Source organism: Paenibacillus xylanexedens (assembly GCF_007680605.1).
Classification (GTDB): Bacteria; Bacillota; Bacilli; order Paenibacillales; family Paenibacillaceae; genus Paenibacillus; species Paenibacillus xylanexedens_B.
In genome coordinates this window covers 1-57,671 of record NZ_VEIO01000010.1, presented here as the reverse complement: position 1 = coordinate 57,671, position 57,671 = coordinate 1, and the positions used below count along the sequence as shown (strand labels likewise).

General features: G+C 45.9%; 48 protein-coding genes, 9 tRNA genes and 1 other RNA gene (1 of these 58 running past the window's edge). 3 read left to right on the top strand and 55 right to left on the bottom strand.

Annotated features, from left to right (window positions below):
- The 15 genes from FS818_RS29440 to FS818_RS25535 form a co-directional block, all read right to left on the bottom strand.
- Positions 1 to 1,389: the 5' portion of a cache domain-containing sensor histidine kinase gene (locus FS818_RS29440; protein ID WP_260989977.1), read on the bottom strand. Its footprint begins 963 nt before the window's first position; 1,389 of the gene's 2,352 nt are visible here — the first part of the coding sequence; it begins with the start codon at positions 1,387 to 1,389; its stop codon lies beyond the left edge, outside the window.
- 274 nt (positions 1,390 to 1,663) lie between these two features.
- Complete coding sequence (locus tag FS818_RS25600; protein ID WP_145335960.1) at positions 1,664 to 2,026, bottom strand: hypothetical protein; 363 nt, start codon at positions 2,024 to 2,026, stop codon at positions 1,664 to 1,666.
- An 801-nt stretch (positions 2,027 to 2,827) separates the two neighbouring features.
- Entirely contained in the window at positions 2,828 to 4,021 is a 1,194-nt protein-coding gene (locus FS818_RS25595) for an RCC1 domain-containing protein (RefSeq protein ID WP_145335958.1), read from the bottom strand.
- 265 nt (positions 4,022 to 4,286) lie between these two features.
- The gene (locus FS818_RS25590) at positions 4,287 to 4,859 is read right to left on the bottom strand and encodes an ATPase (RefSeq protein ID WP_145335956.1); all 573 of its coding nucleotides are present in this window, start codon (positions 4,857 to 4,859) and stop codon (positions 4,287 to 4,289) included.
- Entirely contained in the window at positions 4,852 to 5,049 is a 198-nt protein-coding gene (locus tag FS818_RS25585; RefSeq protein WP_145335954.1) for a hypothetical protein, read from the bottom strand. The genes FS818_RS25590 and FS818_RS25585 overlap by 8 nt, the downstream gene beginning before the upstream one ends.
- Positions 5,050 to 5,140: 91 nt before the next feature.
- Positions 5,141 to 5,505, bottom strand: a transfer-messenger RNA (tmRNA) gene (gene ssrA / locus FS818_RS25580).
- 520 nt (positions 5,506 to 6,025) lie between these two features.
- Positions 6,026 to 6,508: an SsrA-binding protein SmpB gene (smpB, locus tag FS818_RS25575; protein ID WP_090924803.1), complete on the bottom strand. Its 483-nt coding sequence runs from the start codon at positions 6,506 to 6,508 to the stop codon at positions 6,026 to 6,028.
- 158 nt (positions 6,509 to 6,666) lie between these two features.
- Positions 6,667 to 9,474 (bottom strand): ribonuclease R, encoded by a 2,808-nt coding sequence (rnr, locus tag FS818_RS25570; protein WP_145335952.1) that lies wholly within the window; start codon positions 9,472 to 9,474, stop codon positions 6,667 to 6,669.
- Between the two features lie 588 nt (positions 9,475 to 10,062).
- Positions 10,063 to 10,296, bottom strand: coding sequence for a preprotein translocase subunit SecG (secG, locus tag FS818_RS25565; RefSeq protein WP_145335950.1), 234 nt, complete (start codon positions 10,294 to 10,296; stop codon positions 10,063 to 10,065).
- A gap of 268 nt (positions 10,297 to 10,564) precedes the next feature.
- Complete coding sequence (gene eno / locus FS818_RS25560; protein ID WP_090924800.1) at positions 10,565 to 11,851, bottom strand: phosphopyruvate hydratase; 1,287 nt, start codon at positions 11,849 to 11,851, stop codon at positions 10,565 to 10,567.
- A gap of 243 nt (positions 11,852 to 12,094) precedes the next feature.
- Positions 12,095 to 13,639, bottom strand: a complete 1,545-nt coding sequence (gene gpmI / locus FS818_RS25555) for a 2,3-bisphosphoglycerate-independent phosphoglycerate mutase (protein WP_145335948.1) — start codon at positions 13,637 to 13,639, stop codon at positions 12,095 to 12,097.
- 1 nt (position 13,640) lies between these two features.
- Positions 13,641 to 14,393 (bottom strand): triose-phosphate isomerase, encoded by a 753-nt coding sequence (gene tpiA / locus FS818_RS25550; protein WP_145335945.1) that lies wholly within the window; start codon positions 14,391 to 14,393, stop codon positions 13,641 to 13,643.
- Between the two features lie 33 nt (positions 14,394 to 14,426).
- Complete coding sequence (locus FS818_RS25545) at positions 14,427 to 15,608, bottom strand: phosphoglycerate kinase (protein ID WP_145335943.1); 1,182 nt, start codon at positions 15,606 to 15,608, stop codon at positions 14,427 to 14,429.
- A 149-nt stretch (positions 15,609 to 15,757) separates the two neighbouring features.
- Positions 15,758 to 16,765, bottom strand: coding sequence for a type I glyceraldehyde-3-phosphate dehydrogenase (gene gap / locus FS818_RS25540; protein WP_145335941.1), 1,008 nt, complete (start codon positions 16,763 to 16,765; stop codon positions 15,758 to 15,760).
- Between the two features lie 120 nt (positions 16,766 to 16,885).
- Positions 16,886 to 17,917: a sugar-binding transcriptional regulator gene (locus tag FS818_RS25535; RefSeq protein ID WP_145335939.1), complete on the bottom strand. Its 1,032-nt coding sequence runs from the start codon at positions 17,915 to 17,917 to the stop codon at positions 16,886 to 16,888.
- Positions 17,918 to 18,413: 496 nt separating this feature from the next.
- Between FS818_RS25535 and FS818_RS25530 the strand changes: the two genes are divergently transcribed.
- A tRNA-Arg gene (locus FS818_RS25530) sits at positions 18,414 to 18,488 on the top strand.
- 180 nt (positions 18,489 to 18,668) lie between these two features.
- A complete protein-coding gene (gene clpP / locus FS818_RS25525) occupies positions 18,669 to 19,265 on the top strand; it encodes an ATP-dependent Clp endopeptidase proteolytic subunit ClpP (RefSeq protein ID WP_090924795.1) in 597 nt (198 codons plus the stop codon).
- 251 nt (positions 19,266 to 19,516) lie between these two features.
- Here clpP and FS818_RS25520 read toward each other — a convergent pair whose 3' ends face one another.
- The 10 genes from FS818_RS25520 to FS818_RS25475 form a co-directional block, all read right to left on the bottom strand.
- The gene (locus FS818_RS25520; protein ID WP_145335937.1) at positions 19,517 to 20,614 is read right to left on the bottom strand and encodes a stalk domain-containing protein; all 1,098 of its coding nucleotides are present in this window, start codon (positions 20,612 to 20,614) and stop codon (positions 19,517 to 19,519) included.
- A 371-nt stretch (positions 20,615 to 20,985) separates the two neighbouring features.
- Entirely contained in the window at positions 20,986 to 21,741 is a 756-nt protein-coding gene (locus FS818_RS25515; protein WP_145335935.1) for an SIMPL domain-containing protein, read from the bottom strand.
- 173 nt (positions 21,742 to 21,914) lie between these two features.
- Positions 21,915 to 22,184: an HPr family phosphocarrier protein gene (locus tag FS818_RS25510; RefSeq protein WP_090924792.1), complete on the bottom strand. Its 270-nt coding sequence runs from the start codon at positions 22,182 to 22,184 to the stop codon at positions 21,915 to 21,917.
- A 219-nt stretch (positions 22,185 to 22,403) separates the two neighbouring features.
- Positions 22,404 to 23,342 (bottom strand): DNA-binding protein WhiA, encoded by a 939-nt coding sequence (gene whiA / locus FS818_RS25505; protein WP_145335933.1) that lies wholly within the window; start codon positions 23,340 to 23,342, stop codon positions 22,404 to 22,406.
- Positions 23,343 to 23,348: 6 nt separating this feature from the next.
- Positions 23,349 to 24,335, bottom strand: coding sequence for a gluconeogenesis factor YvcK family protein (locus FS818_RS25500; protein ID WP_145335930.1), 987 nt, complete (start codon positions 24,333 to 24,335; stop codon positions 23,349 to 23,351).
- Positions 24,336 to 24,348: 13 nt separating this feature from the next.
- The gene (gene rapZ, locus FS818_RS25495; RefSeq protein ID WP_110898832.1) at positions 24,349 to 25,248 is read right to left on the bottom strand and encodes an RNase adapter RapZ; all 900 of its coding nucleotides are present in this window, start codon (positions 25,246 to 25,248) and stop codon (positions 24,349 to 24,351) included.
- A gap of 52 nt (positions 25,249 to 25,300) precedes the next feature.
- The gene (locus FS818_RS25490) at positions 25,301 to 26,251 is read right to left on the bottom strand and encodes an ROK family glucokinase (RefSeq protein ID WP_145335928.1); all 951 of its coding nucleotides are present in this window, start codon (positions 26,249 to 26,251) and stop codon (positions 25,301 to 25,303) included.
- A 411-nt stretch (positions 26,252 to 26,662) separates the two neighbouring features.
- Complete coding sequence (locus FS818_RS25485) at positions 26,663 to 27,694, bottom strand: AI-2E family transporter (protein WP_145335926.1); 1,032 nt, start codon at positions 27,692 to 27,694, stop codon at positions 26,663 to 26,665.
- 164 nt (positions 27,695 to 27,858) lie between these two features.
- Positions 27,859 to 28,818, bottom strand: coding sequence for a thioredoxin-disulfide reductase (gene trxB, locus FS818_RS25480; RefSeq protein ID WP_145335924.1), 960 nt, complete (start codon positions 28,816 to 28,818; stop codon positions 27,859 to 27,861).
- Positions 28,819 to 29,008: 190 nt separating this feature from the next.
- A complete protein-coding gene (locus FS818_RS25475; RefSeq protein WP_145335922.1) occupies positions 29,009 to 30,751 on the bottom strand; it encodes a tetratricopeptide repeat protein in 1,743 nt (580 codons plus the stop codon).
- A gap of 326 nt (positions 30,752 to 31,077) precedes the next feature.
- Between FS818_RS25475 and FS818_RS25470 the strand changes: the two genes are divergently transcribed.
- Positions 31,078 to 31,581, top strand: coding sequence for a hypothetical protein (locus tag FS818_RS25470; RefSeq protein WP_186375601.1), 504 nt, complete (start codon positions 31,078 to 31,080; stop codon positions 31,579 to 31,581).
- A 128-nt stretch (positions 31,582 to 31,709) separates the two neighbouring features.
- Here FS818_RS25470 and FS818_RS25465 read toward each other — a convergent pair whose 3' ends face one another.
- From FS818_RS25465 to FS818_RS25320, 30 genes are all read right to left on the bottom strand, one after another.
- Positions 31,710 to 33,452, bottom strand: coding sequence for a hypothetical protein (locus FS818_RS25465; RefSeq protein ID WP_145335918.1), 1,743 nt, complete (start codon positions 33,450 to 33,452; stop codon positions 31,710 to 31,712).
- A 126-nt stretch (positions 33,453 to 33,578) separates the two neighbouring features.
- Positions 33,579 to 34,532 (bottom strand): sugar phosphate isomerase/epimerase family protein, encoded by a 954-nt coding sequence (locus FS818_RS25460; RefSeq protein ID WP_145335916.1) that lies wholly within the window; start codon positions 34,530 to 34,532, stop codon positions 33,579 to 33,581.
- A 55-nt stretch (positions 34,533 to 34,587) separates the two neighbouring features.
- Positions 34,588 to 35,460, bottom strand: coding sequence for a carbohydrate ABC transporter permease (locus FS818_RS25455; protein WP_145335914.1), 873 nt, complete (start codon positions 35,458 to 35,460; stop codon positions 34,588 to 34,590).
- 74 nt (positions 35,461 to 35,534) lie between these two features.
- Complete coding sequence (locus tag FS818_RS25450; RefSeq protein ID WP_145335912.1) at positions 35,535 to 36,431, bottom strand: ABC transporter permease; 897 nt, start codon at positions 36,429 to 36,431, stop codon at positions 35,535 to 35,537.
- Positions 36,432 to 36,533: 102 nt separating this feature from the next.
- Positions 36,534 to 38,120 carry an extracellular solute-binding protein gene (locus tag FS818_RS25445; RefSeq protein ID WP_145335911.1) on the bottom strand — a complete coding sequence of 529 codons (1,587 nt, stop codon included), beginning with the start codon at positions 38,118 to 38,120 and terminating at the stop codon, positions 36,534 to 36,536.
- Between the two features lie 505 nt (positions 38,121 to 38,625).
- Entirely contained in the window at positions 38,626 to 40,827 is a 2,202-nt protein-coding gene (locus FS818_RS25440; protein ID WP_260989969.1) for a helix-turn-helix domain-containing protein, read from the bottom strand.
- A 330-nt stretch (positions 40,828 to 41,157) separates the two neighbouring features.
- Positions 41,158 to 42,105 (bottom strand): ribose-phosphate diphosphokinase, encoded by a 948-nt coding sequence (locus FS818_RS25435; protein ID WP_090924777.1) that lies wholly within the window; start codon positions 42,103 to 42,105, stop codon positions 41,158 to 41,160.
- A gap of 89 nt (positions 42,106 to 42,194) precedes the next feature.
- Entirely contained in the window at positions 42,195 to 43,034 is an 840-nt protein-coding gene (hisJ, locus tag FS818_RS25430) for a histidinol-phosphatase HisJ (protein WP_145335907.1), read from the bottom strand.
- 14 nt (positions 43,035 to 43,048) lie between these two features.
- Complete coding sequence (gene hisIE, locus FS818_RS25425; RefSeq protein WP_397351817.1) at positions 43,049 to 43,795, bottom strand: bifunctional phosphoribosyl-AMP cyclohydrolase/phosphoribosyl-ATP diphosphatase HisIE; 747 nt, start codon at positions 43,793 to 43,795, stop codon at positions 43,049 to 43,051.
- Positions 43,788 to 44,549 (bottom strand): imidazole glycerol phosphate synthase subunit HisF, encoded by a 762-nt coding sequence (gene hisF, locus FS818_RS25420; protein WP_090924775.1) that lies wholly within the window; start codon positions 44,547 to 44,549, stop codon positions 43,788 to 43,790. Before hisF ends, hisIE begins: the two co-directional genes overlap by 8 nt.
- Before the next feature lie 30 nt (positions 44,550 to 44,579).
- Positions 44,580 to 45,314, bottom strand: a complete 735-nt coding sequence (hisA, locus tag FS818_RS25415) for a 1-(5-phosphoribosyl)-5-[(5-phosphoribosylamino)methylideneamino]imidazole-4-carboxamide isomerase (protein WP_090924774.1) — start codon at positions 45,312 to 45,314, stop codon at positions 44,580 to 44,582.
- A gap of 156 nt (positions 45,315 to 45,470) precedes the next feature.
- Positions 45,471 to 46,091 (bottom strand): imidazole glycerol phosphate synthase subunit HisH, encoded by a 621-nt coding sequence (hisH, locus tag FS818_RS25410; RefSeq protein WP_145335904.1) that lies wholly within the window; start codon positions 46,089 to 46,091, stop codon positions 45,471 to 45,473.
- 3 nt (positions 46,092 to 46,094) lie between these two features.
- The gene (hisB, locus tag FS818_RS25405; RefSeq protein WP_145335903.1) at positions 46,095 to 46,736 is read right to left on the bottom strand and encodes an imidazoleglycerol-phosphate dehydratase HisB; all 642 of its coding nucleotides are present in this window, start codon (positions 46,734 to 46,736) and stop codon (positions 46,095 to 46,097) included.
- Complete coding sequence (hisD, locus tag FS818_RS25400; protein ID WP_145335901.1) at positions 46,729 to 48,033, bottom strand: histidinol dehydrogenase; 1,305 nt, start codon at positions 48,031 to 48,033, stop codon at positions 46,729 to 46,731. The genes hisB and hisD overlap by 8 nt, the downstream gene beginning before the upstream one ends.
- Positions 48,034 to 48,096: 63 nt before the next feature.
- Entirely contained in the window at positions 48,097 to 48,756 is a 660-nt protein-coding gene (gene hisG / locus FS818_RS25395) for an ATP phosphoribosyltransferase (protein WP_145335899.1), read from the bottom strand.
- Position 48,757: 1 nt separating this feature from the next.
- Entirely contained in the window at positions 48,758 to 49,957 is a 1,200-nt protein-coding gene (locus FS818_RS25390; RefSeq protein ID WP_145335897.1) for an ATP phosphoribosyltransferase regulatory subunit, read from the bottom strand.
- A 525-nt stretch (positions 49,958 to 50,482) separates the two neighbouring features.
- Complete coding sequence (locus FS818_RS25385; protein ID WP_145335895.1) at positions 50,483 to 51,025, bottom strand: acyltransferase; 543 nt, start codon at positions 51,023 to 51,025, stop codon at positions 50,483 to 50,485.
- A complete protein-coding gene (gene ppaX / locus FS818_RS25380) occupies positions 51,022 to 51,678 on the bottom strand; it encodes a pyrophosphatase PpaX (RefSeq protein ID WP_145335893.1) in 657 nt (218 codons plus the stop codon). Before ppaX ends, FS818_RS25385 begins: the two co-directional genes overlap by 4 nt.
- Positions 51,679 to 51,684: 6 nt before the next feature.
- On the bottom strand, positions 51,685 to 52,719 hold the full coding sequence (gene lgt, locus FS818_RS25375; protein WP_145335891.1) for a prolipoprotein diacylglyceryl transferase: 1,035 nt from the start codon (positions 52,717 to 52,719) through the stop codon (positions 51,685 to 51,687).
- 198 nt (positions 52,720 to 52,917) lie between these two features.
- Entirely contained in the window at positions 52,918 to 53,856 is a 939-nt protein-coding gene (gene hprK, locus FS818_RS25370) for an HPr(Ser) kinase/phosphatase (protein ID WP_090924765.1), read from the bottom strand.
- 363 nt (positions 53,857 to 54,219) lie between these two features.
- On the bottom strand, positions 54,220 to 55,344 hold the full coding sequence (locus tag FS818_RS25365; RefSeq protein ID WP_090924764.1) for an ABC transporter ATP-binding protein: 1,125 nt from the start codon (positions 55,342 to 55,344) through the stop codon (positions 54,220 to 54,222).
- A gap of 103 nt (positions 55,345 to 55,447) precedes the next feature.
- Positions 55,448 to 56,644 (bottom strand): PucR family transcriptional regulator, encoded by a 1,197-nt coding sequence (locus FS818_RS25360; protein WP_145335889.1) that lies wholly within the window; start codon positions 56,642 to 56,644, stop codon positions 55,448 to 55,450.
- Positions 56,645 to 56,791: 147 nt separating this feature from the next.
- Positions 56,792 to 56,864, bottom strand: a tRNA-Lys gene (locus tag FS818_RS25355).
- Positions 56,865 to 56,871: 7 nt separating this feature from the next.
- Positions 56,872 to 56,957: transfer RNA gene (locus FS818_RS25350), tRNA-Tyr, on the bottom strand.
- A 12-nt stretch (positions 56,958 to 56,969) separates the two neighbouring features.
- A tRNA-Phe gene (locus tag FS818_RS25345) sits at positions 56,970 to 57,042 on the bottom strand.
- Positions 57,043 to 57,061: 19 nt separating this feature from the next.
- Positions 57,062 to 57,139, bottom strand: a tRNA-Asp gene (locus tag FS818_RS25340).
- A 9-nt stretch (positions 57,140 to 57,148) separates the two neighbouring features.
- Positions 57,149 to 57,224 (bottom strand) — tRNA-Thr (locus tag FS818_RS25335).
- Positions 57,225 to 57,229: 5 nt separating this feature from the next.
- Positions 57,230 to 57,305 (bottom strand) — tRNA-Val (locus FS818_RS25330).
- A 9-nt stretch (positions 57,306 to 57,314) separates the two neighbouring features.
- Positions 57,315 to 57,391 (bottom strand) — tRNA-Met (locus FS818_RS25325).
- Between the two features lie 43 nt (positions 57,392 to 57,434).
- Positions 57,435 to 57,526: transfer RNA gene (locus tag FS818_RS25320), tRNA-Ser, on the bottom strand.
- Positions 57,527 to 57,671 lie beyond the last annotated feature (145 nt).

Sequence of the window (57,671 nt, the reverse complement as noted above, 5' to 3'; positions counted from 1 at the left end):
TGGACTCATGCTGATGTATTTCCACTGGTCTTCACCTGCTGATCGGTAGGTCACCGCGTAATCTTGTCCTCCGGAATGTAGAGTCAGAACGCCTGAAGGCTGTTCCTGAAATGCCTGTTTTAACTTCGCTTGATTCGTCTTTAGAATCTCTTGCATACTTGCTTGCTTCTGAGCTGTGGACGAGGATTCATCAGATGGAATTGCCTCTTCGGATGCTATAGCTGTTGGAGTTGCTGTATGTGCGGTAGATTTTGATGAGATTGTGTATGCCAGAGATGTTGAAGAAGCTGTAGAAGCAGCATCCTTTACAGCATTTGTCATGGTGCTTGTTGCCGTATTAGTAGTGGCATTCGATGCGATAATCTGCAGATGCTCGTCCAGAATGGCTACCTGAAATGAATCAGATGCCGGCAGGTTGGCGTAAGCCTGCGCAATGGACTTCTCTTTGATGTTCATGACCAGAAAGCCGAGTGGAGAGGTGTCATCCAGGTCGCGCATTAGACGAATAAAAGAGACCACTTTTTCTTTTTCTTTTTCTTTCTCTTTTTCTTTCTCCTGCTCTGTTCCCTTCCCCTGTCCCGTGTCCTTCTCAATCTCCATTTCTAAATGTCTATCGTTGGCCAGGGGCCTGCCGACATACTGACTATGGGTTATTTTATTGATATTTTCGCTGTCCTTGTTGCTATTGTTTTCATGATTTTCTCTATTAGATTGCTCATTGCCTTGATCATTATTGTTTGAGTTCTTGCTTGTCACTTGGCTAGCAAATTCATGATTAGGAGCGTTTTGACGTTTATTTTCTTTTACATCTGCCTGTGTGTATACAGTGTTGTTCATGTTCTCTGCCACCGCTCCGACTCCTGCATCCTTTTCGTTGCCGTCACCGCCATTCAGCCTGAGCAGGTATCGCCCTTTGTAATTCAAAGCTTGCTCATACCACGGTGCATCCCTCACATTCGCTTCGAGAAAAGCCGGCCACTGCTGTGTGCCCACCGAAAAACGGTGTCCCGAGTTGTCGTAAATGTAGACCGAATCAATAATTGGAACCGCTTGCATAAGATTGGTTAAATACGAACTAACCTTGGATTGCATCTGCAAATTAGAATATACATTGCCTTGCCTTAGCAGGTTCTGCAGGTTCGGATCGGAGAAAATCATTTTCGAATAATTGTTCACATTCTCGATCATCAGATTCACGTTAGTCTGGATCGACGTAATCGTCTGCAGAGACGCTTCGTTAATCTTCTGCTGTGCATCGTTCTCCGAAATACGGTTCAACACCAGCGCACTAAACGCTACTGTTAGCAGAATAATAACAAAGTACGCAAAGGGAATTTTAAAGGCAAGTGTTTTGGGTTTACGTTGCATAAACTCTCTTAGACGTAACATCAGATTTAACTTCCTGCTCAATACAGGACCCTCCATTCTTCTCAGATTTTCGAGAGATTCACGCTCCCTCGGACTGCATACAATTGTATATTATATGCCTGGATCTGGAAGAGCCTCAACACCTTTTATCGCATTTTGCTAGTTTGTATTGGTAGAGAGGTTGGGCGTTAGGTGGAAAAAAGCTGAACTCGATATGGATGTGCCTTATTCGGCATAAAAAAACGACCTCCACGGTTAACTGTGAAGATCGCTCATATTGAATACGTAGTTAAGATTATAGTGAGAACTCAGTGACACCCTTTTTGGAGGCAAATTTCAGCGTGTAGCTGCCTTCAGTGCCGTAAGGCATGGTTGCAATGAGGATGCGGGTGTAATCCAGCCGACTCTCTCGAAGTACTTTTTTGACCAATGCAATGCCCCGTTCTTCATCCGTCACCACACAGAAGATGTTCATCACATACTTCTTCGGATCAGCCACGCTGCTTCCTATGTCGCATCCATCCACTCCCCCCAGTTCATGCTGGGTTAGAGCAGTTTCAAGATATTCCATGACCTTTTCCTTTAACCATTGATCACGTTTGCTGCCGTTAGCACTCTTTAGCGGGTATTGCACGACAAGCCAGTGTTTTTCAGTCATTTGGGGTTCACTCCTTTATGTAGTATTTCTTGTTCACCAGTTTTATTGAATTTGAGACAGAATGGGTCGACTTCTGGGACTGTAAAAGGGTAGCTCATATCTTTTCAGTTCAGGATAAGGATTATAATTAATAATATGGGCCCCGATATGGATAACAATATGGGGAACTTATATTTTTGTACTACTTGAACTAAATAAAACACTACTGAACCTGATATAAAAATGAAAAATAGCGGCCAGTAGGCTATAGATGCCAAACCTCCTAATAGGATATATAACAAGAAACAAAATATATAGTTTGTCTGTTTTCTATACTTAACAAGAATTGAGTATAAGGTGATCCCCAATATACAACTAACATAAACGTATAAAGCGATCATTCCCAGTTGAAATGTCAGATACTCTTTGTAGATTGGGACTGTTAATAGATAGATCAGAATGCTTATGAATAATGAACTGCCTGCACCTTTAAAGTATCGTATAAACATCAATTAGGGCTCCTTTCTTTATATTTTAATGTACTTCGCTAATCTAATCATAATTTAAAATTTGCAGTGTAAAATCTTCGTCCGTATACAGTTCAAACTTAATATTTCACAAACAGAAAAACCACCATTCAGAACACTGATTGATGGTTTCTTGACTATAATAGAGGCGAGGGTATCGAACCCCTGTTTGAAGATAACGACACATAAGCTTCTACGGGTGTAGTCACAGTTTTGATGTCACCCTACGGAGAGCCCAACTCACCTGATTTCTAATGTAAAACCTAGGTGAATTGATAACAGTGTATCATGCTTCTTACATTTTCTTATAAGGGATCGCGACGTTATTCATTATCTGAATAGGTACAGGATGAGGATCATTATCAAATACATCCAAGCCTAATTGCCCTGCATAATTAGCTCCGAAGCCTACTAGGGTACCATTGGATTTTAATGCGAACGTTCCTTCCGCTTTTGCTGTAACATCGATGACATCATCAAGAACTTTATGAGGTGTATTTCTTGAATCTGTTGAGCCATCCCCTAACGCGCCTTCTTCGTTATAACCCCATGTCCATAGACTATGATCCTTTTTAACTACAGCTATGTGGCTGGATCCATCGACCTTCAAAACATCATTCATCAGCTTCACAGGTGTAAACTGGGAATCTACTACACTTTGAGATCCATCCGAGTAGGGCTTAAACGCCCATGATTCTACTTTACCTGTAAAGATAAGACCATCCTCATTATCTCCCCAGCCCCAAAGAGTACTGTCATTCTTGATTGCAAATGCGCTCATGCCAATCCCGTGGACACTTTTTACATCCTTCATGATTTTAACTGGTGTATTTATATGAACCTCTTGTGTTTTAATTCCTAATCCACCGGAATAGTTATTTCCCCATCCCCACAGTGATCCATCCTTCTTTAAAGCGTAGTAGCAATTAAGATTTGCACTGATTTGTTTTACTCCAGACATAACTTTTTTGAAAGGCCGTTTGTATCCATATGGTGGCTGAAACCAAACCGTTCCGTCTGTTTTGAGTATTAAGATTTGATCGTACGAAGCAGTAGCCTCTTTAACCCCATCCATTACTTTTATGGGCTTTGTAATCCCTCGATCATTCTCATCACTTACTATATTCCATAAACTATGATCGGATTTAATAGCAAAACTGTTCCAATAGTTCCCATATACAGCGATGACATTATCCATTATTTTGACTTTGCTCGCTCGTTTAGGTGATTGATCACCTTCAGACTCATTAAATGTGGCCTTTCCCCAATACCACAGACTCCCATCCTTCTGGATTGCAAGTACACGCCCATTCGCACTAGCAATGGTATCCCCAAACTTATTTTCTGCCGCTAATACATTGGAATTAGAAGGAGCTAGCGAGAAGAAGAGTGCTACAGTAATAAGACATATCCATAATTTTTTTTTCATATTGATATCTACTCCTTCAAATAAAATTGAACCATTAGACAGGCTGTATTCATTGTACATATATTAGATCATTTAAACACTATAAAAATTAGTCATTTCATCTTGACTTCTTTACCATCCTATTTCTTTAAGTTTCTCAAAAGTTTAGTTATTACTTTAATTGTTATATGTATCTTGAGAAATAACCCGCAAATACAAAAAGACCGCCTTCTTAGGCGGTCTCACTGATACTGCTAATGGAAGCGAGAGGGTTCAACCCCTGTCCCGAAGATAACGACACATAGGCTTCTACGGGTGTAGTCACCGTCTTGATGTCACCCGAGTATCAGTAATCCTTAAGAACAGGATTAGCCCATGCAGGTATGGACTCAACACAATAGAGCAAATTACCCTGTCTGATTTCCGCAACAATTAAAGGCTCGTATGTATTGTCAATGATGATAACCTGATCCGCAATGGCTAGAGCTGGTGTAAGGTTCTTCAATGACTGACCATATCGATAACGAATGTCTTCTTCTGCAATCCAATGTCCACCTTGTTCAACCCGAGATGCAACTCGATCTATATGCATTTGAACATCCTCAAGACCGATATAGTAAACAACAATTTCGTAACTGTTTTCTTTTGCAATTTCCATATGTTTTAAAACAAATGATCCGGACAATGTCGTTTCAATAGCGAAGTTTACACCACTTTTAATGAGAGATCGGATCCTTCTTACAGCTTCCCTACCAGCAGATAGGTCAGCACTCCGCGGATTCTCTGGCTTCAACTCTCTAGCAATTTGATCCGGATCAACCAGTTCACCAAGCCACTCTCTCATCTGCATGCTGAGTGTACTTTTCCCTGCTCCATTGGTTCCAGCAAACACAGTCATGACTGGTCTGATTTCACTCATGATACTCAAACTCCTGGCGTTTCCCCGTAGAATCAAATATAATTTCGAATTTATTGCCTTCAGCATCCTCACGAACGCGTTTGTTGTTCTTTATATAATAAATAGAGGCACCTGATTCTTTCGCTTGTTTCCGCGCATGTTGATTGGCTTTGTTTAAAATTTCTTGGAGCTGTTCTCGGGTTTCAAACATCTGGAATCCCCCAATCTAAATTTATGCTTATTATATCATAAATAGAAAAACCACCAACCAGAACACTGGTTGATGGCTTTTGACTTGACTCTAATGGAGGCGAGGGGAGTCGAACCCCTGTCCGAAGATAACGACACATAAGCTTCTACGGGTGTAGTCACAGTTTTGATGTCACCCGAGTATCGCCCCGTAACCGGCTATACGTTGGGTCAGCCTGATTGTCTTCTTCAGCACACCCCAGGCGGAGATGTGACAGCGTATCCCACTACTTGTTAGCCCCTAGTCCTGTCACATGGGCGATGCAGGGTAGAAGCACGCACACAGTTTCTTAGGCTGCGAAAGCGTAGTTTGTTTGTTGTTTGCCGTTTAATAGGCTTTAGCGTTGATCAAGCGGACGCGTCCCCACTACCCGCTACCCATGCTCGAACTATCCCCGTCGAATCCATAAACGCCCCCTCATATAAGAAGGGCTCCAGGATTAATCCGTGAATACGGAGCAAAGGTGCTGCACATCTAATCCCTCCAAGGTGAAAAGATGTTTCTTACATACTCGGCATTCCTGTCTGCTACATGAATAATCATATCACAGCCCGAATCACCGATATAGTGCAGATTGCTGGAAAGCAATCCAGTTTACTGAGCGCAGATGAAAGGTTATCCAAACTAGCCAACTAACCACGCCATCAGGCTCAATCGTCTACATATTATACCGCGTGACTCAGCGGAAGTAAAGTTTACCCAGCTACAACCGTTGGTTTAATTAATTTACCCACCGATGCACAAATTTACGCAACCTACAAAATAAAAAAAGCCTCACACTCACCCATACATAGGCAAACTGCGAGGCTTCATCGATTCCGAGTTTCCAATCATTCTCCGCTTATCGTATTCTGCCATTGACCAGCTAGACCGTAAGCTTACATCCCTTACCATTGCGAATCGACGCGAATTAACGTTAACGAAACGTAGCTCTCTCTTAACGCGCAACCTTCTGCTTCTCGCGCAGTGCACGTTGGATATCACGTTGAGCATCCCGCTTCGCGGCAGTGTCACGTTTATCATACTGCTTCTTACCTTTACCCAAGCCAAGTAGCAGCTTCGCATAGCCATTACGAATATAAATTTTCAGCGGCACAATGCTGTATCCATCCTGCTTGGACAACCCGAGTAGCTTATGAATTTGCACTTTATGCATTAACAACTTACGTGTGCGTGTAGGATCGAGCGGATTATGCCGATTGCCTTGTTCAAAAGGACTAATATGCATATTGTGAATATGAATCTCACCGTTACGAATCGTTGCAAATGAGTCCCCAATGTTCGCTCGGCCGTTACGAATCGACTTGATTTCTGTGCCCGTCAGCACCATGCCCGCTTCATACGTATCTTCAATGAAGTAGTCATGGGAAGCCTTTTTGTTCTGTGCAAGCACTTTATTCTGCCCATCATTCTTGCCCATGTCCTCACTCCTTCTTCGTAAAATAACCCCGTACCATGCTGTACCAGCATAGCATGCATGTTGCACCAAAAAAACCTGTGCCAGACCTTAATTGTAGCAAGGACGGCTGTTAAAATCAAGAAAGAGGCGGCCTGCGCCGCCCCTTTCTGGCTTCTCACTTACTTCTTTTTCTTCCGAACAAAAGCGGCTGTCCCATTCCCGGCCCCGCCTTTGTTTTTCTTACGTTTGCGGCGAGGTGCCCCGCCTTCTTGCGCACCGCCCGGTGTAGCATTTTCACCGATAAAAATACCGCTAGGTGAGGTGTTCTTACGTTTACCTCCGCCTTTGCCACCTTTACCGCTACCGCCCTTACCGGATTTGAAGCTTCCTTCTCCACGGCCGCTACCATTGAGGCTACTTCCTTGGCTACGTTCACCTGATCCACTATCCTGACCAGCCGGGGCAGAGCTATATCCGCCTTTACCCGAACCGAAACCAAAGCTTACCGCACCTTTACCACGACTACCCGAAGCACCTGCGCCTGCATCACTCGCACGACGTTCACCTTTCGGTCTGCCTCCGCCTTTACCAGCAAACCCACCCGCTGATGAGCCTGCACCCGCTCCGGCATTTGCCGCTCCGCCACGACCACCGCGAGCACCTTTACTGCTCTCTTCTGCCGATCTGCCGCCGCGATCACGCTTACCGCCTGAACCAGCAGCGCCGCCTTTACCGCCACGGCCTCCACCGAAACCACCTTTGGCTCCGCCTCGGCCGCCGCCGCTACCAGGACGACCACCTTTACCACCGCGAGCACCACGATCGAACCCGCCATCCCGTTCTCGGCGAGGTTTCATATCAACCATCTCAAAATCAATCGTGTACTCTTCCATACTCACACGTGCTACACGAATTTTCACTTCGTCACCAATACGGAATACTTTGGATGTACGCTCACCAATCAGAGCCATATGCTGATCATCAAAATGATAATAATCATCTGTCAGCGCGCTAAGACGAATCAGACCTTCTACCGTATTCTCCAGCTCAATAAACATACCGAAGCTGGTCACGCTGCTGATGATGCCTTCGAACTCTTCGCCGACCTTGTCGAGCATGTACTCGGCCTTTTTCATTTTCTCCGTATCGCGCTCCGCTTCCACCGCCACACGCTCGCGTTCCGAGGACTGCTGGGCGATATCCGACATCCGGCTTGCCAGATACTCTTGGCGATTCTCCGGTAAGGCCCCTTTATTCTCGATCACTTCACGAATGACCCGGTGAATGACCAGATCGGGATAACGGCGGATCGGCGATGTAAAGTGACTGTAGAACTCTGCCGCCAAACCAAAGTGGCCAGACATTTCAGAGTCGTACTTCGCCTGTTTCATGGAACGCAACATCATGGTGCTGATGACTGTCTGCTCCTTCGTACCGTTAATGTCCTCCAAGAGAGATTGAAGTGCTCTTGGATGCACGGAATTGCCACGTCCCTTGACGTGATGTCCAAAGTTCGCCGCAAAAGCGAGGAAGTTTTGCAACTTTTCCTGATCCGGGTCTTCATGCACGCGGTAGATGAACGGTACCTTAAGCCAGTGGAAATGCTCCGCCACGGTCTCATTGGCTGCAAGCATGAACTCCTCAATAATTTGTTCTGCAATGGAACGCTCCCGTTTCACGATATCCACCGGTTTGCAGTTCTCATCGACAATGATTTTGGACTCTTCAAAATCAAAATCAACCGCCCCGCGGCGCATACGCATCGCACGTAGCTTCAAGGCAATCTCTTTCATCAGGTGGAAGTCATCCACCAAGTCTTTATAACGTTCAAGCAATTCCGGCTCTTCGCCTTCCAGGATTTTGCGAACGTTGGAATAGGTCATACGTTCTTTAGTCTTGATGACACTTGTGAAAATATCGTGCTTCACAACCTTCATCTGGTCGTTAAACTCCATCTCACAGGATAATGTCAGACGATCCACCTGTGGATTCAAGCTACAAATCCCGTTGGACAAACGTTGTGGTAACATCGGAATAACCCGATCCACGAGATACACACTGCATCCGCGGTTATATGCTTCCTGATCCAGCTTGGAGTTCTCGCGTACATAGTAACCCACATCGGCAATATGCACACCCAGACGGTAGTTGCCGTTCGGCAATTTTTCCACGTTAACCGCATCATCCAGGTCTTTCGCATCCTCGCCATCAATCGTAACGATGTTCAGACCACGCAAGTCGCGGCGTCCCTGCTGAATAATCTCTTCATCTGTAATGGAATCAGGCGCCTTCTCCGCTTCTTGCATTACCTCATCCGGGAAAGCTTCAGGTAACTGATGCTTGCGAATGACGGATAAAATATCAATGCCCGGCTCATCCTTGTGACCCAAAATCTCGATAATTTCACCCTCAGCCGCTGCACGGCCTTCCGGATAACTGACAATCTTGGCAACAACCTTTTGTCCATCTACAGCACCAGCAAAATTCGTACGCGGGATAAAAATATCACGATTAATCCGTTTATCATCCGGAATGACAAATCCATACACTTCGTGGCTCTGGAAAACACCCACAACCTGTGTGATCGCACGCGTCACAATCCGTACAATTTCACCCTCCAGGCGACCGCCGGACGGCCCTTGGGAAGTTACTTTCACAAGCACAATATCCCCATTCATTGCACTTTTCATATCATTGGCATGGATATATACGTCAGGGTGCTCTCGGTCTTCTGGAATCAGAAAAGCAAAACCCTTCGCATGCGCTTGAAGACGCCCACGTACCAGATTCATACGTTCAGGCATACCGTAGCGGTTGTTACTCGTCAGCAAAATTTGGCCAGATTCCTCCAGCGTGTTCAGCATAATCAAAAAGGCTCTGAAATCAGCAGCATCCTCAATCTGAAAGTGCTGTTCCAACTCCTGATAAGTCATCGGTTTATAGGCGGTCTCCCGCATGAAGTCAAGCAATTGTTGTTCAGTTATCATTAGTTTTCACCTCGGGAAACGTAAGAGTATAGTCTGATCTCTTCTCTTTATGTATCGGAATTCGTGCCGTATTCGTACAGATGCCATATAGTAAAATGCGTATGATTACCGCGCCCTTACTATCTCATACCCTAGTATACACGAATTCAATCCAGCCCATCCGTAGCTACCCAAAAAAGCCCCTTGGTCTCTTAACGTAACAAGTTAGACGTTTGAGTATGCTCCTTCAAACAGTTTATGCAGTATGTGATATGCCCGACCTGATTTAAATTAGCATTTAAAAAATAAGTTGCATCACGAATCTTATCTATACGTTTGAAGTATTAATCACAGGAATTTTATATCTCGCCGTGGCATTCCTGCCTGAAATGGGTCTCTAAAACAGTAAGGGGGAATCGAACAGAAGTTACAAGCAAAATGCAGTATCCATCAAGTTCAAGAAGAATTCGGTGGCTATATAGCGATATAATTGGAAAACTTTGGAGAAATAAATTTCTATTAAAAAACCTCCGTTTCTGCACGAAACGAAGGTTTATCCGTTAAGCCATTGGCTTCAGCTATTCGATTCATTCGAAGGTTCAAACCAAGTTAATTGGAAACCACCGTAACAATAATAGCCAAGATCATAAATCCTGCACCCAGTACGACTGTTGCACGTTGCAAGAAAAGATCCAATCCGCGCGCTTTCGTTTTACCGAAAAGATGTTCCGCACCACCGGAGATGGCACCCGCCAAACCAGCGCTCTTCCCGTGCTGCAGCAATACTACAGTGATTAGACCGATCGAGAAAACAACGAGCAGCAATTTCAAAGCAATATCCATTCTTTCCACCTCCTACCCATGTGGGCATCACATCTCACCATAAAAACAGTTACTTTAATTGTAGCACAGCTATGGTTGTACTACAAGTAGTACAATGCTTGCAATTTCCAATAAAGACCGCCATCGTATAACTTTTGAATAGCTGACCTATCAGAGTTGTCCACGTAATAACTGGTCTATCTACTAGACCACATCCCATACGTGTTCCGCATGATCATAAAAAAGACAAGCCGGTTACCCGGCTTGCCCGAAAAGCTGTATACACAGCTTATTTTTTAAGGTTGTAGAACCCTTTAAGACCGTTGTATTGAGCAAGCTCATCCAATTGATCTTCAATGCGAAGCAATTGGTTGTATTTTGCGATACGGTCTGTACGGGAAGGAGCACCCGTTTTGATTTGACCCGCGTTTGTTGCAACAGCGATGTCAGCGATTGTGCTGTCTTCGGACTCACCGGAACGGTGGGAGATTACAGCTGTGTATCCTGCACGTTTAGCCATTTCGATTGCATCGAATGTTTCAGTCAATGTACCGATTTGGTTTACTTTGATCAGGATGGAGTTACCGATTCCTTGCTCGATACCTCTAGCAAGACGCTCCGTGTTCGTTACGAACAAGTCGTCACCAACGAGTTGTACTTTGTCGCCCAATTTTTCAGTGAGCAATTTCCAACCATCCCAGTCATCTTCGGACATACCGTCTTCAATTGTGATGATTGGGTACTTCTCAACCCATGAAGCCAGAAGGTCAACATACTCAGCGGAAGTGTAAGATTTACCTTCACCAGCCAAAGTGTATTTACCATCTTTGTAGAACTCAGTGGAAGCAACGTCCATACCCAGGAATACGTCAACACCTGGTTTGTAACCAGCTTTTTCGATTGCTTCGATAATTGTAGTGATTGCTTCTTCGTTAGAACCCAGGTTTGGTGCGAAACCACCTTCGTCACCTACTGCTGTGTTCAAGCCTTTGGAGCTCAGTACGGATTTCAGGTTGTGGAAGATTTCTGCGCCTACGCGAAGAGCTTCTTTGAAGCTTGGTGCGCCAACTGGCAATACCATAAACTCTTGTACGTCGATGTTGTTGTCTGCGTGCTCACCACCGTTGATGATGTTCATCATTGGTACTGGCAATGCTTTCGCGTTGAATCCACCCAGGTAAACATACAGTGGCAATTCCAGAGCATCAGCAGCAGCGCGAGCTACAGCCATGGATACAGCCAGGATTGCGTTTGCACCCAATTTACCTTTGTTTGGCGTACCATCCAAAGCGATCATCAATCTGTCGATACCCAGTTGATCCAAAGCATCCATACCGATAACTTCTGGAGCAATGATTTCATTTACGTTTTTAACAGCTTGCAGAACGCCTTTACCGAGGTAACGGGATTTGTCACCATCGCGAAGCTCAACTGCTTCGTGGGCACCAGTGGATGCACCAGATGGAACGATTGCGCGTCCGATTGCGCCGGACTCCAGGTATACTTCAACTTCAACTGTAGGGTTACCGCGGGAGTCGAGGACTTCGCGAGCGTACACGTCAGAAATAATAGTCATGAGTGATAATCTCCTTTAATTTTGAATTTATTAAAAATTAGGACCACTTGTGTTTCCCCTTATCCACTACGTCAGCAGAATCGTCTTACGATCGCTGTTATCCCCGGATTCCTATAGAACTTATTCTCATAAGTTGGAATCCTGTGATAAAGGCGAACGCTACGCTTCTTCAGACCATTTCTGCTGCCTTCGTTCAGGGGTAAACGCCAAACTTCCCAATTTCATATATGTTGGCTGTGCAACTTATTTACGGGTAGCAATAACGGATGTTCCCGTCATTTCTGCCGGTTGTGGCAATTGCATCAGGTCAAGAATGGTTGGCGCGATATCGGCCAAAATTCCGCCTTCACGCAACGTTACATTTGGATCTGTCACGATAAATGGAACCGGGTTCGTTGTGTGAGCTGTGAACGGACGTCCTTGCTCATCAAACACCATATCCGCGTTACCATGATCCGCTGTGATCAATACTACGCCGCCTTTGGCAAGTACCGCGTCTACAACGCGACCCATGCACTCATCCGTCACTTCAACCGCTTTGATCGTTGGCTCCAGCATACCGGAGTGTCCAACCATGTCAGGGTTAGCAAAGTTCAGGATAATCGCATCGTGTTTATCCGCTTCAATCTCACGGACTGCTGCATCCGCAACTTCGTAAGCACTCATCTCTGGCTGCAAGTCATATGTTGCAACTTTAGGCGAGTTGATCAGCACGCGAGTTTCGCCTGGAAGCTCTACGTCACGGCCACCGCTGAAGAAGAAGGTTACGTGCGGGTATTTCTCCGTTTCAGCAATACGCAGTTGTTTTTTATTGTTCTGTACCAGCACTTCACCCAGCGTATTGTCGAGGTTCTTCGGCTCGTAAGCTACATAACCTTCGACCGTCTCGCTGAACAACGTCAGGCACACAAAGTGCAAGCCTACAGGGAACTTCGGCCCACGATCGAAACCGCGGAAATCGGAGTTCGTGAATACTTGCGACAACTGGATTGCACGGTCAGGACGGAAGTTCAGGAAGATGACGGAATCGCCGCTCTCTACCAGACCTACCGGCTCACCATCCGCTTGAACGATAACCGTTGGTTCAACGAACTCGTCAAATACGGATTTCTCATACGATTCCTCAACCGCTTTGAGTGGATCAGTGTATTTCGGTCCATCCCCATAAACGATAGCGCGGTAGGATTTCTCTACACGCTCCCAACGTTTGTCACGGTCCATAGCATAGTAGCGGCCTTGAACCGTTGCGATTTTACCTACACCCACTTCATCAATCTTGGCGATCAGCTTCTGCATGAATTCTTTACCGCTATCCGGCATAACATCACGGCCATCCAGGAAGGCATGAATGTATACTTCATTCATTTCTTCTTTTTTAGCCAGATCCAGCATCGCGAACAAGTGGTCGATGTGACTATGTACGCCACCATCGGACAACAAGCCGTAGAGATGAAGCTTTTTACCGTTCTGTTTCGCTTCGCGCACCGCTTTGACAAGTGTTTCATTGTCGTAGAACTCGCCGTCACGAATCGATTTGGAGATACGGGTCAAATCCTGATATACGATCCGGCCGGCACCAATGTTCAGGTGACCTACTTCGGAGTTCCCCATCTGGCCTTCCGGCAAACCTACAGCCTCACCGCATGCAGTCAACGTTGTGTGTGGGAACTGGCTCATAAAACGGTCATAGTTCGGTTTTTTGGCTTGCGCTACCGCATTGCCTTCCACCGTGTTACGCAGACCGAAGCCATCCATAATGATCAGTGCTACAGGTTTTGGAGCTGTCATCTTACTTCGCCCCCTCAACAAGCGCGATGAACGAAGCCGGTTGCAAGCTGGCACCGCCAACAAGTGCGCCGTCGATGTCGCTTTGTCCGAGGTATTCTGTTACGTTTTCCGGTTTCACGCTACCGCCGTATTGGATACGGACCGCATCTGCAACCTGCTCATTGTACAGATCCTTCACCAATGTACGGATGTAAGCAATAACTTCATTCGCATCTTGGGATGTAGAGGATTTGCCTGTACCAATCGCCCAGATAGGCTCATAAGCGATAACCACTTGAGCTGCTTGCTCAGCAGTCAGATCAGCCAGAGCAGCTTCAGTTTGTACTTTGCATACATCTTTTGTTTGGTTTGCTTCGCGCTCTTCAAGCGTTTCACCAAGGCAGAAGATTGGAGTCAATCCATGACGGAATGCTGCATGCAACTTTTTATTGACAGTCTCATCGGTTTCCGCAAAATATTGACGGCGCTCCGAGTGACCGATAATCACGTAATCTACACCCAGTTCTTTCAGCATCACACCGCTGATTTCACCAGTGAATGCACCGTTGTCTTCGAAGTGAAGATTTTGTGCACCGATTTTGATGTTAGTGCCTTTCACAGCTTCTACCAGGGATGGCAGGTTTGTAAAAGGTGCGCAGATTACCGTTTCTACGCCTGCGACTTCCGCTTTTCCTTTAACTTCCTGAATGAAGTCATTGGATTCGGAAACCGTTTTGAACATTTTCCAGTTACCCGCGATAATTGGTGTTCTCATTGGTTTCAACTCCTTCATGCTATAGCTTAAAGCTTACTTGTCGTTCAATGCAACTACGCCTGGAAGCACTTTGCCTTCCATGAACTCGAGCGATGCACCGCCACCTGTGGAGATGTGGTCCATTTTGTCAGCCAATTTGAACTTCTCAGCTGCTGCTGCAGAGTCGCCGCCGCCGATTACTGTGTAAGCAGATGTTGTAGCACAAGCTTCTGCTACTGCACGAGTACCGTGAGAGAATGGCTCAATTTCGAATACGCCCATAGGTCCGTTCCACACAACCAGTTTGGAGTTTTTAACAACGTCAGCATAGATCTCACGTGTTTTAGGACCGATGTCGATACCTTCCCAATCTGCAGGAATGTCGCCAACTTCAACGATTTTTGTGTTTGCGTCTGCACTAAAGTCGTCAGAGATTACGATATCCACTGGCAGGTAGAAGTTTTTGCCCAGTTTTTTTGCTTTTTCGATAAAGCCAAGTGCTACATCCAGTTTGGACTCATCCAGCAAGGATTGACCTACTTCGTGGCCCTGAGCTTTCATGAATGTGTAAGACAGACCACCACCGATGATTACGTTGTCTGCAATGTTGAGCAGGTTGTCGATCACATCGATTTTGTCTTTTACTTTGGAACCACCGATGATTGCTGTGAAAGGACGCTCAGGGTTGGAGATGGCTTTACCCAACACTTCAAGCTCTTTTTCCATCAACAAACCGGACACTGCTGGAAGCAAGTGAGCGATTCCTTCGGTCGAAGCATGTGCTCTGTGAGCTGCGCCAAATGCATCGTTAACGAATACGTCAGCGAGTTCAGCAAATTGTTTTGCCAGTTCCGGATCGTTTTTCTCTTCGCCCGCGTGGAAACGAACGTTCTCAAGCAACAATACGTCGCCATCGTTCATTGCCGCGATTTGAGCTTTAACCGCTTCGCCCACGGAATCATCCGCTTTAGTAACCGGTTTACCCAGCAATTCAGACAAACGCTCAGCTGCTGGTGTCAAACGCATGGATTCTACAACTTCACCTTTTGGACGTCCCATGTGGCTCGCCAAGATCACTTTCGCACCTTTTTCGATCAGGAAGTTGATCGTAGGCAGTGTTGCACGAATACGTTTGTCATCTGTAATTTTACCATCTTCGAGCGGCACATTGAAATCTACACGCACGAATACCCGTTTTCCATTCAATTCGATATCACGTACACTTTTTTTGTTCATCTCTATTTCCTCCGCACCCATGTATTTGGTGAACCTTTCAAGAGCTGAATCCCTTGTCAGTTCTGGTGTTCATGAGAAATTAACTAAATATCCATATATAAAGAGCGGAAACAATAACAATCTGTTTCCGCTCTATGTTATTACAGATATTACTTGATCATTTTTGCAAAGTGCTCCAATGTGCGAACCAATTGAGCTGTGTAGGACATTTCATTGTCATACCAAGCTACAGTTTTAACCAATTGTTGGTCGCCCACTGTCAGTACTTTAGTTTGAGTTGCATCGAACAAGGAACCGTAAGTGATACCCACGATGTCGGAAGATACGATTTCGTCTTCTGTGTATCCGAAAGTTTGTGGATCGGAAGCTTCTTTCATTGCTGCGTTAACTTCTTCAGCTGTTACTTTTTTGCCCAGAACAGTTACCAGCTCAGTCAGGGAACCTGTTGGTGTTGGTACGCGTTGTGCTGCACCATCCAATTTACCTTGCAGTTCAGGGATAACCAGACCGATTGCTTTAGCAGCACCAGTTGTGTTAGGGATGATGTTTTCAGCTGCTGCGCGAGCACGACGGAAGTCACCTTTAGGGTGTGGAGCATCCAATGTGTTTTGGTCGCCAGTGTAAGCGTGAATTGTAGTCATCAAACCTTGAACGATTCCGAATTTGTCTTGCAGTGTTTTTGCCATAGGAGCCAGGCAGTTTGTTGTGCAAGATGCGCCGGAAATTACAGTTTCAGTACCATCAAGGATGTCATGGTTTACGTTGTAAACGATGGTTTTCATGTCGCCAGTAGCTGGTGCGGAGATAACAACTTTCTTAGCTCCACCTTTCAAGTGTTTCTCAGCAGCTTCTTTCGTTGTGAAGAAACCAGTACATTCCAGAACGATATCTACACCCAGGTCTCCCCAAGGCAGTTCTTCAGGGTTGCGGTTAGCGATAACTTTAACTTCTTTGCCGTTCACTTTGAAGAAACCATCATGTACTTCAACATCGCCATCGAAGCGACCTTGAGTTGTATCATATTTGAGCAAATGAGCCAGCATTTTAGCGTCAGTCAAGTCGTTGATTGCTACAACTTCAATGCCCTCTACATTTTGAATACGGCGGAATGCCAAACGACCAATACGTCCAAAACCGTTAATACCTACTTTAATCATGAGTAAGTTCCTCCCAAGTTTTGATTAGTTTTTTATGAAACTATATATTCAAGACAGACGGTGAAGTCCGTCAAGACAACAAGAGTGATGTTGAAAATAAAACCATTCATCTCTGAAAATTTAGATGTTTTCCATGTCAGCGACGATAACTTCGGCCGCAGCCTCATCAATAATCAGAATATCCTCCTGCCCAAACCGCAGTACGGAATGAATGGCAGCTGCCTTGCTTTTGCCGCCCGCAATACCGATGACCACATCGGTGCGTTCGATATCCTGAAGCCGCATACCCAGTGTAAGCATGGTATGTACCACCTCACCCTGATCATTGAAGTAATACCCGAAGGACTCCGATACGGCCCCCTGCTCCTGAAGTTCGTCGATGATCTCCGGTGCAAGCTTGCGTCTCTTCGCCATCTCCACAGCATCACCAATGCCATGAATGACGATGCGTGATTGCCTGATTAGCTGTAAAATCTCCTGAACACCCGGATCCTGGATCAGCGATTCATAGGCATGGTCACTAAGCAAATCCGGTACATGCAGGAGTTTGTACTGAGCCCCTGCCCGCTTTGCCATTGTGGATGCAATCGTATTCGCCTGTATTTCCAGGCTTTCTCCCAATCCGCCTCGTGCTGGCACAAACCAGACACCCTTCAGCGAAGTAGGCGGTGTGAGTTGTTCTGCAACACCTGCCGTTGTTGATCCGCCTGTAACGGCGACAACGTCGTTGTCATTCATAATACTGCCGAGAGCCTTCGCTCCGGCTCTTCCAAGTTCCCTCTTGGCAAAAGGAGATACGTCCGAATCGCCGGGAACCACAACTACCTTTTGCAGACCGTAGGCTTGCTTGATTCGCTCTTCCAGCTCGGATAATCCAAACAGCTCTTTCGCGACAGGTTCTAACTGCTGCAGCAGATTATAACCCGCCTCGCTGATCTTCATCCCCGCGCTGTCAATTTCGATAAGTCCCTGAGCCTTTAACAGATCGGTCTCAGCTCTCAGAACCCGCTCGGTCATCTGCATGGAATTGGCTAACGTTCTCCGCCCAATCACATCCGATAACATGATCTGGTGCAAAATCGTATAGCGTTTCTTCAAGACATCCATGAGATCGGGCAGAAGCTGCTTTTGCACTTCCAAGATCGTTCGCATGCTTTCCACTCCCGCAAGCTTCATGTTCCAAGCTTTCTGCATGGCCTTAAAATGTCCCGGGTTAACTTTTTAAGTCCCACGTTCATTCTACCTAAAACTGACGCGAGATGCAAGTGTTTCGATTGCCTATTTCGACAGGTTCGCAGGCGTTTTTACGCGCCTATTTTCACAACCTCTACACATCGAGATAAGAAAGCGAGGATCTCACACCATATATAGAAGAAGCCCGAACATAACATCTATATCTTGCTATGTTTCATTTTTATAGGGCATGTCCAAAACCTCTAATAGCATGTACCGAAATTCAAGCTTTATCCATTCTTATTCATCATGATCATTTCCGAATCAATTCAAACCACCTGCGGAATAGATCGAATCTTTCATGGAGGAACGTGATGCCTTTCGCACTAAGGAAAACTACACTATGTTCATACTAAGCAACTGCTTGCAATTCACCGGTGCATAAGCTATAATCATTATTGCTGTCACATAATTTGCGCCCGTGGTCCAATGGATATGACGTAGGCCTCCGAAGCCTGAGATCCAAGTTCGATTCTTGGCGGGCGCGCCACTACATTTTTAACAGCTCATAATGCATTTAACCAACGAAACCGGAAAGGTTTCTTTTTTTTCAAACTTAGTTTGACTTTCTTTGACTTTTTGTTTGAGATTGTTTATGATGTGGTTAATACGGTAACAGTTTAAATATAAACACCCATTTAACATTTACATTTCCGAGGAGGTTTTTCACGTGAGTTATATTCCAATGGTCGTTGAACAGAGCAACCGGGGTGAGCGCGCCTATGATATTTATTCCAGATTGCTGAAGGATCGTATCATTTTCCTTGGCAGCGACGTGAATGACGTTGTTGCGAATGCCATCATGGCACAGATGTTGTTCCTGGCAGCGGAAGATCCGGAGAAAGACATTCACTTATACATCAACAGCCCAGGCGGATCGATCACAGCGGGGATGGCAATTTACGATACAATGCAGTTCATTAAACCGGATGTATCTACGATCTGCGTAGGTATGGCGGCTTCCATGGGTGCATTCTTGCTGAATGCCGGTGCAAAAGGCAAACGTTTTGCGTTGCCGAACAGTGAAATTATGATTCACCAGCCTCTTGGTGGCGCACAAGGTCAAGCGTCGGACATCGAAATCCGTGCACGCCGCATTCTCAAAATGCGTGATACCTTGAATCGCATCATCTCCGAGCGCACAGGTCAACCACTGGAGCGTATCGAAAAAGATACAGATCGTGATTACTTCATGAGTGCTGCTGAAGCAGCCGATTACGGTATCATCGATAAAGTAATCCAAAACGTAGGCTCCCAAGGGATCTAAGCTTAACCTTGGAGACAACGTAAATAAGCGCAGGGCGGGCATCACCTGAATCTAGGTGAGCACGCCCTGCGCTTTTTAGTTGCAAACAGGCAATATCAACACCCGGCGGTAGGGTGTCTTGCCTGCATAAACCAGAAGCCCCGTCATTCTTACTTTGACGGAGGCTTCTGGTTTATTATTTTTCACGAATAAACGGCATAAGTGCTCTTGACTTGAATTTAATGTATGATTTCATCTACCCTGAACCGAACTTACTTCTCAGAAGCTATGTTGCTGAATGGTGTGGTTCCTTTAGGCAAAATTCCCTTGTAAGTGAACTTGAATTCAGGGAAGCCCTCTGCATACGCTGTGTACTCATACAACTGGAAGAACACAACAGCGCCTGTTGGCGTCACGTAAAAGTCCTGGTCTTTGTTCAGCCCTTTGTAGCCGCTCAAGTATCCCGTGTTCGCTTTCAGTTGCTCACCAACCTTTTTGCTGACCGTTTCACGCATGGATTTGCTGTTTTGCAACACATCATCCAGTGTCAGCTCTTTACCTGTATCGAGTGCAAATGTGTGACCCGTCCGATACGTCATGCCATGTGCTCCTGCATAGTCTTCATAACGTTGAGTAATCAGACCCAGCACACCATTCTCATTGTACGTTACCACATAAGACGTTTCGAAAGCATATGGACGGTTTGCGGTTGCTCCACCGAATTCAGACGTTTGTTTTTTGAACGCAGCAACAGCTGTGTCTACTTCATCTTTGAGCACTTTGTTAATCGTGGCTTCTGCCTCTTTGCTCGCTAGTCCACTTACTTGAGGATACTGCACATCCACCTCAGCGTTTTTCACGGTCACGTTGGCTTTAGTTGATTTCACCTGTACGTTATTTTTTTTTACTTTGCTCAGGGTCAGCGTTTTAGTTTTGGCATCCCAGCTGCCCTGTACACCCAAATAATCTCTCATTGCAGAGAACGGGATGTACAAACGACCCTGGATCAATTTTGCCTCCACTTGAGGATAAAAACCGTTAATATACACGTTTGGCTGTCCATCCATCAAACTAACAGTCATTGCATTGTTCGCCGCAGTTACGGTATACGACTTCGTTTTTGCATCATATTTCAATGTACCGCCCGCTACATCCTTGACCGCTGTCAGCGACACCCATGTAGATCCACCTTGAAGTAGGCCTTTTTGCGTGAGAGTTTTACCGCCTGATTTCAACGTTACTTCAGCCGGTGCCGTTACTTTGGAAGATACGGATGCAGCTTGAACCGATTGATCCATCCACGCTGTGCTCCCCCCCATAATTACACCTGCCGCCAATAATGCACTCGTCCATTTTTTCCATGTTTTCATCTATAAAACTCCTCTCTTTTATTTACCATCAGGTTCAATGCGTATGTAATCACGAACGTTACTACACATGCCATACGCTCACCTCTTAATTATAATTAACCCGTTTTCGGAATGGTTTACAGCTCCAGTTACAATCTTGATGAAAATCACAAGGGAAAAACAACAGAAAATGAACGTTTTGTCATGAAAAACGATACAAAAACGACATTATTCGCGCTGTACTTCAACAGACCATATAAGTAATTTCTATCCCTCACTTCCTCAAAGCCCACATGTGCAACAAAAAAACACTGCCTGATAAGACAGTGTTTTTGTCATTATTTTAAATGTTTAATATTTAATCATTTTAGCTCGTATTGATGTAGCATTCCTTATTTCATCTCATACGTAATATTAAGAACGGTGCTCACTTTAACTTGACCTGCTTCGATCTGTGTACCTGCGTTTGAATCACTTGCAGCTTTCGACATCAAAGACTCTGATGCATAGAACACAGGAACATTAGCATCCGGCTGACTTACCGAAAGAACCGTACCCAGCTGACGTTTAACTGCTTTAGCAATTGCTCCTGCCTTCACATCTGCATTAGCTACTGCCTTAGCAATCACTTCGGATTCATATTTCTCCGGATTCTCTACTGTGAAGCGTACATTTTCGATGTTGTTGGCACCTGCTTGGGATGCGGCATCCAGCAATTCACCAATCTTGTCCATATCGCGGTATGTCACCGTCAGTGTATGATGTGCTGTGTAGCCTTTAATTTTCTGTCCATCCTTTTCACTATACGTGTAGTTTGGTTGCACGTAGAATTGACTGGTTTGAATATCATCCGTACTGATCTTCCATGTGTTTTTAAGCAAATTAGTAACCTTTTGAATCTTAGCGGCATTTGCCTTCTGGGCTGAAGCCGCAGTATCGGCAGTACTGTTCACCCCGATGGACAGATAGGCAATATCCGGTTTCACTTGAATTTCACCTTTACCTACGACATTGATTACATTTTGCTGTACGCCCTGAACTTCGGCAGCATAAGCATAGTTTCCTGGAGCTACATAAGCCGTTCCTCCGACCAGGAGCGAACTTGCCACCAGCACTGCACCAAACGGTTTCATCCATTGTTTACCCATTACGAATAACCTCCTCATATGTTAACTTCTCAAACTTGAAGCGATTTGATACCTTAACAGACGGGACAAATTCCATAATGTTGCACTTGACGGGCACGGTTAATAAAATTTATATAAAACGCAAAAAAGCCCCTTGCGGGACTTCTTCATAGATTGAATTGAGTTCATGAAGCTTATTGGTTCTCAAGCTCTTCCTTGCTCACCAGACTAACTAAAGCGTTTACAGCCTGATCCGCATCCGCGCCTTCAGCACTAATATGGATTTCTGTACCTGTACTGATCGCAAGGCTCATGATTCCCATGATACTTTTAGCGTTTACTTTTTTATCGTCCTTCTCGACGAACACTTCAGATGAGTACTTATTCGCTTCCTGAACGAACAGTGCTGCAGGTCTGGCATGGAGACCCGTTTTCAAACGGACAACTACCGGGTGCTTTGTCATAGAAACTTACCCCCTATTATGAAATCTGGACATTAAATACACAATTATATTTATACAACATTATACCATTAACCCGTGCAGGACACTAGAAGAAAAAACTTAACCCTTGAGCTCAGGCAAAAATCCAGAACCGAAGCCTCTCCTTTACCCGCACGAGTAACCCATCACGACTTGGTAAGGTCATAACATACCTTAAACCTAAATGATTCATTTTAACCTTCAACTATAACGTTCCGCGCGCACTTTCTCAGCAAGCTCATCAATCTTCCGAAGTCGATGGTTCACACCCGATTTGCTCACCGTACCTTTTAGCAATTCGCCTACTTCCTTCAGATTGATGTCGGGATGAGCAAGCCTCACCTCCGCTACTTCACGTAGCTTATCCGGAAGAGATTCCAGACCCACTTCCTTTTGCAGTAAACGGATATTGTCGATTTGTCTAACCGCTGCTCCAATCGTTTTGTTTAGATTAGCTGTCTCACAATTGACAATTCGATTCACCGAGTTACGCATGTCCCGCATAATTCGAACGTCTTCAAACTTGAACAAGGCCTGGTGAGCACCGATGATGCTAAGCAACTCAATGATTTTCTCGCCTTCCTTAATGTATAGGATGAATCCTTTTTTCCTTTCTATACACCGGGCATTAAGATGAAATTCATTGGCCAGATCCACCAGTGCCTGACAATGCTCTTCATACATGGACGCAATCTCCAGATGATATGAGGAGCCCTCCGGGTTATTTACGGAACCACCTGCCAGAAATGCACCACGAAGATAAGCTCGCTTACAACAATTCTTCTCCAGTAACTCTTCATTAATGCCAGGAGTAAACAGGAACCCTTCGGAGACGATATGCAACTCCTTTAGAATCTCCTGAACCATAGACGGAACACGAACAATGTACACATTGTTCTTCTTCAGCCGCATTTTTTTGCGAACCAACAATTCCGTATGCACTTGAAAATGCTTTTTAAGCAGAGAGTATGCCCTTCTTGCGATCGCAGCATTCTCTGTCGAAATATCCAAGATGACTTTTTTATTCGATAACTGCACTGCACCAAGCATACGGATGAGGGCTGAAAGTTCCGCCTGTTCGCAGCACGCTTCGCTTTCAATCATCGTTAATTCTTTTTTGGTCTGTGCTGCAAATGACATGGGACTTCACCTCTTCCGTAACATCCAATTTTGAACCAGCTGGTAAATATGATGGCTGAGCTTGTCGGCATCATGGCGCAGATAGGTTTTGAACAAAACCAGCGTATCTGCGACAACCTGATAACCTGAACTTTTCAGCACATTCATATCAAGAACAACCGGTTTTGCTCCTTTTTCCGCATACTTATTCTGTACTTGTAGTGGAATGTCACCATTGTTCACGATCACGTAGTCAAAGAGCTGGTGACCAATATGCTCATGCACTGCCTTAAGATGATCACTCACTGTATAATTGTCGGTCTCTCCCGGCTGTGTCATTACGTTACAAATAAACATCTTCACCGCATCCGTTTCAACGACAGCCTCTGCCAGTTTGGGCACAAGCAGATTAGGAAGGATACTCGTATATAGACTACCCGGGCCAATCAGAATCGCATCTGCTTGGCGTATAGCCTCGACAGCTTCTGGCAACGGCTCCACGTGATCCGGTTCAAGAAAGACACGTTTAATGCGCCCGCCTGCCTCAGGGATTTTGGACTCGCCAGTAATAATTGATCCATCCTCCATCTCAGCATGCAGCACAACAGCTTGACCCGCTGCCGGAAGCACCTGACCCCTAACGGCAAACACGCGGCTAAGCTCCCGCACAGCGGTCACAAAGTCGCCTGATATATCCGTCATTGCAGCCAATATCAAATTGCCCAGGCTGTGGCCTGCAAGCCCCGCACCTGTATTGAAACGATACTTTAACATGTCCGAAAGCAGTGGCTCAACATCTGCCAGCGCGGTGAGCACGTTACGAATGTCTCCTGGAGGCGGCATTTGCAACTCACTGCGCAGGATCCCTGAACTCCCACCGTCATCGGCAACCGTAACAATGGCCGTGATATCCATCGGTTTCTCTTTTAAACCGCGTAACATCACAGATAATCCGGTTCCGCCGCCCATAACAACGATTCTCGGACGTTCTCTCCGTGGTCCGGCCTCTTTCATCCCTTCACCCTCTTCAATGACGGTCCCGGTCAGCGTCGCGGTGGCTTACGGTAACAGCTTCAGTCTCACTGCTTCCGAGCATTTTGCCCAAATATTCCGATATTGCTACCGAACGATGCTTGCCTCCGGTACAGCCGATTCCAATAATAACCTGGCTTTTGCCTTCCTTCCGGTATTGCGGAATCAGAAAATGCAGCATATCCAGCAGCTTGGTCAGAAACGCTTGCGTTTCCGGCCATTTCATAACATATTCGTACACTTCACTATTCTGTCCTGTATTCGGCCGCAAATGATCAATATAATGCGGATTCGGTAAAAAACGAACATCAAATACGAGATCCGCATCAATCGGAATACCGTATTTAAATCCGAAGGACGTTATATTCACGGATAACATCTGGCTCTCCAAGTGAGAGAACCGCGAGATGATGCGCTCCTTCAATTGAGCAGGCTTCATCGTGCTGGTATTCAGCACCTGAGTTGCCGAATTTTTAAGTTCCTCCAGCATCTTGCGTTCCAGCTTGATGCCGTCCAGCGGCATCCCTTCCGGAGCAAGCGGATGTCTGCGTCTACTCTCTTTATAACGTTGGACCAGAACAGAATCGGTTGCATCCAAAAATAAAATTTCGCAATGAATCGTAAAATGATCCTTGATATAGTTTAGAGACTCGGATAATGCCGTGAAAAATTCACGTCCCCGAAGATCGATGACCAGCGCTACCTTGCCAATCTTGCCATTCGACTGTTCGATCAACTCCGCGAATTTAGGAATTAGAACAGGCGGTAAATTATCTACGCAGAAAAACCCTAGATCCTCCAAGCTCTGCACAGCTATCGTTTTACCCGCTCCGGACATGCCCGTAATGATAATGAGCGTGGCGCCTGTGCCTGGTGAGCCTTCACCTTCAAGCATAAATGTCCCCTCCTTATCATATTGATGTCGGATATATCGTGTTACAAAGGTACTACGAACGTAAGAGGAGACCTGCCGCGCCTACGATACCTGCATCATTGCCCAGTGTAGCTTCCAAAATCTGAACACCTTGTTGCAACGGCTCTGGAGTCAATTGAGCAAACACAGTACGAATCTCATCAAACAAGAAGTCGCCTGCCTTCGATACACCACCGCCAACAATGAATAATTCCGGATTCAGTACAGCTGCTACGGTTGCCATGGATTTGCCCAAATAATAAGCCGCACGGTTTACAATCCGCAGTGCCACTTCATCGCCGGCTTTGGCCGCATCAAATACTTCCTTGGCCGCAATTTTGTCTACCAAGGCAAGGGACGTATGATCACCACGCTCTACAGCATCCTTCGCCATACGAATGATACCTGTTGCGGATGATACCGTCTCTACACATCCCATTTTACCACAGCCACACTTGATCGCTTCCAGATCAGGCACAACACTGATATGGCCCAGTTCCCCTGCCATGCCGGAAAACCCTTGATAGATCTTACCGTCCAGGATGAGACCACCGCCAACGCCTGTACCGAGTGTGAAGCATACACAATTGTCTACGCCCTTGCCGGCTCCTGCCCAAGCTTCACCCAAAGCAGCAACGTTCGCATCATTATCTATTTTGACAGGCTTGCCCAGACGCTCTTCCAGAACCGAACGAATGGCTACATTCCGAAATCCGATGTTAGGAGCATGAACAATAATCCCCTCGCGTACATTCGTGAAACCGGCAACTCCTGCACCAACACCTTCAAGCTGTTCCCAGCTGTATGGCGATTCGGCTACGATATGACGGACATACTTCTCGATGTTGGCGATAACCGTGTCAACGCCCTGGTCCACTTCAGTCGGTCCTTCATACGTATGCATAAGCTGACCTTGATCATCACATATACCGACCTTGATTGCTGTTCCGCCGAGATCGACCCCAACGTAGATTTTCTCAGACATGCTGCAAGCCACCTTTATCTATCTAAAATAGTTTAAGTCCTACGTACCAACTATAATTGAAGGATACGCCGGGGTCAAGACGAGAAGACCTCACGCGCAACATGCCTTGGCAGGGTTGTGAACGACATCACACACCATTTTTGAATGCGTATACAACCTGATTTTAATCTATTAAAACGCCATGCTCCCTCCTTCCCTGATAGAAAGGGTAGCCTCAACTCATGATATTTCATTATCCCTCGTTCCATTCATAAAAAATGACATTGGTCATCAGACGATCATGACATTGTTAACACAATCACCCATGATACCTATCACCTCAGGTGTAGGTATAACAAAAAACGCCTTCCAGCGAAGCACTGGAGGCGTTTATTCTTTTTTTCGCACAATTTAGGAACTCTCAAGAATCAATTACAACTTCGACTCGACGCGCACAGGTTCCTCAGTCTTCTCCATCTTGTTCACATCCAGAATATCCAGCATGAAGACAAAGATCGGAATACCAATAATCAAGCCCCAGATTCCAAGGAAATGTTGCGACAAAATCAGCACGATGAAGGTGTAGAACATCGGCAATTTGGTCTTGTGTGCCATGAGCTTCGGATTCAGGAAGTATGTTTCCAGCGCATGAATAATGACGATCATAACGATCACGATGATGGCCATCTGCAGTCCGCCCATTTGATACCCGATCAGACAGAGCGGCACAAGGGAGATCATAACGCCCGCAACAGGCACCAGACTGAGCAAGAAAACCATGATCGTTAATGCGAACAGATATGGATAACCTAAGATCCACAATCCTAGCATCGTGAGCACCGTATTAAATACGGCAATTAGCAGCTGTGCTTCAATGACTTTACCAAAAGAAGATACAAATTTGTCGCCAAGGTATGCCACTTCATTATAGAACCAGCCGATTTTGCTTGTTTTGAACTTGGACGTGAATTTATAGATTTCTTTTTTCTGCAACAGGAAGAACAAACTCAAAATAATAACCAGCAGGATGAATTCCAGCCATTTACTAAAAGCAAAAATGTACTTCAGCGCTTCGTTGGTATAATTTTTAATGTCGAAGGACTGCAGATAACCAGCGATCTTGGAGGCAAAATTATCACCGTCAGCCGTGTCGAGAAATTTCATAATCTCGTTGGTTAACTGCACAACCTGATCCACAATCCGTGGTGAATATCTGGATATCCCAAGTACAATTCCGGCAATCACAATCATATACAGCAGAATGACCACAACTTTATAGTCGATTGGAAAAAAGCGATTCAAACCTTTTGTAATGAGATGCTGTAGCCTGTTCATGACGTAAGTCACCAGGAACAACAGCAGAATCATATGAAGCATACTCCCCATACTGAACAAAATTAAACAGAACAACAGCAGAATCAAAAACCGTCTAACTGTTGCATTCTGAAGCCAATCTTTTATCATTTCCCCCAACTTCTTCACCTCACAGCTAATATACCCCTTATGTATACGAGATCATGCCCACCATCGTTTCAAAAAAAGAGAAGCCCTCCGGCTTCTCTCAGTTCATGAGACTTCCCGTTGTCTCTTATGCTAGTTTATTCCAAATCATAGGGGTGTCATGCGTATTACTTATCCAGCGTTTCGCTCCAATCGTGCACAATACTTCCCTCCAGGAACTTTTCACAATCCATAGCCGCCATACAACCCGACCCTGCAGCTGTAATGGCCTGGCGATATTTTGTATCCTGCACGTCACCGCAAGCAAACACACCAGGAATATTGGTTTCCGTCGTGCCCGGTTTAACCACAACATACCCATGATCATCCAGTTCAATAGCCTTACCAAGGAATCCGGTGTTTGGCGTGTGCCCGATGGCAACGAATACACCATCTGCTTCGAGCAACTCTTCCTGGCCTGTTTCATTGTTGCGAACCTTCAACCCTTTAACACCTAATGCTTCAGGCACAACTTCAAGCGGTGTACGGTTCAAAGCCCATTTCACCTTCTCGTTGCTGCGAGCACGATCCTGCATAATCTTGGACGCGCGTAGCTCATCCCGGCGGTGAACCAGCGTAACGTCCGTGGCGAAACGAGTCAAAAAGCTCGCTTCTTCCATAGCGGAGTCGCCACCGCCCACCACAACAATCTTTTTGCCGCGGAAGAAAAATCCGTCACATGTTGCACAAGTACTTACTCCCCGTCCTACGTTTTCCTGCTCACCCGGAATACCGAGATAACGAGCCGAAGCGCCTGTGGAGATAATGATGGAGTCCGCTTCCAATTCACCAATGCCGCCCACACTTACTTTAAAAGGTTGCTTACTGAAGTCAACCTCTTCCACCCAGCCATTCTTGAATTCAGCCCCAAAACGTTCTGCTTGCTTACGCATGTTGTCCATCAACTCAGGCCCCATAATACCTTGCGGGAAACCCGGGAAGTTCTCGACGTCTGTAGTCGTTGTCAATTGCCCACCTGGCTGAAGACCTTCAATCACCAGCGGTTTCAGATTCGCACGAGCCAGGTATATCGCTGCTGTCAGACCCGCAGGTCCGGTTCCGATCACAATCGTTCTGTATTTAGACATATAGATACAGCCTCCTTCATCAGGTTCAGATGTGTAATGGTCGCGAATAACTTGCCAAGATGATATCTACAGGCATTTTTAGACCTATTCGTTAAGTTTACCCGTTTTCCCGGTTAATGTATCCTTCTCTCAGGGACAACTATGCTTCAAGCTTGAATTGCAACGTTTTACAGAGCCCATATCTCTGAATCTATCCTTTAGGCGGAGTTACGCTACAGATCTGATTGAGCTGCCTCGCATATTTGCTGACGGTAGATGCGGATATACCGTAACGTTCAGCGATACTCTGATACGTAACGGGCCGGCTACGGTTTTTGGAAGCCAGATACTCCAGTCCTGCAGCCCATCCTTCGATCTGTTTGGAACCAGATAGATCCGGTCGAACCCTGGAGACATAATCTGTCCAGATCCGCTCCATCTCTTGCTGTAATTCGGCTCTCGCCTCTGACATCTGGAGCGCACGATCAACAACAGCCTGCCAATGAGAGGATGTCTCGTTCCCGAGTTGATTCCCTATGACTTCATTCTTACTCACCTTAGGTATGGTCTTTAACGCCTCCGGGGTAAGTGGTTGAGAAACTTCAGTGTTCAATTCAGGATGTTCAACCCTTTGCAGATCATGCAAAACGGCTTCCGCCGCCTTGACCAAGGCAGTCTCTTCACCAGGTTCATTAATGAACAATTGCAAGGCCTGTTGCACCTCGTAATCACCAATCATGCCAAGCGCATGAATAACCTGTAGCTTGGTTGCCTGATCTCCGTGACGTAAAGCCCAGAAGAACGATGAGCGAATCAACGGATCATTTTTCATCTCTTCCGGAATGCCATTACCGTAATCCTCCCATTGCTTGAACTGCTCGTCAAAGGGAAGATGGTAGTGATAGCTTAACTTACTCGGCTCCTGCACACCTTGAATTACCGCCTCAAGGCCGTCCAAATAATAACGAGCTACCTCAGAATCTGGGTCAAGCTTGTTCACGTGATGCCACAGCCGCTTTGCGATGTCATACCGTTCAGTGTTGAACGCTGCTACTGCCGCGTAATGCGCCAGTGCCGGATCAGTAGCGGTCTCTTCACCCTTGAGCAAACGGCGGAAATGAATATAGGCCGAGTCATGCTGGCCCAAAATCCCCATTGTTGTAGCGAGCTTGTACACCTGTTCGTGCTGGAATGGCACGATCGCAAGCAGTTTTTTAATCAACAACAGCACTTGGTCTGTCCGATTCTCATTTTGATAAAAGATCGCCAGATTACAAAGCGCATGCAGATTGCCTGGTTCTTGTTCCAATACTTCAGCAATAGTCTCTTTTGCTTTGGAGAACAGTCCCATATAATAATAGGCGAGAGCAAGATTGTTACGGGCAGCAAGATAATCCGGATAATCGGGCGACATGCCTTCGAGCAGTTCTGCAGCTTGGGCAAACTTCCCTTCTTCCAGCAACTCACGTGCCTGATCGTGCTCCACGACCCCCTGGCGTGACTTGATTCGATTTAATTTGGCTGGGCGATCCAGCTCATAATACAAAAGCTCCATCATCTCTTCTGCTTCCGTCATGAACTGCCCCTGCGTGTCTTCCTCTAAATAGGTGACCAGCGCCCGCTCGGCTTCCTCGAATTGATCCATGTTGGCATAATTGTTTGCCATATAGAAATAACATTCCGTCATCGACGGGTCAACCACATCCAGCACATGAGCCAGAATGGCATTGGAAGCTTTATAGTCTCCCTTTTCTGATAAAATACCCGCCATATTACAATGATTCACCGGATTTTCCGGCTCGTACTCAACAGCTTTGCGAAAATATTTCAATGCCTTGTCGACATGATTACGGTCCAGCGAGCGGACAGCTCTTTCAAAAAAGAAAGAAGCATCCAAGTGAATCGGTATAATATTGGCAAGGTGACCCTCGGTCCGCACTAGCTTGCCCTTCATCTCGCAAGGCACCTCCTCTTTGTTTTCATTCATACTCTTCAGTATACCACATCTTTAGGCGCTCTTCGCTATATGTAGTTTCATGTCGTTTATGAAAAAAATACAAATAATCAAGATGGCATTTCATCCCGATTATGAGTGAAATACTATCGGTCCGGAGCTTCATAAATAGTTGATTTTCACACCCTATATAACACTCTCCATTTAAGGGAATCTAGATGGTATAAATTGTTTATGGTAAAATAAGTTTATATATTTACTAGAATACTAATTTTAAATAATATTCCATATAAATCGCTTAGTACGTCACTTTTACTCCATTTTACATGCTAAAAATTATGACGAAAATAAGCAGATATTATCCAGGGGAGGGATTTCATCTGAATATTACAAAAACAAAGTTGCTCTTAATCATGATCATGTGCTTCGTTGCCTTAACCGGATGTTCCAAAGAGAATGAAAACAAGTTAAATTTGGATGATGTGTTAACTGCTCTTGAATCACAAAATTTGAAACTGGAGCCTTTTGGTATAACCGGATATCCCATGAAATTAAATGATGTTATACCGGAAATATACTCAGTCAAGACGTCAGACGAAGAAGAAGACAGTAATACCGAAGAATTTATCCATTTCTATATCTTCAATTCAGAAAAGGATCGTTTACAAGGAGCTAAAGAATTCAACAAAATTACAGAAAACACTAATTCCACAACATTTCCTGCCCTATACGAAAAAGAAAATATTCTCCTTATTTACTGGAGTAACAGCAAAGATCATCCATTAATGAATGAAGCAATTGAAGCTGCGTTAGAACAACTAAATTCATAACACACAGTACCATTTATTACCACAAATAGTTTCAAGAAAACATAAACAGCGTGCACCAGTGAATATCGGTACACGCTGTTTACTTCATTCTATAAATACTTAGCTAAGAAGTTCACTGAGATTTCTCATCATACTAGTGACGGAGAAAGCGTTATATCTATTGTTTTATCGAATGGAGTCATGAAATTAACCAGTACAATCTTGCAATTCTCAGGCATTTTGGCTTCACGCACCGTTGCCGCCAGATGTCCCATCTCGCCTCCGTCAATCTCAAGCCAATCTTCTCCGCAACTATAACGAAGCTTGCCGCCTTTCCACAGAATGCTTCCATCACTGGTTTCTATGCCATCTTCACAGCTAAGTTCTCCTTCACTTCCAAATACAAAAGATAACTGCATCATGATGTCCTGCGGTTCCTCACCAGTCAAGTGCATCGTCCAGCCGCGATCTGTCTGAAGTACCTCGGCACCAACACGGAATGTCTGCTCATGTGTAAGTGTACGAGTCTGATGTGGTAGCAGATACCACGGGCTGATGGATGAAGAAGCTGTGGCTGGTAAATCGGCCGAAGGAACAGGACCGTAATAGCCTTTCTTCTGTTCACCAGTCAATCGATATCCCTGAGGGAGACGAGTCATATTTTGCATCGGTACATATCCGGGATTAAAGTAAGACGCTAACTGAACAGCGAGCAGACGTACCTCACCATGACGAAGTGCAAAAAATGGAGCTACCTCCGTCATAACCGTCACGCTGGTTTCTCCATCACGGACTCGGGCAACAGGAGCACCAAAATCCGTATGCATCCGACTGTGCGAAATTCGTCCATAATGGCCTACGTTTTCCATTTGGCTCACATAACGTTCCCGCGCAAAATGCTCATTAAGCATAACTTCATATTTCCTCGGGAGCGCATCCGTTGTTCCGGTAGTCTGTTGAAGCTCGGGCTCCAGCAACAATCGCACGAGCGCATTCACCGAACACACGCCAGGGTCTGTCAAATCGCTGTCTGCCCAAGCAGCCATACCTGCAAAAATCGGATCTTGATCCATTTTGGCCATGATCGCATAAGGCAAATAATACGAAGACAAGCCGTGCTTACTGCCCAGATCCTGCCGGCCTGAATAATCGGTCACAATCTCACCTGTAGGGTGTACGAGATATACCATCATTCGAAGGTTCAAACGTACCGGTTCGAGTAGCTCAGGACGGTTCAACAACCTTGCGGCATGAATCAGCATAATGTCACTCACCGCATTGTAGATCCCGTTACTACGTTCGGTCCACTCCCCATCAGGGGTAATATCAATCCCTTCCGCCAGCCATTGCTCCGCACGCTGTACCGCTTCCTCTATACCGAAGATCTCATGCAGAAAACCAAGTGCTGCACACAACACCCAACGATGGTTTGGTGTATGACAACCTCCTGTTAACATCACTGGAATTGTCCGTTCCAGAAACAGTCGCATATTATCCAGTACAGGCTTCAGCGGTGCCCAATCCTGTTGATTCAAGAGTTGAAATAACTGCGAATACCCTACAACAACAAAAGCAGTGTCTGGCGGGGAGTGATAGTTCGTCCAGCCGGGTGATATCGATCCGTCACTGTGTTGATGACGCAACACAAACTCACTTGCTAGCCGAAGTCTCTCTAACAGAGTCTCGTCGCGATAATACGCTGAGTCTGGATTAGAAAGGGCTGCCCCCCAAAAACACATATCTGTAGGTGTTCCCGTTGTATGGTTAACCCAAGCCAAACCTGAAACAGGGTCAATTGTTCCACCATAGTAACGACTTTCCGAATCAAGCACCTGCCGCTCTATACCTCGTTCAGTAGCTCTGTCATTGCTTTCTACCATTTGTCTATACATCTACGTTCCCCTCCATCCATCCATTCAATAACGTCAACTATATAAATCCAGTCCTATTTAAAAGATAAGATCAGCAGGCCGTGCGCTTTAACAGCCCGAGCCAACCGATCTTATCGCTTTGTCAATCTATGCTTTTAAACTTGCAAGTTTCTGCATTAGCAGATCATGGCTTTCGTGAATTGCTTCCGGTTCACAGGCCGACTTCAATTCATACACTTTCAACTGTGCTTTACGGATCATTGGAAGATATGCATCATAGAAGTGCATATCTTTACTATGCACGTATGGACACCAGTGATCGGATAATCCCAATGTTTCATGGATATGAACACCGACGATATCATCCATGAGGCCTTGCATCTCACCTACACTGTCGTACAACCCTAATCGATCCATCATAATTGCATGACCCGTATCGTACCAAATCCCGACTGGGGCACCCTTGAGAGCCTGGATGATCGTTTTCGCTTCAGCAAGCGTGGGAATCTGTTGCGGCCTTGAGCGAGTTTCGATCCCAAAACGAACGTCCAGTCCCTTGGATAACGCCCGGTTGCAAACTTCATCCAGACTGACGATGATTTTTTCAATATACCCAGCACTCAGGGCCTCGCGCCGCTCCATGAACTCTGCCCATTTGCTCTGATATTGCGAAGAGTCCGTTCCTTCTTCGCGATACAGCTTTTCCAGATCCTTGCTGATATCATGTGGGAAAGGTACCTCGCCTGGGTGTACAACGACAGCTTCCCCTCCGTAACGATGTGCATATTCAGCCGATCCAACCAGAAGATCAATAGCCCGCTTCCGCTTCACTTCATCTTCAAAGCCAAGCAGCACAGAATCCGTTCCATAATCCGGATCAGGATCATGAGGGAAGGTATTGTGTACGCTGGACACCCCAATCTCCCCGCGCTCGATCATCGGCTCAATCGTCGTGAGCATTTCCTTCGTTACGTTATAGTTAAGCTCCACCCGGCGAAAGCCGAGCTCTGCAATCTCTCGAATCATGTCCTCGCCTACAGGATGTCTCCTGATGTTCCAGCATGTCGAGAATGAGTATTCTCCCTTGTCTCTTCCCTGCATATATCATTCCTTCTCCTTCCCCGATTGTGATGTTTGCGTGTATGGGGACTACGAATTAACCTTTAACTGCTCCTTGCATTGCGCCGCTGACAAAATATTTTTGCAACCATGGATATACGAGCAGAATCGGTACTGTAGCAAAAACAACCGTAGCCGCCTTGAGGCTCTCTGGCGTTAATCTTGTGCGGTTTGCACCCTCCAGCAACGTAAGCTCACTTACCATGTTGTTCTGTACCATCTGATAAAGCTTCAGCTGCAGTGGATATAATTTCGGATCGTTAATGTACATCAGTGAATCCTGGAAGCCATTCCAGCGTCCAACCGCATAGAACAGTGCCAATGTAGCAAGTACAGGCAAAGAAAGTGGCAAAATAATTTTAAAGAGCGTGTGCACATGGGAGCTTCCATCAATCTCGGCAGACTCCTCCAGACTATCCGGTATTCCGCGGAAGAAGGAGATCAGGATGATCAAGTTAAATGGACTTACCAACCCTGGTAGAATCAAGGCCCATACCGAGTTCAGCAAATGAAGGTCACGAATCAGCAAATACTCGGGAATAATACCTCCGCTGAAGAACATCGTAATGATGATGATGTACATAAACAGCTTGCGGCCTTTTAATTTTTTCTTCGTCAATGGGTATGCTGCTGCAATGGTGAACAACATACAGAGCAGCGTCGTAATAATCGTAAGAATGGTTGTAAATCCTAATGAATAAATCATGGAGCTGTCTGAAAATACTTGACCATACGCATCCCAGGTGAACTCTTTCGGGAAGATTGTTACTTCACCTGATGTAATGGCCCGGTTCGAACTCATGGATATGGCAATGGTGTGCAGAAACGGAGCAAGACAGAATATGACAAACAATGTAATAAAGGTGACATTAACAATATCAAAAATCCGGTTCGAGGTGCGGTCACTCATCTGTGCACAACTCCTTTACTGATGATCTAAACATACTGCAAGCCTTCTGGCGCGCATTTCACTATTTTCCGGGATCAGAGAATTCCTTCTCCCGTCGTTTTCTTCGAGATATAGTTGGAGCCAAGGACAAAGATCAATCCGACAACCGCCTGGAATAAGCCTACAACCGTTGCCAGTGTATACTGCCCGGATTGTATACCCATTCTGTATACGAAGGTACTAAGTACATCGGAATATTCACGAACAGCCGTGTTACCAATAACGAAAGGCCGGTCAAAACCGATGCTGACCATATTTCCAAGGTTAAGGATAAGCAAGGTTACAATCGTTGGTTTGATGCTTGGCAAAGTAATATGCCAAATTCTCTTCAGCCGCGTTGCACCATCGATCTCAGCTGCCTCGAACAATTCCTTGTTCACACCGGTTAATGCAGCCAGATATAGAATGGTTCCCCACCCAGCACTTTGCCACACACCTGTAAACAGATAGGTAACAAGCCATGGATTTTTTTCTGTCAAAAACGGAATGGAATTCAGGCCCATACTCTCCAGTATTCCGTTTACCATACCGGATTGATTACCAAACAATTGGTATACAATCCCCCCGATGATAACCCAGGAGATAAAGTGAGGAATGTACAAAATGGTCTGTGAAATTTTCTTAAACCATTTGAATCGTACCTCATAGAGCATAATTGCCAGAATAATTGGAGCAGGGAATGAAACGATCAGATCAAGAAAATTCAGCATAAATGTGTTGCGTAATGTAGTGTAGAAATCCGGCATTGCAAATACCTCACGAAAAGCATCGAAGCCAATCCACTCACTACCGTTAATCCCTTGGAACAAGTTAAAGTCTTTAAACGCGATCTGCACACCATACATCGGTCCATAACGGAAAATGATAAAGTAGATCAGGGGCAATGAAATCAACGCATACAATTGCCAGTATCTCTTCAAGTATGTGGTCATGTCTCTCTCTCCTCCTCACAAACGAAGAAACGTTATGCCGCCGCCTGAGCGACGGCACAAGCCTCCTCGAAACACTTCATTTTACAGACATTTCATTTCTGCTTATTGTTCAGCAGCTTCCAGTTCTTTTTTCAGTTCAGATCCGCCTAAGGACATGTAGTCAGCCATTTCTTTTTCATACACGGCATCAAATTCTTCAGGTTTTGCCATCGCTGTTTTTACGATAATAACGTCCAATTTGTCTGACAGTGCTGTGCTGTACTTCATCTCTGCCTGAATTGGCTTACTGAAGACAATAGGTCCAACTGTATCTGTGTTTGCAACTTCAAGTGCTTTTTTCAAGATTTCCTGATTTGCTGGAGGGAAGCCCATAATCCATGCTTTTTCATTCAAAGCTTGATCACCCAAGTTTTTACCGTTCGAGATAATCGCTGTATCACCTGCGTTGAACAAACGATCTTTTGCTTCTTGGGTAGCGTCTGCTTTAGCAACCGGAACACCGTCTACCAGATCGTAGTTCTCGCCTTCCACACCATCATAGATGTCAGTCAGGTTTTTATCGGAAGCCATCCAATCCAGATATTTAATCGCTTCTGCCGCACGTTCGCTGCTCTTCGGAATCATGATGTACATACCGTTAGATCCATAACGGGACTTAATATGTTTTCCGTCAGCATACGCATTGGTGTATGCATCGAGCGGAGCCAGTTTGCTGTCCGGTTTGTTTGTTTTCAACAGATCATAAGATCCATCTGGCCAGAAAATGGAGTCCACATCTTCAGAGAAGAAACCGGTATTTCCGTTTGCAATATCTTTGTTTAATTGAGTTTTATCTTTATCCAAGCTGAAATCCTTGCTGATCAGGCCTTCGTTGTACAGCTTGTTCAAGAACTGCATCGATTCTTTGAATCCTTCATGCAGAGGTAATTCATAACGTTGAGAATATGTTTTATCCCCAGCGATCGGCTTAATGAAAGAGTAAATCAGTGGCTCATAGGAAGCTGGTGCAAGTGCAAAGCCCATAGGAATGTTTTGACTTCCCACCTGGCCAGGATCTTTTTCTTTAAATGCTTTCAATGTGTTATACAATTCATCTGTTGTTTTAGGTGCTGGCATTCCCAGTTTATCTAACCAATCTTGACGAACGAAGGAGCTGTACCGAGCCGTAATCGCACGTTTACCCGGAATCGCGAACTGCTGTCCTTCCACTTGACCAAACTTTAATGTATCTTCGCCCAAAAACTTTTTCAGATTCGGTCCATACTGATTAATCAGATCACCTACATCTGTCAAACCGCCTTGTTGTGCATAGCGGTAAAACACGCTGGAGTCATAAACGAAGACAATATCAGGAACGTCCGAAGCACTAGCCATCAGGACATTCAGCTTGGTTACTTCCTCAGAACGTTGAACAGGTACGAATTGCACGTCAATGTTGTTCGGATCACCAAAGTTCTTTTGAATCATTTGAGAGATAAAGTTGTTTGAGATCGTGTACTGAGATGGTGTTTTCCCCCGGTCGAAAAGCTCCACCTTTAATGTGACGCGTTTTCCATCACCAGATGCTCCGCCTTCCGCTGATTTGTTGTCTGAAGATCCGCACCCCGCAAGTAGTGAGACACCCATTACTGCTGTAAGTGCCAACCCCATCAACTTCTTTAGACTCCCTTTTCTTGTCATTCTGTTCATCCCCTTTGGCTTTACGTGAATGTTTTAAAGCTTGCCCCGAGTATTCCATATTATTGTGATCCCTGACAACAGACTAAATTCGGGTACGTTGGTAAACGAGTTCCGGTTTGCCTCATATGCTTATTTTCGTAGACTGCCAAAATGCCCGAAAACCTTATGGTATAAGGCTTTAACAGTGTTCCGCCTATCTTTGTGTGTAAGGTACGGATAAACCATTTTCCCACACTGACTAAATTCGTAAATAACATGCCGATGTAATGGTGGAAGTTCTTCTGACATCATGGTGAAAGTATCATGTGTGTTTCATTATTTTTCAAGCGCTTTCATTTTGATGGTGTCTAATAAACAAAACAAGGTGAATCGTTGCATGTGAACTCTCCATACATCCCGGAGACTTCATTGCATTGATTCACCCTAATTTTAGAAATCATCACTTTCATGATGTGCGAAAAACTGACACGATCATTTAATTCATTCATAGAATTTCGATCTATTCTAACCCGGCTCACTCATCCGCTACCTTTGGATCTTTCTTCATCCGACGATAATCCCCGGGAGTAATTCCAGTAACCCGCTTAAACACACGTCCAAGTGTGATTCCGTTCGCATAACCTACCTTCAAAGCAATATCCTGCAATGAATAATCGGTATCAAGCAACAACTTCTCTGTTTCTTTCATCCTAAGGTCGGTCACGAAGTCGACAAACTTCATGTTGAATTCGGTCTTAAACAGATAGCTGGCATGCTTTCCGGAAATCTGAAAACGGTCACTCAGATGTTTAAGCGACAGATCGGGATTGGTGAACTGCTCCTCGATATACTTTTTCATTTCATTAACCATCGCTTTATAACTCTTCGTTTCCGTAACTGCAACATACGTGCGGAACAGATCGGTGAGACTATCAAACAACAGCACCTTAACATCGTCTAGTGATTCTGCTTCTTCCATCGCTTTCAGCCAATTGTTAATGTTTTCTTCAGACAGTTCTTTCTGTAACCCTTCAGACATCATAGAGACTTCACGGCTGAGCATTTGGAGCATCGCCTGAATCAGGGAACGTATCTCATCATCCGGCAGTTTATTTCGCTCAAACTCCTTAAAGATATCCTCCAATTGCTCTCTCCACTGTCCACTCGACATCCTGAACCGTTTGACAAAGTCTGCAATCATCTGCAAATACGTATAGGTCTCCAGCAAAGGATGCTGCATCTCGCTTGTTTCCGCTTCACCCACATCGCCATTCATCAGCAACTTGCGTTGCATCACCGCTTCAGCGGCTGTAAACGATTGATGAATAGATTCAATTCCTTCAGCAACCGGTCCAATGCCAAAGCTGAGGGAAATTCGAAGATTCTGCTCTACCCAGGATTTACATTCCTCGGCAACCACTCGGATCTGTTTAGCTAAATCTTGTCCCTGCTGCTCTTCTTCCTTTGAAAAGAAAAGAATAGCAATCCGATCCGCACTGATCCATTCTGTCCAGCATTGAACTTTTGTATCCCGAGAGAGCTCCTGTAATACATTCATCAAGGCAAACTTAAGTGTGTTCTGTTCACCTCTCGTGAACTTTTCCTGAAATCCCTTCTCATAACGGTTAATATCCCCAACGACCACAATAAAACGGGAAGCCTCATGAGCTCCATCAAATGGAGATACCTCATACAGTTGCCCGGCTGCATTGTCCACATGTTCACCTTGAAGCAAAGCGCTAAACAGCTTACTCCGCTGCATAAGCACATTTTCACGACTCTTTTTATCGTAATCCATCATATGATTGATCAGATTTTCAAGCACACCATCAATCATCTTCATCTCGTCCATACGAGCACCAGATTGTTCAAACGCCTTGATCTGTTGAGATTCAATCCGGTTCATAATGATTTGAATTGGCTTGTAGTTCCGCCGGGTCACATACACGATATAGATAATTGCACAGATCACCGTAAATATAGCAATAAATACCCATACATACGATACAACAGAAACCCAGCCAAACAAATTACCTGCTTTGATGCCGCTAGTGATTGTCCATCCCAATCGTTGCAAAGGCATCTCGTTTAACTTGGTGCCGTCGAGTGCACTCTCCTTATCGGAATGCGCATTATAGATGACCCTGCCCTCCTGATCAGTTATCGTCAGGAAAGAGAGTTTTCCATTTACCATACTATCCACGCTCTGCTTGATGCTGCTCATCTTGATATTGATGACCAATGCACCCTCTGAGCCAAATGGCAGTGGCATTTCTTTGTTGACGGTCAATACTTGCACGGGTGTCTTCTGCACATCATCCCATTCTATCTCACGAACAGGCTGCCATCCTTGACCCATATCACCTTTTAGAAATTGATTTATCCATTCTTTGTCTCCGAAGCTTTCCACATCTCTTGAACCACTCACCGTTATCACGCGCTCATGCTGCTTGTCATAAAGGTATATGGACTGAATCCATGAAGAAGAGTTAATCATCTCGCGTAAGTTTTGTGCAATGGTATATACCGTGTCCGAATTATTTGGATTATTTTCATTAAAATAACGTCTGTACGCTGGCTCATATTGCACTTTCTCCGTTACAGCCAGCTCAATGTCCCGAATTGTATGATCCAGCGTAGTCGCGAGATAACTGGAAGATATCCTGTCAGCCTTCCGGGTTTCTTCTTTGGAAATATCATTAATAAAGACAAACGCACTAAAAATGATTATGGTCATCGTAAAGAAAAATATAGGGAAATATGAAAAGAGCAATCGATAATACCACGTGCGCGACAATAGACCCCACTCCTCACTCCACGATGCCAATGTCCATCAGCCGTGGTTCTACTGTTTAGTATCCGTAACAAAACCATTCCAGATTCATCTATAAATAAAACGCTATCATTTCATAATATTTATAGTTATTATATCACAAGCGACCAAACAGCAAAGCACAGAATTCAATTCGTGGAGTCAAAACAAAAATACCGTGCTGAGCAAATGCACTCAGACACGGAACATGAAACGAGATTGGACTGTGATGTACCCGGTTATCTCATCATAAAATTAAATACCGGAGTCCTTAAACAGTGTGGCCATAGATCCACCATCAACAATGATGCGGATAGCTCGTGAAAGCATTGGCGCGACGGGTAATACTTTAAAACAATCCGGGTGATCCTCCGGCAGTGCAATGGAATCTGTTACCACAACCTCCGTAATGGATGGATGATTTAGTTTGCTTACTGCTCCATCCGAGAACAAGCCATGCGTTGCGCAAACATATGCATTCTCTGCACCGCGTTCCTTTAACCCTTCAACAACATTTACAATCGTTGTACCTGTATCGATCAGGTCCTCGATAATAATCGGCGTTCGTCCCTCAACGTCACCGATAACATGCGTGATAATCGATTCATTATGACTTGGACGTTTCTTGATCATGATCGCAAATGGTGAATCCAGACGATTCGCCAGCTTCTCCGCCATGGATGCTCGTCCTGCATCAGGAGAAACCACAACCGGGTTTTTGATCTCTTTGCTGAGCAGGTATTCGCTGATTAAGTCCAGTGAAGTCATGTGATCTACCGGAATGTTGAAGAATCCCTGAATTGCAGCCGCATGCAGATCAATCGTAACCACCCGGCTTGCACCCGCTGTCGTTAATACATCTGCAACCATCTTGGCCGAGATAGGCTCACGTGGAGCAGACTTCCGCTCTTGCCGAGCATAACCGTAATACGGAACGATAATATTTACCGTGCGCGCCGACGCTCGTTTTGCCGCATCAATCATAACAAGTAATTCGACAAACAGTTCATTGATCGGATGAGACAAAGACTGTATCAAAAACACATCACAATTGCGGATCGTTTCTTCGTAATGAACGTATATTTCTCCGCTCTTGAACCGGGACAGTTTAATCTTACCCAGTTGTACTCCCAGCTTGTCGCATACCTGCTCTGCAAGCTTAGGGTTAGATGAACCGGAAAAAATACGTAACGAATGCTGCATAATGCCCTCCCGCGGGTTATCCCCGATCATAATTCCTTGTATAGTTATGTTGGAGAATCCAACTCGTATATAAGGTTATTTTACCCTTATTATACTCCACTGCTGTCTACATTTAAAGGAATGAACGAGCGCTGGCGGCTTTCAAACACAGCCACTTGCTTACAGCCGAGTTCATGTAAAAGCGCTTCTGCCTCAGGCAGATAATCGCCTAACTTCATGGGATCATGTGCATCCGATCCCATCGTTAGAGGGATGCCCAATCGAATCGCTTCGGTCAGCATTCTTCGACTTGGAAACATCTCTGCACATGGCTTGGACAAGCCTGATGCATTTAGCTCCATAGCACAGCCACTTTTTGCAATAGCTTGCAAAGCCGCATCCTCCAGTGCAATGCGTTCCTCATTTTGCTCAGGTGAAGGCACATATCCAAAACGTTTGATTACATCCGAGTGCCCTATGATATCATACAACCCTGTAGCGGCTGCTTTGCTTACAGCATCATAATACTGGCGGTATACTTCAAGGACATCCTTGCCTTCCCAGTGGTGAGTCTGACGGAAATCGGTAATATCCCATTCACCCAGAAAATGCACGGAGCCAATGACATAATCCCATGGATAACGTTCAATAATCGAACGAATCTCCGATTCAAAGCCTTCGATATAATCCCCTTCAAGACCGACACGGACATCAATCTGCCCGCGGTACCGTTCCTTCAAGGTGAAACATTCCTCGACATATCGTGGCAGTTCATCCATAGGCATAGCCATCTCTGGATAATATTCAGCCGGATCTACATGCAGGAGCGGCATATGATCAGACAACCCAATCTGGGACAGACCGATGGCGATCCCGCGTTGCACGTATTCTTCCAGCTTGCCAACAGCATGTCCGCAGCGTTCATGGTGGGTGTGGTAGTCTATACGCATTCAGCGTTCGCCTCCTAATCGCGGCGTGGCCGTTCGTGACGGCGGCTCAATTCCGACATGATGTCATCCAGCGGCAGCTTGCGCTCTTGGAGCAATACGAGCAAGTGATACATCAAGTCACTGACTTCAAGACGAAGCTCGTCATTGTCTTTATTTTTCGCGGCAATAATCGTCTCGGAGGCTTCCTCACCGATTTTTTTCAAGATTTTATCGACACCTTTGTCGAAGAGATACGTGGTATACGCACCTTCTGGACGTTCGCGCTCACGCTCAGCAATGACGGATTCCAGTTCAGCCAGAACCTCGAAGCGGCTTTCCGCATTAGATGAAGAGGTCGCGCTGGAGTTTGCAGTGCTTCCCGCTTCTTCTTTGTTGTCTTGTTCTGTTTCACTAGCGGACAACCCGATAATTTCATTATGGAAACAAGTCACTGCACCTGTATGGCAAGCCGGCCCCTTCGGTTTAACTTCAACTAGCAGTGTATCGCCGTCGCAGTCATATTTCAAAGAAACGATCTTCTGTACATTGCCTGAAGTTGCTCCTTTATTCCACAACTCCTGACGTGAACGTGACCAGAACCATGTCTCACCGGATTCAAGTGATAGCTTGAGGGATTCACGGTTCATATAAGCCATCATTAACACTTCACGGCTATCCACATCCTGCACAATGGCAGGAACTAATCCTTCATCCCAGCGAATATGCTCCACAACCTGCTCCAAGGAGAGTTGCTCCTTGATTTCATCGCTCACTTTAGTCACGGATTTCCACCCCTTGCTCTCGTAATTGTTGTTTTAATGCCGGTACGGCAATTTCTTTATAGTGGAAAATGGTTGCAGCCAGACCTGCGTCCGCTTTGCCTGTTGTGAATACATCATAGAAGTGCGATTCTTTGCCTGCACCGCCTGATGCAATTACAGGAATGCTCACCGATTCCGAAACGGCAGCGGTCAGCTTCAGATCAAAACCGTCTTTTGTACCGTCTGCATCCATACTGGTTAACAGAATTTCTCCTGCACCCAGTTCTTCGGCCTGTTTAACCCACTCCAGTGCTTTGATGCCAGATGCTTTCCGTCCGCCGTGGGTGTAGACTTCCCACTCACCCCACGCCTCGTTATACTTGGCATCAATAGCAACCACGATACATTGCGAGCCAAAGCGGCGTGCGCCATCCGCAATAATCTGTGGATTAAGTACCGCCGCTGTATTTACCGCAATTTTGTCCGCTCCTGCACGCAAAATACGCTTCATGTCCTCCACTTTGGAGATCCCGCCACCTACCGTAAACGGAATGGCAATTTCGCCTGCCGTCTGTCTTACGACTTCCTCCATCGTTTCACGGCCCTCCACCGATGCGGAGATATCGAGAAATACAAGTTCGTCCGCGCCTTCGCGGTCGTACAGTGCCGCCAGCTCTACCGGATCACCCGCATCGCGGAGATTGACGAAGTTCACGCCTTTAACGACCCGGCCGTCCTTCACGTCCAGACAGGGAATGATTCTTTTTGCCAGCATACTGTTTCTTCCTCTCTACCCGATTATCCGTTACTTGTTAACCAAACGCACTGCTTCAGCCAGATCAATACTTCCCGTATACAGAGCTTTACCTACAATGGCTCCGCCAACACCGTCATCTGTATGACGACTCAAGCGAAGCAAATCATCCATGACACTGACACCGCCAGAAGCAATAACTGTCCGTCCGCTTGCTTTGGCAAGAGACACAATCGCCTCAACATTAGGCCCTTGCATCATACCGTCACGGGAAATGTCCGTAAAGATAAACGTTTCCGCTCCATAAGCAGCAAGCTCCTTCGCCAGCACTTCAGCCTGTACCTCGGAGGTTTCAAGCCAGCCACGAGTGGCAACATATCCGCCCCGCGCATCGATACCGATCGCTACTTTATCTCCGTAACGTCCCAGTACTTCTTCCGTAAAAGCACGATCCTCAATCGCCGCTGTCCCGATAATCAATCGGCTAACACCCAGTCCCAATAAACGTTCAACGTCAGTGACTGTACGAAGCCCGCCCCCAACCTGCACAGGTACACTCACTGCGGATGCAATGCGTCCTATCAACTCATCGTTAACCGGGTATCCTGCTTTGGCACCATCCAGATCCACCAGATGAACGTATGTACCGCCTTGCTTCTCCCAATTAAGCGCAACCTGAACCGGGTCATCGTTGTACACCGTTTCTTGATTATAATCACCCTGCACCAGTCTTACACATTTGCCGTCCCGGATATCGATCGCGGGATATAAGATAAAAGATGACATACAAGTCCTCCTGAGTGTGGATTCGATTGAAATTCGATTCAACTTTCATGTAGCTTCAAGTTGAATATATTTATAACTGATTTTGTTTTAGATGAGTATAACAGTACATACAGCTTACTGGAATAACCTTGATACGCGATAAGGCTTATATTGATGTTAAACTACTGAGCTCGTCAAAGACAGGAAGTTGCCCAGCAGTTTCATGCCAAGCTCACCGCTCTTCTCGGGATGGAACTGCATGCCAAAGTTCGAACCTCTACCCACAATGGCTGTAACGGGATGTCCGTAATCCGTAACAGCGAGCAGATCACCCTTATTTTCGGTAAGTGCATGATACGAGTGTACAAAATAAACATGCCCTGCATCCAGGCCGGCCAAGAGTGGATTTTCAGGATGTAGAAATTCCAAACGGTTCCATCCCATATGAGGAACCTTCAGCTCACTTGGTGCGAAGCGCACTACTTTTCCCGGTAAAATGTCCAGTCCTTCATGCTCACCATGCTCCTCACTGGAGCTGAACAATAGTTGCATGCCCAGACAAATGCCAAGGAGCGGTTTCGTTCCAGCAGCCGCTTCTTTAACGACTACATCCAAACCCGTCTCCCGCAAATGCACCATCGCGTCGCCAAAAGCACCAACCCCCGGCAAAATAACACCATCCGCACCAAGAATAGCTTCCCGCTCACCCGTGACCAGCGCTTCATAGCCAAGACGTTCGACCGCTTTGCCGACGCTGTGCAGGTTCCCCATACCGTAATCGACAATTGCAATCGCCATCGTCTACAGCACTCCCTTCGTGGAGGGCACTCCGGTTACTCGTGGATCAATCATCGTTGCTTCATCCAGCGCACGTCCGAGAGCTTTGAAGACCGCTTCGATCATGTGGTGTGTGTTCTGACCGTAGTGTACGATGACATGCAACGTAATCCGCGCTTCGAGCGCCAATTTCCACAGAAATTCATGCACAAGCTCTGTAGAAAAGCTGCCTACTTGTTGTGACGGGTACTCGGCCCGATATTCAAAGTGCGGACGGTTACTCACATCAATGATAACTTGTGCGAGCGCTTCATCCATCGGTACAAACACGCTCGCATACCGCTTAATACCACGTTTGTCGCCGAGCGCCTGATAAAGCGTCTGTCCCAGACAAATGCCGATGTCTTCAACCGTGTGGTGATCATCAATATCGATATCTCCGCGAGCCTGTACGTTTAGGTCAAACTGTCCATGTTTTGTGAACAGATCGAGCATATGGTTCAGAAACGGTACATCCGTTTCAATATTCGATTGTCCTGAGCCATCTACGTTGAATGACAGCTGAATATTGGTTTCGTTCGTTTTGCGGTCGACATCCGCTTGGCGAACTGCACTATTATTTTGAAGCTCTCCACCCTGTCCTGCACTCTTATTCTGATTATCCATTGTCCGATTCCGCCTTTCCTTCCTGTTCTAAACGTACAGCGATTGCACGAGCGTGTCCTTCGAGCCCCTCATGACGGGCTAATTCGATAATGGCCGCTCCGTTCTGCAACAATGCTTCTTTACTATAATAAATCAGACTCGATTTTTTGATAAAATCATCCACATCTACAGGTGAGCTAAACCGGGCCGTTCCATTGGTCGGAATAATATGATTCGGTCCGGCGAAATAATCGCCCACCGGTTCAGAGCTATACGGCCCGAGGAAGATGGCACCGGCATTCTCGATCCGGCCAGCGTAAGCCATAGGCTCCTGCACCATGATCTCCAGATGCTCCGGTGCAAGCCGGTTCACGACATCGATTCCCTCGTCGATGGAATGGACCACAATAATCGCACCATGCTGCTCCACGGAAGCAGACGCGATATCACGCCGCGGCAGCACATCCAGCTGCCGCTTCACCTCGGCCTGCACCGCTTCCGCCAGCGTGGCCGAACTCGTGACGAGAATGGCCGATGCCATCTCGTCGTGCTCCGCCTGCGACAACAAGTCCGCGGCGACATACACCGGGTTCGCCGTGTCATCGGCGAGCACCACAATCTCGCTTGGCCCGGCGATACTGTCGATATCGACCGCCCCATATACCTCGCGCTTCGCGAGCGCCACGTAGATATTACCCGGTCCACAGATCTTGTCGACCGGGGCAATGCTCTCCGTGCCGTAAGCGAGGGCGGCGATCGCCTGGGCGCCGCCAACCCGGTACATCTCGTTCACGCCCGCTTCCGCGGCAGCCACGAGAATGTACGGGTTAATGCCCTCACCCCCGTTCGTCGACGGCGGTGTGACAAGCACAATTTCCGGCACGCCTGCGACCTGTGCCGGAATGACATTCATCAGCACCGACGATGGATACGCTGCTTTCCCTCCAGGGACATACACCCCGACTCGCTTCAGCGGCCGAATAATCTGGCCGAGCAGACTGCCATCCGGCTGCCAGTCCATCCACGAATTGCGTTTCTGCTTCTCATGAAACGCACGAATATTGACGGCGGCTTGGCGAATCGCCGTCACAAAAGATGGCTCAACGGCTGCATACGCTGCCTGGAGCTCCTCCTGCGGCACGCGCAGCTGCGCAGCCGTCAGCGTCGTACGGTCCAGCTGCTCCGTGTAACGCAGCAGGGCCGCATCACCTTCCCGGCGAATATCTGCGACAATTCGCCGTACCGATTCATTTTGCTCCGGTGTACCATACTCCACTTCCCGTTTCAAGTCAAAGTCCCGTGCTGATACAATCTTCATCCGTACAACCTCCTCGCCTATCTGCTTCTCTTGTCTATAGTCAATGGACTTCCTATCTATCCTCTATCTTCTCGCTCTTCCCGCAGAAACCTCATTCCCACTTGGAATAACCGATTGAAGTGCATCACACAGCGCCTGAATACGTGCATTTTTCATCCGGTAGCTCACCCGATTCGCAATCAGACGACTGGTGATATTCAGAATTTCTGTCATTTCCACGAGTCCGTTCTCACGCAACGTCTGCCCGGTCTCCACCAGATCGACGATCCGATCAGCCAGTCCGATTAGAGGCGCAAGCTCAATTGATCCGTTCAGCTTAATTACCTCAACCTGTTGGCCTTGCTCACGGAAGTACTGGGAAGCGATTCGTGGGTATTTGGTCGCCACTCGTTGCTGGATACCCGCCTTCCAGTCCGGTAACCCGATAACCGACATACGGCACTGGGCAATGCCCAGATTCAGCAGTTCATACACATCACGATCCTCTTCAAGCAACACGTCTTTCCCGACAATGCCGATATCGGCAACACCATACTCCACGTAGGTTGGCACATCCACAGGTTTGGCCATAATGAATTCCATCCCGGCTTCTGGCACTTCAATCACCAGTTTGCGTGTATCGTCCACGTCCTCCGGAATGTCCAGACCTGCCTCACGAAATAATTTGGAGGCCTTTTTATAGATGCGGCCCTTAGGCATCGCCACCTTCAGAATATCCGACATCTCAGTTTCCTCCCTTTTTCGATCCATAGATGATGACCTGTTCAACCTGATCCGCAGTCGTTTCATATGTTCCATGTTTCGACTCTGCCTTTTCATTAGCAAGAAGCGATGTAACTACATTTTGACCCAAACTGCGTAATCTCGCTGCTTCGGTCAATGCCTCAGCACGGCGATCCGGGCTATATTCAATACGTACCGGTTTCGTCTCTTCAATAGTAACACCATGAACACCATCAATAATCCGATTTGTTTTTAACGCAAATCCTGTAGCCGGAAGAGCTCGCCCGAACTGCTGCAACAGATTGTCATATCTTCCGCCGCTACATACAGGTGATCCCAGCTCTGCCGCGTAACCTTCAAATGTCATGCCTGTGTAATAGGAGAAATCCCCGATCATCGTCAGATCAATCAGCACATGCTCGGAGACACCATAGGCCTCCAATACTTCAAACACTGCACACAGATGTGCAATAGATTGTGCAGCTTCAGCACTTGAGCTAAGTTCGCTCGCATGGGTGCATATTTCTTTCCCGCCACGCAGACGCAAAATGGCTTCAAGCTGTTGTTTCTGCTTGGGTTCGAGGTTCAAGGCTTCAATGGACTGACGGTAGCCCACATAATCACGTCCTAAAAGCCCTTCCTTTAATTGCTCCTGCTCAGCCGTCTGACCCGGAATCACTTCTTCCAGCAGTCCATTCAGAAAACCCATATGGCCCATTGCTATTTTAAAAGAAGATACACCCGCTGCCTGCAACGAGGCAATTGCAAGTGCAACCACTTCAGCGTCCGCCTCAGGGGAATCGTCCCCTACAAGTTCAACACCTGTTTGGAAAAATTCAGCCTCCCGTCCGGCTTCCTCTTCAATGGAACGAAATACATTCGCATGATAGGACAGACGTAGCGGCAAAGCTTCATCTTTGAGCATCGATGATACTACACGCGCAATCGGAGCTGTCAGATCAGAACGCAGAACCAGTGTCGTTCCCCGGCTGTTCAGCAATTTAAACAATTTGCGATCCGAAGTAGAGCTAGCCACCCCTACTGTGTCGTAATACTCAATCGTTGGCGTTATAATCTGACGATAACCCCAGCGCTCCATGCACTCCAGTACGTTTCGTTCAATTTTACGTAGCTTGGACACCACATGCGGTGTATAGTCACGGAAGCCAGTTGGTTTTTCAAAGCCTTTTGGTTTGGACATATAAATGATTCACCCCGAGTCATGAATTTGGATTGTTATATACAGTTGCACTATAATATTTTCACATCTGCTACAATACGATGACATAATTTGAATTGTCGTCTCTATCGTCTTTAACGCTCTATCTCAAAAGGATTTATGTATGACAAATCCCCGTTCTATGTTAGTTACCCTAATTTACAGCAAAGCTACATGTCCTCTAGTTTAACGAAGGCTCCACCTTTTACATTAATAACCCGTTTCTTCTATTAGAATTATTGTCACCCTTACCCTAAATACTTTCACATGGTAAAGTGCTAACAAACTAAAGGATATGGGATATGATAACATGGATGTACTGAATCGTCAACAAACTTAGACCATGATTGCTCTTGATTACTACCTGGACTAGGTAAACCTGCCCTGACTATCTATTATGGTTCGTCACCGTTTGCTTCAATTCAAGTTTTGTATACGAAAAAAGCTGCCCCTCAGCAGCTCTTTCCTCCATGCATTAGTTCACTTACAAACATGATAATCCCGCGCTTAATGTAACTTTCGCTGAGAAGGTTCCTCCGTTTTGAACGCCTTTTCTTCCGTCGATTCTGCCGAACGTGACAAATCACGCAAAGGATTGCCTCCGACAAAGGCTCCTGGAGCAACATCCTTATGAACTACTGCCCCCGCAGCAACTACGGCACCGTTCCCGATCGTTACCCCAGGCAGGATCGTCGTATTCGCTCCGATCAGCACATTATCTCCGATAATGACATCACCAAGTCTGTACTCTTTAATGAGATACTCGTGAGCCAGAATCGTGGTATTGTAACCAATCACTGAATTTTCACCAATCGTTATTTTCTCCGGAAAGAATACATCCACCATTACCATCAGACCAAAAGCTGTATGCTCCCCCACCTTCATACCGAGCATTCGTCGATAAATCCAGTTTTTGAGAGGCAAAACAGGGCAGTACCGTGACAATTGAATCCAGATAAAATTACGAACGCCCTTCCATGGGCTCACTGTCTTGTAGATATGCCAAAGTGCATTTTGACTTTCTACCGGATAGCGGGTTACTTTTCTCATGAACGGCCCGTTCCCTTAAGGACTACATCCAGCAAATCCCTCATATCATGCAACATGTAATCTGGCTTATACCCACTCAGTACCTGCTCCCCTTTAAGCGACCAGGCCACACCAGCAGAGAGAGCACCCGCATTTTGCGCCGATTGAATATCGACAGGACTGTCCCCTATCATCAGTGTGTGAGCTGGATTGGATCCCAGTTCCGCCATCGCTTTTTGCACCGGTTCCGCATGAGGTTTGGGATGAGTTACATCCGTCACAGTCACAATGGACTTCATATATTTAAGCAAATCAAAGCGCTCCAGCACCTTTAATGTAGAAGGGCGAATTTTGGTCGTCACCACACCCAGCGTAATCCCTGCCTGATCCAAAGCCTCAACCACCTCGATCACGTGTGGAAAAGGCCTGACCATTGCTTCATGGTGGATATCATTATAGGCACGATACCCTTTGACGTACTCCGATACCTCTTCCTGACCTGAAAAGGTCCGCATTTGTTGCTCCAATGTGCCTCCCATATGCGGGATAATCTGTTCCCTTGTCCATGGGGAAGCATGATCCCAACTTTCCATCACATGCAGGAATGAGTTGATAATCAGCTCATTGGTATCAATAATCGTTCCATCCAGATCGAACAGTACCGTGTTAATCACGTTGCATTACTCCTTTTTATCTTCGACTTGCTTCGGATCATCTTGAGCCTGATTTGGTGCCGTTGTTACCTTATCCTCTTCAACAGCTACTGTTTCCGAATGTCCAATATCATCTGCAGCCACTTTCGACGGGACAATCGGATCACTATAATGTGCACTTGCTTTGCCCGTCACTCTTCTCACGATAATAAACACAACAGCAGCAACAATAATGCCAATCGCAAGCAGTTGTGAAATTCGTACATTACCGTACGCTGGATCTAAATAACCTTGTTCGAAGCCGAGTGCAGTCATTGGAGACCATAGTCCGTTCACGAATGAAGCAATCCATTCCGGAGCCTGGAATGCCAGACTATCGGTACGTAAAGCCTCAATAAAGAATCGTCCGATGGAATACCAGATGAAATAGGACATAAACATCTCGCCTGCACGCATGAACTTCTGACGACGAAGCACCAGCAACAGGATCAGCCCTGCAAAACTCCATACCGATTCATACAAAAAAGCCGGATGATGGAATACACCCTCCACGTTCATTTGATTCACAATAAAATCGGGCAGGTGCAACTTGTCTCTTAAAAATGATTCCTCTACAGGACCGCCATACGCCTCCTGATTTACAAAGTTACCCCAGCGTCCAATCATCTGTCCAACAATCAGTCCAGGTGCACAAATGTCGGCCATACGCCAGAAGTTATATCCTTTACGACGGAAGAAAATAACTGCACATATAATAGCACCAATCAGTGCGCCATAGATCGCAATACCGCCATTCCATATTTTAAAAACGTCCCACAGGTTGTCCTTATAATCTTCCCACTTAAAAGCCACGTAGTAGATTCGGGCTCCAATAATGGCAGAAGGCACACCTAGCAAAACCATATCCATAAACACTTCTTGCGGAATATTAAATCGCTTGCCCTCCCGAATAACAAGCAACAACCCTAAGAGCGCCGCAGTACCCAAGATAAGCCCATACCAGTGAACCTTTAAAGCGCCAATAGAGAACGCAATCGGGTTCAACAGTAATAATGTATCCATTCATTCACACTCCTATCAATCAATTCACAGCGGTAAGCATGACCGTGTGGAGCCTGCGATCAACCTTCCTGTTTGAAGGTGTGCAGGCTCCGGATGCCATAAATCATAAAAACTTAAATCTTTATATTTATAGCTTGATGCCTAATGTTGCCCTTACCCAGCCATTCAGCTGATCGGGGTAACTTTCCTTAGCCCACCTTAGTCCATATCTTCCATATCTTCCGAAATCGTTGCTGTCAGCTTGTTCGTGAACTGGAGTGCAGCATTAAGCCCCATCTGTTTCAAGCGATAGTTCATGCCCGCCACTTCAATAATTACAGCCAAGTTTCGTCCAGGACGAACCGGAATAGTAACCAAAGGTACATCGGTATCAATAATACGCGTTGTTTCTTCATCCAATCCCAGACGATCATACTGTTTATCCTGTTGCCATGCTTCAAGACGTACAACCAATGTAATCCGTTTATTATTACGAACAGCGCCCGCGCCAAACAAAGTCATGACGTTGATAATACCGACACCCCGAATTTCAAGCAGGTGACGAATCAGTTCCGGTGCGGTACCGTGGAGTTGAAAATCGGAGGTTTGGCGAATTTCAACGGCATCATCGGCAATCAGACGGTGACCGCGTTTAACAAGCTCAAGCGCAGTTTCACTTTTACCAATACCGCTACTGCCAGTGATTAGCATACCTACACCATACACATCACACAATACACCGTGAATGGTAGCTGTCGGCGCCAACTTACCTTCCAGGAAACCCGTAATACGGCTGGAAAGAATCGTTGTCGCCATGTTGCTGCGGAGCACAGCCAGATTCTGTTCTTCACTGATATCGATCAGTTCCTGAGGAACTTCGAGTCCACGTGTAACCACAATACAAGGTGTTTCCTCTGTGCATAGACGCTGCATACGTTCACGGCGCTCATGTTCAGGCAACATTGCAAAAAAAGCCAGCTCTGTTCTTCCCAGCAGTTGCACCCGCTCTTTTGGATGATATTCAAAGTAACCAGCCATCTCCAGGCCAGGACGGTTAAGATCATCTACCGTGATAAACCTTTTCAACCCCTGTGACCCTGACACCACTTCCATCTGAAACTGCTGTACCAATTCGGATACTTTCACTTTTTTCGCCATTTGTCTCTTCCTTTCAGCATTCGCTGTGCCTCTATGTACCCCATTCGTGTATCGTTTCTTTCCATTATTAGCGTATTCACAACGTGATTCATAACCAGGTCGTTTCGCATGTAAAATATCTCTCTTTAATACTCCAATATGCAACATTTTGAAGACAGACCTTCAAATAATCTTAAATGAATTTGAGATCGATTGCAATCACAGACTCCCTGCTCGATCTGCACTATAGTTTCATCCGAACGGATGAACCATCCCATGCATTTTTGAAAAAAGCCCCTTCCAGCGAAAACGGAAGGGGCTCGATTTACGTTATATAATTGCGTTACTTCCAGATTCCATCGATACTGAGGATTTTCAGTAGGATTAGTCTTGAAGAAGCACGTTAACTTCGGATTCTTTATCAAAGATATGAACTTTGTTCATGTCAATGGCCATTTTAACTGTGGAACCATCACGAGTGTTGGAACGTCCGTCAACACGTGCGATTGTAGTGTCGTTACCTACACCGCTCAAGTAAAGGAGCATTTCGTGACCCAGGTTCTCTGTTACATCTACGTGAGTAGAGAATACAGAGTTCGGGGAAGCTTCCAGGAATACTGGTTCTTCGTGAATGTCTTCTGGACGAACACCCAGAATCACTTCTTTGCCTACATATCCTCTGGATTTCAGCACTTGCGCTTTACCTTGCGGGATTTCAACATCCACACCAGGAGCTACGAAGTGAAGACTAGCACCTTGCTCAGCCAATTTACCCGAGATGAAGTTCATTGTCGGGGAACCGATGAAACCAGCTACGAACAGGTTCGCCGGGTGGTTGTACAGCTCTTCAGGAGAAGCTGCTTGTTGGATGATACCATCCTTCATAACTACGATCCGGTCACCCATCGTCATTGCTTCGATCTGGTCATGCGTTACGTAGATAACGGTTGTTTCCAAACGTTTAGCCAGCTTAGTGATTTCTGCACGCATTTGTCCACGGAGTTTCGCATCCAAGTTGGAGAGCGGCTCATCCATCAAGAAGACTTGTGGATCACGGACAATCGCACGTCCCAAGGCGACACGTTGACGTTGACCACCGGACAATGCTTTAGGCTTACGCTCAAGCAAGTGCTCGATATCGAGGATTTTAGCTGCTTCACGTACACGTTTGTCGATCTCGTCTTTTTTAACCTTACGCAATTTCAAACCGAATGCCATGTTTTGATATACGCTCATATGCGGATACAAGGCATAGGATTGGAATACCATCGCGATATCGCGGTCTTTAGGTGCAACATCATTCACGACACGGTCACCGATATAGAGTTTACCTTCAGAAATTTCCTCAAGGCCTGCGATCATACGCAGTGTTGTTGATTTACCACAACCGGACGGACCTACCAGTACCAGAAACTCTTTGTCTTTAATGTCCAGGTTAATATCAACTACAGTTGCTTTATCAGAACCCGGGTATTTTTTGAAAATATGCTCTAAACGTACTCCTGCCATGATTGTTGCCTCCTCAGAGATCATTTTGTAATCGAATTCAATTTGTAGTTTTATAATACCCTATCGCTTGGTTATCTGACTATTCGCAAACTGCACAAAAATATTAAGCCTTTTTCGTCACTTTGTACATCAGAAGTAAAAGTTGCACAACGATCGCACTTTTAAAGTGTCTTACATCGTAACCAATCTCCTGTTTAATCTTATCCAGACGGTACACCAGCGTATTACGATGTATAAACAAACGCTTTGCTGTCTCGCTAACGTTACAGTCTAAACTGAAGAAGGTCTCCAATGTTGCCAATGTCTCGCTGTCATTAAAGAGAGTCGTATCCTTTCCCGTTTCCCGGATAAAACGCACTCGCTGTTGCTCAGAAATACTAGCCACCAATTGCTCTAGTTGTAGATTCCAAGGAAGGTGGATATGCTGTGTAACATGGAAAGAGCGACCAAGCTCCAAACTTTCCTGAAGAAGGAAAGTCACCTGAAGCAACGCCTCTTTGGGAATACACGGTAGCGAAGCTGACAAGTGGAAAACACCGGCGAACTCACTGGCCACAAGCTCATACAGTCCCATACAAAAAGCATTGAGTGATTCTTTTCTCGCCTCCGCTGTATCTTCATCGGCCTCACCGGTAACAATTTCTTCGTCTCCCATGAAGAGCCATTCTTGCTCTCCCAGTGGGATTAGTGTGATGTCTTCACCAAAATAACTTTCAAGCAACTTATTCAAAACTTTAGATTCAACACGCTGAGAATCCGGAGTCTCACCCTGTAACAGAAAAAGAACTTTCTCCTCCTGAAATCCTGCAATAGAAGCAAACGAATCAGGCAGTGGATCGAAACTGCCCGCATCGTAATCTTTAATCTGCTCCTTAAGCCATATTCCCAGCGAGGATAATTGTTTATCGGTATCATTCTTGAATAGCGATGAATTATCGCTTTGACTCGTACTAAACTTATTAAGAATCAGTAATTCAATTAGACGCCGAGTCTCCATTGTAATAGATGCCGCATCACATCCCCAGCACAGAACGGTTCTCGCCTGATCATTTATGCCGACTTTGAAAAAGACGCGCTCACCATGATGTAAACTCAGAACATCAGGAGATCTTGAAGAACTTTCTACTGAACCACGTTCACCTTTACCCGTTCTACTTAGAATATGCTGCGGTTTATTTTCATCCAAGCCAATCAAATGATCAATGGAATGTATCCACTCATGCATCGTAATTTCATATTCATCCAATGTGGTGCCTATAATAATTTCAATTTGCTGTTTTAAATCAGGTATGAGCTTCATCTAATGAACTTCACCACTCTGCTTTATTTTTATCATCATTTTATCATATCTTGATGTTTGCTGCTCTGTATCCACTATATTCAATATATCAGTGTAAACAAAAAGAGTGATCGATCATATTAATGATCGATCACTCTTTATTTAAGATGAGTCATGAAGGATTCGAACCTTCGACACCCTGATTAAAAGTCAGGTGCTCTACCAACTGAGCTAATGACTCATAAAACTGGTGGAGGATGATGGATTCGAACCACCGAACCCGTACGGGAGCAGATTTACAGTCTGATGCGTTTGGCCACTTCGCTAATCCTCCAAGGATTAAAGGTGGCTCGGGACGGAATCGAACCGCCGACACGAGGATTTTCAGTCCTCTGCTCTACCGACTGAGCTACCGAGCCATATTTAATTTTAGATTAATGGCGGAACCGACGGGATTCGAACCCGCGATCTCCTGCGTGACAGGCAGGCATGTTAGGCCAACTACACCACGGTTCCAGGCATTAATGGTGCCGGCGAGAGGACTTGAACCCCCAACCTACTGATTACAAGTCAGTTGCTCTACCAGTTGAGCTACACCGGCGTATATGGTGGAGGCTGAGGGGATCGAACCCCCGACCCTCTGCTTGTAAGGCAGATGCTCTCCCAGCTGAGCTAAGCCTCCTGGGTAATATGGTAGCGGCGGAGGGGATCGAACCCCCGACCTTACGGGTATGAACCGTACGCTCTAGCCAGCTGAGCTACACCGCCATATTATACATGTTTTGATTGCTTGTCCATCCTTAGGTAAAGATGGCGGAGAGAGAGGGATTCGAACCCTCGCACCGATTACTCAGCCTAACCCCTTAGCAGAGGGTCCCCTTATAGCCACTTGGGTATCTCTCCAAAGACAATCTTAACGTTGTACAAGGATTGCTCCTTGAAAACTAGATTCGAAACGAAACGCACGCGACTCAAAACTTGCATTTTGGATAAGCCCTCGACCGATTAGTACTGGTCAGCTCCATGCATTACTGCACTTCCACCCCCA

Coding starts and splice junctions, on each gene's coding strand:
- FS818_RS25600 (WP_145335960.1), bottom strand. CDS start 2,026: ATGACTGAAAAACACTGGCTTGTCGTGCAATACCCGCTAAAGAGTGCT.
- FS818_RS25595 (WP_145335958.1), bottom strand. CDS start 4,021: ATGTACAATGAATACAGCCTGTCTAATGGTTCAATTTTATTTGAAGGA.
- FS818_RS25590 (WP_145335956.1), bottom strand. CDS start 4,859: ATGAGTGAAATCAGACCAGTCATGACTGTGTTTGCTGGAACCAATGGA.
- FS818_RS25585 (WP_145335954.1), bottom strand. CDS start 5,049: ATGTTTGAAACCCGAGAACAGCTCCAAGAAATTTTAAACAAAGCCAAT.
- smpB (WP_090924803.1), bottom strand. CDS start 6,508: ATGGGCAAGAATGATGGGCAGAATAAAGTGCTTGCACAGAACAAAAAG.
- rnr (WP_145335952.1), bottom strand. CDS start 9,474: ATGATAACTGAACAACAATTGCTTGACTTCATGCGGGAGACCGCCTAT.
- secG (WP_145335950.1), bottom strand. CDS start 10,296: ATGGATATTGCTTTGAAATTGCTGCTCGTTGTTTTCTCGATCGGTCTA.
- eno (WP_090924800.1), bottom strand. CDS start 11,851: ATGACTATTATTTCTGACGTGTACGCTCGCGAAGTCCTCGACTCCCGC.
- gpmI (WP_145335948.1), bottom strand. CDS start 13,639: ATGACAGCTCCAAAACCTGTAGCACTGATCATTATGGATGGCTTCGGT.
- tpiA (WP_145335945.1), bottom strand. CDS start 14,393: ATGAGAACACCAATTATCGCGGGTAACTGGAAAATGTTCAAAACGGTT.
- FS818_RS25545 (WP_145335943.1), bottom strand. CDS start 15,608: ATGAACAAAAAAAGTGTACGTGATATCGAATTGAATGGAAAACGGGTA.
- gap (WP_145335941.1), bottom strand. CDS start 16,765: ATGATTAAAGTAGGTATTAACGGTTTTGGACGTATTGGTCGTTTGGCA.
- FS818_RS25535 (WP_145335939.1), bottom strand. CDS start 17,917: ATGCGAACGATCTTGGAAGTGCAAAAGCAGCTTCTGCCCGATCTCATG.
- FS818_RS25520 (WP_145335937.1), bottom strand. CDS start 20,614: ATGAAAACATGGAAAAAATGGACGAGTGCATTATTGGCGGCAGGTGTA.
- FS818_RS25515 (WP_145335935.1), bottom strand. CDS start 21,741: ATGGGTAAACAATGGATGAAACCGTTTGGTGCAGTGCTGGTGGCAAGT.
- FS818_RS25510 (WP_090924792.1), bottom strand. CDS start 22,184: ATGACAAAGCACCCGGTAGTTGTCCGTTTGAAAACGGGTCTCCATGCC.
- whiA (WP_145335933.1), bottom strand. CDS start 23,342: ATGTCATTTGCAGCACAGACCAAAAAAGAATTAACGATGATTGAAAGC.
- FS818_RS25500 (WP_145335930.1), bottom strand. CDS start 24,335: ATGAAAGAGGCCGGACCACGGAGAGAACGTCCGAGAATCGTTGTTATG.
- rapZ (WP_110898832.1), bottom strand. CDS start 25,248: ATGCTTGAAGGTGAAGGCTCACCAGGCACAGGCGCCACGCTCATTATC.
- FS818_RS25490 (WP_145335928.1), bottom strand. CDS start 26,251: ATGTCTGAGAAAATCTACGTTGGGGTCGATCTCGGCGGAACAGCAATC.
- FS818_RS25485 (WP_145335926.1), bottom strand. CDS start 27,694: ATGATAAAAGATTGGCTTCAGAATGCAACAGTTAGACGGTTTTTGATT.
- trxB (WP_145335924.1), bottom strand. CDS start 28,818: ATGTCTAAATACAGAACGATTGTGATCGGAACCGGACCTGCGGGTCTG.
- FS818_RS25475 (WP_145335922.1), bottom strand. CDS start 30,751: ATGAAGGGCAAGCTAGTGCGGACCGAGGGTCACCTTGCCAATATTATA.
- FS818_RS25470 (WP_186375601.1), top strand. CDS start 31,078: ATGCTAAAAATTATGACGAAAATAAGCAGATATTATCCAGGGGAGGGA.
- FS818_RS25465 (WP_145335918.1), bottom strand. CDS start 33,452: ATGTATAGACAAATGGTAGAAAGCAATGACAGAGCTACTGAACGAGGT.
- FS818_RS25460 (WP_145335916.1), bottom strand. CDS start 34,532: ATGCAGGGAAGAGACAAGGGAGAATACTCATTCTCGACATGCTGGAAC.
- FS818_RS25455 (WP_145335914.1), bottom strand. CDS start 35,460: ATGAGTGACCGCACCTCGAACCGGATTTTTGATATTGTTAATGTCACC.
- FS818_RS25450 (WP_145335912.1), bottom strand. CDS start 36,431: ATGACCACATACTTGAAGAGATACTGGCAATTGTATGCGTTGATTTCA.
- FS818_RS25445 (WP_145335911.1), bottom strand. CDS start 38,120: ATGAACAGAATGACAAGAAAAGGGAGTCTAAAGAAGTTGATGGGGTTG.
- FS818_RS25440 (WP_260989969.1), bottom strand. CDS start 40,827: ATGACCATAATCATTTTTAGTGCGTTTGTCTTTATTAATGATATTTCC.
- FS818_RS25435 (WP_090924777.1), bottom strand. CDS start 42,105: ATGCAGCATTCGTTACGTATTTTTTCCGGTTCATCTAACCCTAAGCTT.
- hisJ (WP_145335907.1), bottom strand. CDS start 43,034: ATGCGTATAGACTACCACACCCACCATGAACGCTGCGGACATGCTGTT.
- hisF (WP_090924775.1), bottom strand. CDS start 44,549: ATGCTGGCAAAAAGAATCATTCCCTGTCTGGACGTGAAGGACGGCCGG.
- hisA (WP_090924774.1), bottom strand. CDS start 45,314: ATGTCATCTTTTATCTTATATCCCGCGATCGATATCCGGGACGGCAAA.
- hisH (WP_145335904.1), bottom strand. CDS start 46,091: ATGGCGATTGCAATTGTCGATTACGGTATGGGGAACCTGCACAGCGTC.
- hisB (WP_145335903.1), bottom strand. CDS start 46,736: ATGGATAATCAGAATAAGAGTGCAGGACAGGGTGGAGAGCTTCAAAAT.
- hisD (WP_145335901.1), bottom strand. CDS start 48,033: ATGAAGATTGTATCAGCACGGGACTTTGACTTGAAACGGGAAGTGGAG.
- hisG (WP_145335899.1), bottom strand. CDS start 48,756: ATGTCGGATATTCTGAAGGTGGCGATGCCTAAGGGCCGCATCTATAAA.
- FS818_RS25390 (WP_145335897.1), bottom strand. CDS start 49,957: ATGTCCAAACCAAAAGGCTTTGAAAAACCAACTGGCTTCCGTGACTAT.
- FS818_RS25385 (WP_145335895.1), bottom strand. CDS start 51,025: ATGAGAAAAGTAACCCGCTATCCGGTAGAAAGTCAAAATGCACTTTGG.
- lgt (WP_145335891.1), bottom strand. CDS start 52,719: ATGGATACATTATTACTGTTGAACCCGATTGCGTTCTCTATTGGCGCT.
- hprK (WP_090924765.1), bottom strand. CDS start 53,856: ATGGCGAAAAAAGTGAAAGTATCCGAATTGGTACAGCAGTTTCAGATG.
- FS818_RS25365 (WP_090924764.1), bottom strand. CDS start 55,344: ATGGCAGGAGTACGTTTAGAGCATATTTTCAAAAAATACCCGGGTTCT.
- FS818_RS25360 (WP_145335889.1), bottom strand. CDS start 56,644: ATGAAGCTCATACCTGATTTAAAACAGCAAATTGAAATTATTATAGGC.